Genomic DNA, 57,222 nt, shown 5'->3' on the forward strand with positions numbered 1-57,222 from the left:
GGTTACGGCGGTTATGGCGGGAAGGAAACACCCGGTTACATTCCGAACCCGGAAGTTAAGCTTCTCTGCGCCGATGGTACTGCACTCGGGAGGGTGTGGGAGAGTAGGTCACCGCCGGACAATCTTTTGAAGGGGCTCGACGCTGAACGCGTCGGGCCCTTTTTTTGTGCGCGAGACGCGAACGAGGGCCACCCCCAGCAGCCGGGGTGGCCCTCTCTTGCGTTCGGGGACCTGAAGGTCAGGCGCGCTGCCACAGGGCGGGAACATTGGATGGTTCCCAGCCTGCCTGCGACGTGTGCCCCTGCAGGCACCGGTACGCCGCGCCTCCATACGTGACCTGGTCACCCGCCCGGTAGGTCACCCCAACCTGCCAGGTGCCGCCGCCCGGAGGCGGACTTGTCGGCGGGTCCGTGGGCGGGACGCCCTGGACGTTGAGCACGAAGTCGAAGGTGGCCTCCCGGCCTGATCCCACGGTCCGCACGTTCATGAGCAACGCGGGATTGAAGATGGTGTCGGTGTTGTTGCGCGGCTCGCCGGGGAAGTACAGCTGCGTCGTCAGGACGGGCCGGCCGGGTGACTGGGCCTTGACGTGGATGTGCCGGGTCCTGCCCGGATAGAGGCCGGGGACGATGGTGGTGAGTTTGAAGGCTCCCTGGGCGTTCGTGTATTGGTGACCGCGGAAGTTGTACGTGACGTTGTCGTACGCGCCGTTCCTGTCCGCCTGCCAGAAGTCCAGCAGGACGTTCGCCAGCGGCTGGCAGGCCAGCCCGAAGACGTATCCGCTGACGGTCAGCACGGTGCCCGTGCCCGGCAGGACGGTGCGCTGGGGCGAATTGGGCTTGAAGTACGGGCCCTCGGTCTGCGGCGGCGTCGGGTCGTCATCGTCGTCGCAGAAGGGGGTCGGGGTGAGCGGTCCGCCGCTCGCGGACACGCTGCGGGCCAGGGCCGGGACCTGCCCGATGAGCAGCGGGACCGGTGTCGCTATGAGAGCAGCTTTGAAGAGCGTCTTTCTCGTGATGGCGGCGTGCTTTTCTGGGCGAGTGTTCTCGCTTTCCACGATGGCCTCCTCTTGAGCGGCCTGCTGGGGGGTGGAGCAGGCTGTTTTCCAAGGTGGCACCCCGGTCGTGGCGGTGAGTACCCTCCAAATTTCCATATGCGCGACAATATGAATCCCCCGCGTACTGAGCGCTACCGGCGGTCAGTAGGGTTGAGGGGTGGATTATCGTGCGGTTGAACGCGCGATCTTGGATCGTGGCGTCGAGTGGGACTTCGAGCCGACGCTCGACCGGATCGCGGCCCTTCTGGACCTGCTCGGCTCGCCGCAGCGGTCGTACCCGGTCATACACATCGCCGGCACCAACGGGAAGACGAGCACGGCGCGGCTCACCGAGGCGCTGCTCAAGGAGCGCAACATACGGGCGGGGCGGTTCACCAGCCCGCACCTGGTGTCGATGCGCGAGCGGATCACCGTGGACGGGGAGCCGCTGAGTGAGGAGCGGTTCGCGGAGGTGTACGAGGAGATCATCCCGTACGTCGAGCTGACCGACACTCAGGGGCGGCGCATCCAGTTCTTCGAGCTGCTGACCGCCATGGCGTTCGCGGCGTTCGCCGACACCCCGGTCGACGTCGCGGTCGTGGAGGCCGGCATGGGCGGCTCCTGGGACGCCACGAATGTCGCCGACGGCCTCGTGTCCGTGATCACGCCGATCTCGCTCGACCACACCGACAGGCTCGGGCCCGACATTCCCAGCATCGCCTCCGAGAAGGCCGGCATCATCAAGCCGGGCGCGACCACCGTGCTCGCCCAGCAGGAGCTGGCCGCGGCCGAGGTGCTGATGCGGCGCTCGGCCGAGGTCGGAGCGGTGGTGGCGCGCGAAGGGATCGAGTTCGGGGTGCTCAGCCGTGAGGTGGCCCTGGGCGGGCAGCTGCTCACCCTGCGCGGGCTCAAGGGCATCTACGAAGAGGTCTACCTGCCCCTCTACGGCGCCCATCAGGCGAGCAACGCGGTCTGCGCGCTGGCCGCCGTCGAGGCGCTGACCGGCGGCGAGGACCCCCTCGACATCGAGCTCGTCCGCCAGGCGTTCACGCAGGCCAGCTCGCCGGGGCGGATGGAGGTCGTACGACGCACGCCGACGGTCGTGATCGACGCCGCCCACAATCCCGGTGGCATGCAGGCGACCCTGGAGGGGCTGCACGAGGCGTTCGACTTCACGAAGGTGGTCGGCGTGCTCGCGGTCATGAGCGACAAGGACGTGAACGCGCTGCTGGAGCTGCTGGAGCCGATGGTCGAGGAGATCATCGTCACCCGTAACTCCTCGCCCAGGTCGATGTCGCCCGAGGAGCTGGCGTCGCTGGCCGAGCCGCTCTTCGGCGAAGGCCGGGTGCACATCTCCGACAGGCTCGACGACGCCATCGACCGGGCCATCGGCATGGCCGACGCCGAGGGCGAGTTCAGCGGCACCGGCGTGCTGATCACCGGCTCCGTCGTCACGGCGGGCGACGCCCGCCGGCTGCTCAAGGCGGATGATTCGCGATGAACTTCGAGGTCACCCCAGGTATGCGCAGGCTCGGCGCCTCCGTGCTCGGCATGGAGGCGATCGTGGCCGGGCTGATCACGCCCGTGGCGATCACCGTGGGCGGAGTCCAGCCCGCCTTCGCGGTGACCGTCGGGATCGGGCTGGCCGTGCTGTGCGTGGTCGCCGCGGGCCTGCTCAAGAGGCCGTTCGGCTACGTGCTCGGCAGCGTCGTACAGGTGCTGGCGATCTGCACCGGATTCGTCGTGTCGGCCATGTTCTTCCTCGGCGTGATCTTCGCGGCACTGTGGATCACGGCGATTATCGTCGCTCGCCGTGTCGAGGGCGCTACTTCCCGCTAAAGTCGGCCTACATGGCCGTCCCCCCGAACCTGCGGTCGCCCCATCCGGCCGGCCCCAGACATCCTTGGCTGCTCGACGTGTTGCTCGGGCTCCTGATCGTGGCCGCGTTGCCGCTGGCGATCGTCGCGATCCCCAACACCCTCTCCGTCGTCGCCAGGCTGCTGCCCGGCGATATCGACCAGGTCGGGCTGATGCGCACGCATGGGCTCGCGTTGCCCGCCCTGATGCTGACCGTACCGCTCGTGGCCGTGGCGCTGCGCCGCGTGCAGACGGCACACCTCCTGGTCGCCGGGCTGGCGCTGGTCGCCGTGTCCGACGCGGCCGGTGGGTATGCGGCTTCTGAGCTTCTCGTCGGCGTCGTACGCGTGCTGCGCGGCATCGGCGCCGGAATCATCGTGCCGGTGACGCTGGTCGCCGTGTGGGATCGCCGGCCGGCGCTGCGGGCCCTGTGGGTGGGCGTGTTCAGCTTCGGTCTGCTCGCCGCCCAGGCGCTGGCGCTGTGGCCGCTCGACGACGTGAGCAGCTGGAAGGTCACGCTGCAGCCGTACCCGATGGTGACGGGGGTCGCGCTCGCGCTGGCGGCCGCGTACCTGGTGGCCTGGATGCTGCTGGGGCGGCCGGCCGGGCCCGCACCCAGCGCCAAGGAGCGCTCCCGCCTGTTGCTGGCCGCCGTGCCGGCCGCGGGCATCGCCGTGGTGGCGGTCAGCACCGCGACCGAGGGGTGGCGGGCCGTTCCGGTGGTCCTGCTGGCCGGGGTCGCGGTGGCGGGGCTGCTGGCGCTGGCCTCGATCGGCGCCACCGCGAGCAGGACGCTGGCGTACACGATGGTGGCGGTGGGTGTGGTGCTGCTGCCCAGCGCGGCCCAGGTCACGCTGGTGGAGCTGGGCGGGCTCGGCGGGCCGGGGCTGAGAGGGCTCTGGATTCCGTACACGGTGGCCGGGCTGCTCGCGATCGCCGCGTCCGTGGCCGTGCGGCTGCTCGCGCGGGCTTCCGGGCGCTGGCTGGCGCCTCTGGGGCTGCTGGCGATGGTGATCGGGCTCTGCTCGGTACGGCTGGTCGTGCCGTCCGCGGACGGGCTGGTGCTGGCGGTGCCGTTCAGCCTGCTCGCGGTGGGTGCGGCGGTGGCGCTGACCGCGGCGCTGCAGGAGGTGGGAGCCGGGGCGGCGGTCTTCGGGCTGTCGCTGTGCTTCGCGGGGGTGCTGGCGGGGTTCCTGCTCGGCACCGGGGTGCAGATGGCCATGCTGGACGGGGTGACCTCGGCTCAGCAGCTGGTCGACAGCTTTGTGGGGGCGCTGCACTGGTGGGCGTTGATCGGTGGCTTCCTGGTGGTGGCCATCATCGTGCTCGCCGCGGTGATGGCGCGGCGGCCCGGCAAGGACGACGTGCCTGACGACCTCGCGGATCTGGGCTCCGCCTTGCCTGACAAGCCCTGTGGCGGCATGCCTCCTGAAGGGGAGGGACGCCTTGTATGGGGATCGCTGGTGAAGGACGAGGGCTGCCCTGAGCGGGAGGTTGTCGAGGCTGCCGGTCCTGGGCGTGACGGCGTTTCGGGGTCCGGTCCTGCGGGTGAGGGCGTTGCAGGGCCCAGCCTTGAGGGTGCGGGCGCTGCGGGGTCCGGTCCTGGGCGTGAGGGTGTTTCGGGGTCTGGTCCTGGGCGTGAGCGGGTTGAGGCTGCCGGTCCTGGCCGTGAGGACGGCGGGGAGGATGAGGATCGGCCTACCGGTGCGATACCGCGGGTCGTGGTGCCTGTGTCCGCGGCCGGGGCGTTCGGGAAGCGTGAGTCGCGCAGCGACGACGAGCCGCTGCCCGCGGTGCCGCCGCAGGCTCTTTCACCCGAGGACACCGCCTCCCCCTAGGAGGCGGATCGGGACGGTAAAACGCGGGTAGGGCGCGGGACGGTAAGCTGAGGCCCCAGTCACGGCGACGCGTGGGCCCGTGCCCCGCGCAGCGTCCTCGCGGTCAGGCCGGGTGTCTGCCGCGACCCCACTCAGTTCAAAGGAGAACTTCAAGTGTCCGAGCGCACTCTTGTCCTGATCAAGCCCGACGGGGTAAAGCGCGGCCTCATCGGTGACGTGATCGCCCGTGTGGAGCGCAAGGGCCTCAAGGTCGTGGCGATGGACCTGCGCACCCTCGACGCCGACACCGCCAAGGCGCACTACGCCGAGCACTCCGAGCGGCCGTTCTTCGGTGAGCTCGTCGAGTTCATCACCTCCGGGCCGCTCGTCGCCCTGGTGCTCGAGGGCCCGCGCGCCGTCGAGGCGTTCCGCGCGCTGACCGGCGCCACCGACCCGGTCAAGTCGGCCCCGGGCACGATCCGCGGCGACCACGCCCTCGAGATCAGCGAGAACGTCGTCCACGGCTCCGACTCGCCCGAGTCGGCCGCCAGGGAGATCAAGATCTTCTTCCCCGACCGCTTCTGAGCAAAGTCAGCGCCACTTCAGCGTGCCCGCACGGCCTTTCGCCGTGCGGGCACGCTTTTTTGTCGGGCCTCTTGCATAAGGTTTCTGTGTGCGGGTGACGGGGGCGTTGCATTACTGGACGGAATTTTGTCGGACGGTTGCCGTAGGGTTACGCACGGTTGGAAGAAGAATCGTGCTGACCGCCTAGCGGATGTTGTGGTGCAATCCGGGCAAAATTGCGGTTGAGCTAGGGGCTGGAGATTTTTGTGGGGCACGAGGGCTCATTGTGCCCATCGGCGGGTACGTCACGTTACGATTCGAATTCGATCCGTAGTCATTCGCGAACGACGTTACGGAGGGCTCCGTTCCCCATGGGCAGCAAGCTCGCGTTTCTCGGCCGTGACATGGCGGTCGACCTGGGCACCGCCAACACGCTGGTCTACGTGCGCGGCCGGGGCATCGTGCTCAACGAGCCGTCAGTCGTAGCGATCAACACGGCCACAGGCAAGATCGTGGCGGTCGGCATCGAGGCTAAGCGGATGATCGGCCGTACACCAGGAAATATCATCGCGGTCCGTCCACTCAAAGACGGCGTGATCGCTGATTTCGACGTCACCGAGCGGATGTTGCGATATTTCATCCAACGGGTGCACAAACGGCGGCATTTCGCTAAGCCGCGCATCATCATTGCGGTTCCGAGCGGCATCACCAGCGTCGAACAGCGCGCCGTGAAGGAAGCCGGTTATCAGGCGGGGGCCAGAAAGGTCTACATCGTCGAGGAGCCGATGGCCGCCGCGATCGGAGCGGGGCTGCCGGTCCACGAGCCCACCGGGAACATGGTGGTCGACATCGGCGGCGGCACCACCGAGGTGGCGATCATCTCGATGGGCGGCGTCGTCACGAGCCAGTCCATCAGGGTGGGCGGTGACGAGCTGGACCAAGCGGTGATCACGTTCGCCAAGAAGGAGTTCTCGCTGATGCTCGGCGAGCGCACCGCCGAGGAGATCAAGATGGCCATCGGCTCGGCCTGTCCCAATGGCGAGGAGTCGCACGCGGAGATCCGCGGTCGTGACCTGGTCAGCGGGCTGCCGAAGACGATCATCGTGTCGAGCGAGGAGATCAGGAAGGCCACCGAGGAGCCGGTCAACGCGATCGTGGACGCGGTGAAGACCACGCTCGACAAGTGCCCGCCTGAGCTGGCCGGCGACATCATGGACCGCGGCATCGCGCTCACCGGCGGTGGGGCCCTGCTCAAAGGGCTCGACGAGCGGGTCAAGGCCGAGACCGGCATGCCCGTGCATCTCGTGGACAACGCGCTCGACTCCGTCGCCATCGGCTCGGGCAAGTGCGCCGAGGACTTCGAGGCGCTCCAGCAGGTTCTGGTGCCGGAGTCGCGGCACTGATGAGAGACTCGCGCCGAGCCCGGCTGATCCTCGGAGTGCTGCTGACCGCGGCCCTGGTCATCCTGACCGTCGACCACCGCACGGGCGACAGCTCGCCGATGCGTCCGCTGCGTGCGGCGGGGTCGTGGCTGTTCGGGACGGCGGAGCGGTTCGGCGGCGGCGTGGTGCGCCCGGTCGGCGGGTTCGTGCAGGCGATCCTGAGCGCGCCGAGCGCCGCCGACCACATCGCGGTGCTCAAGGCGGAGAACGCCAGGCTGCGGGCGGGTCTGCTGGCCGGCAAGCTCGACGCGTCGCGGTCCAAGGAGCTCAGACAGCTGCTTGGGCTGGCGGGGTCCGGTGGATACAAGGTCGTCCCGGCCAACGTGATCGCGCGCCGGGGGCAGCCGGGGTTCGAGGACACCGTGCAGATCGACGCGGGGACCGGGGACGGCATCCGGTCGGAGATGACCGTGCTCAACGGTGATGGGCTGATCGGGCGTGTCGTCCAGGCTTCCGCGCACAGCTCGACGGTGGTGCTGCTGAGCGATCCGGCCTCGGCGGCCGGGGCGCGGCTCGAAGGCGGCAAGGAGATCGGCGTCGTGCACGGGGTGGGGGAGAACGGGCGTCTGGTCCAGTTCCGGCTGCTCGACTCGACGGCGCCGCTCGACAGGGGCGGGCGCATCGTCAGCTTCGGCTCGCAGCACGGCAGCCCTTACGTGCCGGGTGTGCCGATCGGGGTGATCGAGCGGGTGGAGTCGACGCCGGGTGAGCTGACGCGCATCGCCTACGCCAAACCGTATGCGGATCTGACGGCGCTGGACGTGGTGGGCGTGGTGGTGGAGGCGCCCCAACGCGATCCCCGTGACGCGGTGCTCCCGCCCAAGGAGGGGGCGCGGTGATCGGTGGGTTGCTCGTGTTGCTGGCGTTGCTGGCGCAGGTCATGCTGGTCAACCGGGTTCCGTTGCCCGCCGGTGGTGCGCCTGACCTGGTGTTGCTGACCGTGGTGGGGGCGGCGCTGGCGCGCGGTCCGTCGGCCGGCGCGATGCTCGGGTTCTTCGCCGGGCTGCTGGTGGACGTCATGCCGCCGACCGCGCACCTGGTCGGCCAGTACGCGTTCGTGCTGGCGCTCGTCGGCTACGTGGCGGGCCGGGGCGCCGGCGGGCCCGTGACGACCGTGGTGTTGTGCGTGCTCATGGCGCCGCTGCTGGCGGCGGCCGTGGGCGGGTTGATCTCCGATCCGAGGGTGACCATGTCCACGCTGACCCAGCAGGTGCCGGTCACCATCGTCTACACGCTGATCGTCGCCCCGATCGTGATCTGGCTGACCACGCGGAGCCGGCAGCCGAGGTTCTCGTCATGACCAGGATGCGCGCCCGACTGCTGATGCTGCACGTGCTCGTGCTGACCCTGCTCGTCGTGCTGGCCACGCGCCTGTGGCAGGTGCAGGTCGTGCGCGGGCAGGAGTTCGTGACACGGGCGACGGAGACCAGGACGCGGGCCGTGATCGTGCCGGCCGTGCGCGGCCAGATCCTCGACTCCTCAGGGCGCCCGCTGGTGCGCAACAAGACGGCCCTGGTGGTGTCCGTGGACAGGACCAGGCTGTCCAGGATGAAGGACGCCGGCGCGAAGGTGCTGGGCAAGCTGTCCGAGGTCCTCGGCACGCCGGTCGCGCAGTTGCAGCAGCGCATCACGCCCTGCGGGCCCGGGATCGGCAAGCCGTGCTGGACGGGGTCGCCGTACCAGCCGGTTCCGCTGGACGAGAAGGTCGACACCCGGGAGGCGCTGCAGATCCTCGAACGGCAGGAGGAGTTCCCCGGCGTGACCGCCGAGATCCACTCCGTGCGGCAATACCCGGGCGGCAGGGCGGGCGCCCAGATGCTCGGCTACCTGCAACCGGTCACCGAGGCGGAGCTGGAGAAGCGCGAAGGGCTCAAGGCCGCCTTCTCCGGGGTGGACCTGGCCGGGCGCGACGGCCTCGAATACATCTACGACGAGGCGTTGCGCGGCAAGGCCGGGCTGCGCAGGGTGCAGGTCGACCGGATGGGCAAAGCGCTCGGCGTCGAGGAGCAGGTGACGCCCATTCCCGGCGATCACCTGGTGACCAGCATCGACTCGCGGGTGCAGACCATCACCGAGAAGGCGCTGGCGAAGGCGATGAAGTCGGCGCCGTCGGCCGATGGCGGGGCCGGGGTCGTGCTCGACGCGCGTACCGGCCGGGTGGTGGCGCTGGCCAGCGCGCCCGGCTACGACCCGGCGATCTGGGGGGGCGGGATCTCGGCGCGCGGCTACCAGTGGCTGTTGTCGGAGAAGTCGGGTAAGCCGCTCGTGTCGCGGGCGATCAACGGGCAGTTCGCGCCCGGTTCGACGTTCAAGGTCTCGTCGGTGTCGGCGATGCTGCGGGCCGGTTACCCGCTCAACGGCACCTACGGCTGCCCGGGCTCGTACGCGGTGGGCGGCCGGGCGTTCAACAACTTCCGCGGCATCGGCCTGGGCACGCTGACGCTGCACACGGCGCTGGTCAAGTCCTGCGACACGATCTTCTACCGGGCCGCCTACGAGCAGTACCTCAAGGACGGCGGGCGCAGCCCGAAGAAGACGCCGAAGGAGATCTTCGCCAACATGGCGAGGTCGTTCGGCTTCGGCAGCCCGACCGGCGTGGACCTGCCGGGCGAGTCCGGCGGGCGCATTCCCGACCGGGCCTGGAAGAAGAACCTGTGGAACGCGACCAGCGCGGTCAACTGCGAGCGGTCGCGCAAGGGCTATCCCGAGGTCAAGGACAGGGCGCGGGCGGAGTTCCTCAAACGGCTCGCGCTGGAGAACTGCACGGAGGGCTTCCTGCTGCGGCCCGGCGACTCGGCGAACTTCTCCATCGGCCAGGGCGACGTGCTCGTGACGCCGATGCAGCTCGCGAGGGCGTACATGGCGCTGGTCAGCGACGGGAAGGTGCGCAGCCCGCGCATCGGCTGGGCGCAGGTGCGGCCCGACGGCAAGGTGGTCAGGACGATCCCCGTGCCGGTGGTGGGCAAGCTGCCGCTCAGCGAGAAGGAGCGCCTCTACATCAAGAACGCGCTGAGCCAGGTCGCCGCCGACGGCACGGCGGCCGGGGCCTTCGCCGGGTTCCCGATGAACAAGGTGCGCGTCGGCGGCAAGACCGGCACCGCGGAGGTGTGGGGCAAGCAGGACACCTCGTGGTTCGCCTCGTTCGCGCCGACGAAGAATCCCCAGTACGTGGTGGTCGTCATGGTCTCGCAGGGTGGGATGGGCGCGCAGACGGCGGCGCCGGCCGTACGCGAGATCTATGAGGGGATCTACGGGATCAAGCGTCCCAAGGCGGCCGTGCCCGGCGGGCGGCTCACGACGAGACTGCCGAGGTTCGCGCCCGACGGAACGGTGGCCAGGGGATGATCGACCGCTCGGTGGCCATCCGGCGACCTTCGTTGTTCCGGCGGATGATCGCCGAGGACTCCACGGTGCGCCGGCTCGACGGGCTGATGCTGGTCGCGGTGGCCGGGCTGTGCGTGATCGGCACGCTGCTGGTGTGGTCGTCCACCAGGACGTGGGCGCCGGGCGCCACGGGGCTGGTCAAGAAGCACATACTCAACGAGGTCATCGGCGTGGTGCTGTGCGCGGTCGTGGCGATGGTCGACCATCGGGCGATGCGGGCGTACGCGCCGCTGGTGTACCTGCTGTCGCTGGTCGGGCTGGTGCTGGTGATCACGCCGCTGGGGGCGACGATCAACGGGTCGCACTCGTGGATCCTGCTCGGCGGCGGGTTCGCGGTGCAGCCGTCGGAGTTCGCCAAGGTCGGCCTGCTGCTGATCATCGCCATGCTGCTGGCGCAACCGGCCGAGGGGACCGACCGGCCGCGCGGGCTGGACATGACGCTCGCGCTCGTCGCCGCGTTCATCACGATGGGGCTGGTGATGCTCCAGCCCGACCTGGGCACGGCGCTCGTGCTGGCGGTGATCACGGCCGCGGGGCTGGTGGTCGGCGGGGTGCGAAAACGGTGGATCGCGGCGCTGGTGCTGGTGGGTGGCGTCGGGGTGTTCTCGGTCTTCTACTTCCAGATGCTGGAGCCGTACCAGGTGGCGCGGTTCACCGCCTTCGTCGATCCGAGCGTCGATCCGCGCGGGGTGGGCTACAACAGCACGCAGTCGCTGATCGCGATCGGCTCGGGGCAGCTTCTGGGCAAGGGGCTGCTCGGCGGCGGGCAGACGACCGGGCGGTTCGTGCCCGAGCAGCACACCGACTTCATCTTCACGGTGGCGGGCGAGGAGTTCGGGTTCCTCGGCTCGGTCACGGTCGTGCTGCTGCTCGGCGTGGTGCTGCTGCGCGGGCTGAAGATCGCCAAGGAGTGCGACGACCGGTTCGGGACGCTGGTCGCGGGGACGATCGTGTGCTGGTTCGCGTTCCAGACGTTCATCAACGTGGGGATGACGATCGGGATCATGCCGATCACCGGGTTGCCGCTGCCGTTCGTGTCCTATGGCGGTACGGCCACGTTCGCGAATCTCATTGCGATTGGGCTTCTCCAGGCCATCAGAGTGCGAAGACAGTCGTTTAATTAGAAGTATGTTTTTGGCCTATTGCGATGAGTGCGAGGAGCGCTTCCTGCTTCCCGCGAACCACGTCGTCGGCGTGCACAACCTCGAGAGCGGTGTGATCGCCGTCGAGCTGACGTGTTACGAGGGGCACCACATCATGGTGCTCAGCGGCAACGACATCGACATCACCGGACCTGCCACCGTCTGAGCGCCGCTACCCTGGACGGTATGCCTGTCGAGTCGATATTCCCCCGCCTGGAAGCGCTGCTGCCCAAGGTGCAGAAGCCCATCCAGTACGTCGGGGGTGAGCTCAACTCGACGGTCAAGGACTGGGATTCCGCCGACGTGCGATGGGCGTTGATGTATCCCGACGCCTACGAGGTCGGCCTGCCCAACCAGGGTGTGGCGATCCTCTACGAGATCCTCAACGAGCTGCCCGCCACGCTGGCCGAGCGGACCTACGCGGTCTGGCCGGACCTGGAGGCGCTCATGCGGGCCGAGGGCGTCCCGCAGTTCACCGTTGACGGGCACCGGCCGGTGCGCGCCTTCGACGTGCTCGGGCTGTCGTTCTCGACCGAGCTCGGCTACACCAACATGCTGACCGCGCTGGACCTGGCCGGCATCCCGCTGCTGGCCGTGGACCGGGGCGAGGACGATCCGATCGTGCTCGCGGGCGGCCACGCGGCCTTCAACCCCGAGCCGGTCGCCGACTTCCTCGACGCGGCCGTGCTCGGCGACGGCGAGCAGATCTCCATCGCCATCTCCGAGGTCATCCGCGAGTGGAAGGCCGAGGGCCGGCCGGGCGGGCGCGACGAGCTGCTGATGCGGCTCGCCGAGTCCGGCGGGGTCTACGTGCCGAAGTTCTACGACGTCGACTACCACCCCGACGGGCGCATCAAGCGGGTCGCGCCCAACCGGGCCCAGGTGCCGTGGCGGGTGCACAAGCACACCGTGATGGACCTCGACGAGTGGCCCTATCCGAAGAAACCGCTGGTCCCGCTGGCGGAGACCGTGCACGAGCGGTTCAGCGTGGAGATCTTCCGCGGCTGCACGCGCGGCTGCAGGTTCTGCCAGGCGGGCATGATCACGCGCCCGGTGCGCGAGCGCTCGATCACCACGATCGGCGCCATGGTGGAAAACGGCATCAAGGAGTCCGGCTTCAACGAGGTCGGGCTGCTGTCGCTGTCGTCCGCCGACCATTCCGAGATCGCCGCGGTGGCCAAGGGCCTGGCCGACCGCTACGAAGGCACCAACACCTCGCTCTCGCTGCCCTCGACCAGAGTCGACGCGTTCAACATCGACCTGGCCAACGAGTTCTCCAGGAACGGCAGGCGCTCCGGCCTGACGTTCGCGCCCGAGGGCGGCTCCGAGCGCATGCGCAAGGTGATCAACAAGATGGTCACCGAGGAAGACCTGATCCGCACCGTCACCACGGCCTATTCGCAGGGGTGGCGCCAGGTCAAGCTCTACTTCATGTGCGGGCTGCCGACCGAGCTCGACGAAGACGTGCTCGGCATCGGTGACCTGGCCAAGAAGGTCATCAAAGCCGGCCGGGAGGCCACCGGCAGCCGTGACATCCGCTGCACCGTCTCCATCGGCGGCTTCGTGCCCAAGCCGCACACCCCGTTCCAGTGGGCGTCGCAGGCCGACCACGAGACCGTCGACCGGCGGCTCAAGGCGCTGCGCGACTCGCTCAGGGGCGACAGGGAGTTCGGCCGGGCGATCGGCTTCCGCTATCACGACGGCAAGCCGTCCATCGTGGAGGGGCTGCTCTCGCGGGGCGACCGCAGGGTCGCCGCCGTGATCCGGGCCGTCTGGGAGGACGGCGGCCGTTTCGACGGCTGGAGCGAGCACTTCTCCTACGAGCGCTGGAGATCGGCCGCCGAGCGGACCGGCGTCGACGTCGACTGGTACACCACCCGTGAGCGGGAGGAGAACGAAGTCCTCCCCTGGGACCACCTCGACGCCGGGCTCGACCGCGAGTGGCTGTGGCAGGACTGGCAGGAGGCCGTCAGCGGCACCGAGGTCGAGGACTGCCGGTGGACTCCGTGCTACGACTGCGGGGTCTGCCCGACCATGGGCACGGAAATTCAAATCGGTCCCACAGGGCGAAAACTCCTTCCTCTTACGGTGGTTTAGCGCGCTCAGTGGGCGAGCCGTGCCTCGGCGTACACGTACACGCGTCAGTGCGGCTTATCCTGAGACGAAGGAACTTCTATAAGGGAAGGACAACCAGCTCTGAAACCTGTTCCCGATGGGCCTCCGCCCGCGCCTACGGTGCAGCGCCTGCGTGTGCGTTACGCCAAGCGCGGCCGTCTGCGCTTCACCAGCCACCGCGACATCTCGCGAGCCGTTGAGAGAGCGGTTCGCCGTGCCGGCATTCCGGTGGCTTACAGCGCGGGCTTTTCGCCCCACCCGAAGATCTCCTACGCGGGCGCGGCGCCGACCGGTGTCGCCAGCGAAGCCGAATACCTCGAGATCGGTGTTACCACGCCGAGCGATCCCGGCCAGGTCAGACAGGCCTTGGACGATTCGCTGCCGCCGGGGCTCGATGTGCTCGACGTTGTGGAGGCGGGTCCGGGGGGATTGGCCGACCGCTTGGAGGTCTCCGACTGGGAGGTGCGGCTTCCCGGTGCCGAGCGAGAGCTCGCCGCGGTGGCGGTGGAGAAGTTCCTCGCGGCGGACACCGTGGAGGTCGAGCGCCTCACCAAGAAGGGCCCCCGTCGCTTCGACGCGCGGGAGGCCGTCCTGGGGCTCGTGGTGTCCGAGGGAACAGACAGAACCGCAGCTCAGGTGCTCGGAGGACCGTGTGTCATACTGCGCATGGTTGTTAGGCACATGACGCCTGCCGTTCGACCCGACGATGTGCTCACAGGGCTGCGCCTTGTGGCCGACTTCGCGCCGCCGGTCCCCCCCGAGGTGACCAGGCTGGCGCAGGGGCCGCTCGACGCAGAAACCGGTGCGCTTGCCGACCCGCTCGACCTGGACCGCGATACGACGCGCGGCGGCGAGGCGGGACCGGCGGGTGAGCTCGTTGCCGGTTAGGACGTGCTCTGCGCGAGCGGAGAACGACCGACTGACAGGACTTGGCGCCAGCGCCTCCTCACCGGAGGAGCTGGCGGACAACGAAACACGAGAGCTCCTGCGCGGCGCGGCGACGCGCCCGGGAGCTGACGGGAGAACGCCCGCATGCTCGACAACGAGCCCAACGCCGGGGCCACTGGCCCTGACGGGGAGACAACTGAACAGCCCAAGGTGACCAGGGGTCGCCGCTCCGCCAGCCGCCCGGCGGGTCCCCCGCCGGAGCTGCCCGAGGAGCCGGCGTCCGGTCCTGTGACCGTTCCCGCCGCACAGGCGGCGCCGTCGGTGGCGGAGGTGCAGCCGGTGCAGCGCACCGCCGCGCAGCGTGCCGCCGGCGAGCCTGATCCTGAGGTCCTCGCGGCCGCCTCTGCGGCCGCGCCGGGCATCGCTGGTACCGGTCCTGCCGTTGAGGCTGGAGTTACCGGTGCTGACACGGGTGCCGGTGTTACCGGCGCGAGTGCTGGTACGGGTGTCGTGGCCGAGGGAGAGAGCCCGGCCGAGGCGGCTTTGGCCGGATCCATCGCTGGGTCCCTCGCTGAGGCTGTCGTGGAGGAGAAGCCCAAGAGAGCCACCAGGACGCGGTCCACCGCCACGACGACGCGGCGGCGTACGACGAAGAAGGCCGCCGAGGCCGAGGCCGAGGAGGCGGGAGCGCTCCCCGAGAGCGCGGCGCCCGCCGAGGCCGTCGAGGAGCCGGTGAAGCGGCGCAGGACGCGTAAGAAGGCGGAGCCGGAAGAAGTCGTGGCGCCCGCCGCTGAGGCGCCCGCGCTGCCCGGCGCGGCCGAGAGCGACGAAGCCGCCCGTGAGGTGGCCGGTACGGCGGGTGCCGGTGCGAACGGCGCTGGTACACCAGGTGCTGGTACACCAGGTGCCGGAACATCAGGTGCCGGTACGCCGGGTGCCGGTGGCGAGGCCGCGGAGAGCGGTGACGTCGCGGGCGACGAAGACATTCTGGAGATCCTGCCCGAGGACGAGCCCCTCGACGACGAGCCCGCCGGCGAGGACCTCGACGAGGACGTCGTACGGCCGAGCCTGCTCGCCGACCCCTTCGGGCTGTCCGCGCGCAGGCAGGACGAGCCGGGCACCGCGTTCCAGCGGCCCGCGGCCATCTTCGCGCCGCTGTTCCAGGCCCCGGACGCCAGCCAGGCCAAGCCCGCCACCCGGCGGGCCGAGCCGCCGCAGCCGGTGGCCGAGCCCGTGGAGGCCGAGGAGCCGGTCGACGAGGTCGTGACCGAGGACGAGACGGACACCGACGCCGACGCCGACGCCTCGGACGAGCAGGAGGACGAGGGCGGCAGCCGCCGTCGCCGCCGCCGTCGCGGTGGCCGGGGTCGCGGCAAGACGCGTGAGCGTGACGACGCCGAGGACGGCGAGGACTCCGAGGAGGAGTCCGACGACGAGCAGCCGGACGAGTCGCAGGAAGAGGATTCCTCCTCCTCGCGCCGCCGCCGTCGCCGTAGGCGTCGTGGCGGGGACGAGGGTGCGGAGCCGGCCAGCGACGACCCGCCGAACACGGTGGTGCGCATCCGCGCCCCGCGTTCAGGACGGGCGGCCTCGCTCGACACCGCCACCGACGGCGTGCAGAGCGTGCGCGGCTCCACCAGGCTGGAGGCCAAGAAGCAGCGCCGCCGCGAGGGGCGCGAGCTCGGCCGCCGGCGTCCGCCGATCATCACCGAGTCGGAGTTCCTGGCCCGCCGCGAGTCCGTGGACCGGATGATGGTGGTGCGCAGGCAGGGCGACCGTACGCAGATCGCGGTGCTGGAGGACGGCGTGCTCGTCGAGCACTACGTCAACCGCGAGGCCAGCCAGTCCTACGTCGGCAACGTCTACCTCGGCAAGGTGCAGAACGTGCTGCCGTCGATGGAGGCGGCGTTCGTGGACATCGGCAAGGGCAGGAACGCGGTCCTGTACGCCGGCGAGGTGAACTTCGACACCGCCGGGCTGGAGGGCCAGCCCAAGCGCATCGAGGTCGCGCTGAAGTCCGGGCAGTCGGTGCTGGTGCAGGTCACCAAGGACCCGATCGGGCACAAGGGCGCCCGGCTCACGTCGCAGATCAGCCTGCCGGGACGCTACCTGGTGTACGTCCCCGACGGCTCGATGACCGGGATCAGCCGCAAGCTGCCCGACAAGGAGCGCACCCGGCTCAAGAGCATCCTGAAGAAGGTCATGCCGGAGAACGCCGGTGTGATCGTCCGCACCGCGGCCGAGGGCGCCTCGGAGGACGAGCTGGCCCGTGACGTGGCCCGTCTGTCCGCCCAGTGGGAGAGCATCCGGAAGAAGACCAAGTCGGCCAGCCCGCCCGAGCTGCTGTCCGCCGAGCCCGACCTGACCATCCGGGTCGTGCGCGACGTGTTCAACGAGGACTTCACCTCGCTGGTCGTGCAGGGCGACGACGCCTGGGACACGGTCGACGATTACGTCAAGTACGTCGCTCCGCACCTGGGTGAGCGCCTGTCGAAGTGGGACGGCGAGCAGGGCGACGTGTTCGAGTCGTACCGGATCGACGAGCAGCTCGGCAAGGCGCTGGAGCGCAAGGTCTGGCTGCCGAGCGGCGGTTCGCTGGTGATCGACCGTACCGAGGCGATGACCGTCGTCGACGTCAACACGGGCAAGTTCACCGGGCAGGGCGGCAACCTCGAGGAGACCGTCACCAGGAACAACCTGGAGGCGGCCGAGGAGATCGTGCGCCAGCTCAGGCTGCGGGACATCGGCGGCATCATCGTGATCGACTTCATCGACATGGTGCTGGAGTCGAACCGCGACCTGGTGCTGCGGCGGCTGCTGGAGTGCCTGGCCCGCGACAGGACCAAGCACCAGGTGGCCGAGGTGACCTCGCTGGGCCTGGTGCAGATGACGCGTAAGCGGGTCGGCCAGGGGCTCCTGGAGGCGTTCTCGACGCCCTGCGACTGCTGCAACGGGCGTGGTCTGCTCGTCTCCACCGAGCCGGTGGAGACGAAGCCTGAGCCGCGTGGCACGCAGGGGAAGATGGCCGTGGAGAAGGCCGTCTCGGACAAGGTTTCCGCGGCGAAGGACTCCGCCAGCCGTGATACCGTGACCGGTGCGCTTGAAGACGTCCCGGCTGAGGACGACCAGGCGAGTCAGACTTCCGGCAGAGGGCGGAGACGCTCTCGCCGAGCCAAGTCCGCCGAGTAGTGCTCGGCTGGCTTCCGACGATCCGTCCGGTTCGCCTAGGGGCCCGTTAATCCGGTACCCTGGTGAATCGGTGCGTCAGGTGACGTGCCCTGTTGGCGCGCTTACTCGGTTCGTCGGTTCATGAGACAGGCCGAATGATAGGCGCAGCATTCGGAGTCAGCGGCCGTCCCTTCACGGGGTGGCCGAGGATCGCAACAGTGAGTCAGTAGAAGGGTTCCGCGGTGTACGCGATCGTTCGTTGCGGCGGCAGGCAGCAGAAGGTCTCCGTCGGTGACGTCCTCGAAGTGGACAAGGTCGCCGGCGAGGTCGGCTCTTCGGTTTCGCTGCCGACGGTGCTCGTCGTCAACGACGGCGATGTGACCACGGAGGCGGGCAAGTTCATGGTCAGCGCCGAGATTCTCGGCGAGACCAAGGGCCCGAAGATCCGGATTCTCAAGTACAAGAACAAGACCGGTTACAAGAAGCGCCAGGGTCACCGCCAGCGGTACACCCAGGTGAAGATCACCGGTATCGACCAGGCCTGATCGGGAGTTAGAGAGATGGCACACAAGAAGGGCGCGTCGTCCACTCGGAACGGCCGCGACTCCAACGCTCAGCGCCTGGGCGTCAAGCGCTTCGGCGGCCAGCTGGTCAACGCGGGCGAGATCATCGTCCGTCAGCGTGGCACCCACTTCCACCCCGGCGACAACGTGGGCCGCGGCGGCGATGACACGCTGTTCGCGCTGGCGGCCGGCCATGTGCAGTTCGGTGTCAAGCGCGGCCGCAAGGCCGTGAGCATCGTTCCTGTCGCGGAGTAGTTTCTCCTCGAGTTTGTCGCTGTTGCCAAGGGGTGGATCGATTGATCGTCGATCCACCCCTTGGCGTTTCCTGGGACCGGTTCTCGCGCAGGCGGGGTAGGCCTCAGGTGCTGGAATGAGATGCCCCTGGTGGGGCGATGGAGGGGTACGGAATGCCGGACTTTGTGGACCAGGTGGTCCTTCATATCAGGGCCGGTGACGGGGGGAACGGGTGCGCCTCCATCCACCGGGAGAAGTTCAAGCCGCTGGGCGGCCCCGACGGGGGGAACGGCGGGCGGGGCGGCGCCGTCGTGCTGGAGGTCGATCCGAACACCGCGACGCTGCTCGACTACCACCGGCGGCCGCATCGCAACGCCGAGAACGGCAAGCAGGGGCAGGGCTCCAACCGTGACGGCGCCAACGGGGGTGACGTGATTCTGCCCGTGCCCAACGGGACCGTGGTGAAGAACGCCGCCACCGGCGAGGTCCTGGTCGACCTCGTGGGAGCCGGTACGCGCTACGTGATCGCCGAGGGCGGCCACGGCGGGCTCGGGAACGCCGCCCTGGCCAGCACCAAGCGCAAGGCGCCCGGGTTCGCGCTGCTGGGGGAGCCGGGCGACGGGCTGGACGTCATGCTGGAGCTCAAGAGCGTCGCGGATGTGGCGCTGGTCGGGTTCCCCAGTGCGGGCAAGTCCTCGCTGATCGCCGCTCTGAGCGCGGCCAAGCCGAAGATCGCGGACTATCCGTTCACCACCTTGATCCCGAACCTGGGCGTGGTGACGGCGGGCGACAACGTGTTCACCGCCGCCGATGTGCCCGGGCTGATCCCCGGGGCGTCCGAGGGCAAGGGGCTCGGGCACGAGTTCCTGCGGCACGTCGAGCGCTGCGACATGCTCGTCCACGTCATCGACTGCGCCACCATGGAGCCGGGGCGCGATCCGATCACCGACTACGAGGTGATCGAGGCGGAGCTGCGGGCGTACGGGAAGCTTGAGGACCGGCCGCGGATGGTCGTGCTGAACAAGGCGGACGTGCCCGACGCCAGGGAGCTGGCCGAGATGGTCACGCCCGAGTTCGAGGCCCGGGGGCTGCAGGTGTTCACGATCTCGGCGGCCACGCATGACGGGTTGCGCGAGCTCACGTACGCGATGGGCGAGTGGGTCGCGGCGGCGCGGGCGAACAAGCCGGTCGAGGAGCCCACGCGGCTGGTGCTCAGGCCCAAGCAGCTCGGCGACACCGGGTTCCGGGTGCGGCGGGTCAACGACGCCCTGTTCCAGATCACCGGGGAGAAGCCCGAGCGGTGGATCAGGCAGACGGACTTCACCAACGACGAGGCCGTGGGCTACCTGGCCGACCGGCTGGAGCGGCTGGGGGTCGAGGCGGAGCTGGCCAAGGCGGGCGCCACGGCCGGCGCCGAGGTGGTCATCGGGCCGATGGAGGGTGGCTACATCTTCGACTGGCAGCCCACGCTCAGCGCCGAGTCCGTGCGGCAGGGGCCGAGAGGGTCCGACAGCCGCCTGGATTGACCGCGTGGAGGTCTTGGTCAGGGGCGGAGCGTGGCTTCCGCGCCGCCGTCGGCGTACAGGATCTGGCCGGTCATGAACGAGTTCTCCGGACCGGCCGTCCACGCCAGCAGCGCGGCGATCGCGGCCACCGGGCCCGGGAAGCCCAGCGGCTGCGGCATCGCGGCCGACACGAGGGCCCGCGTGGCCGCGTCGTCCAGGAACGCCTTGTGCGCGGTCTCCGTGTCCACCACGCCCGGTGCGACCGCGTTGAGCGGGATGCCGGCCTTGGCCCAGCCCGGGGTGAGGGCCGCGCGGCGGAGCCAGCGGTTGAGCGCGAGCTTGCTCGACGGGTAGACGACGCGGCCCAGGCCGGCCTCGACGGCCCCCGTGGCGGCGGTCGCGGCGGCCTCCTCGTCCATGGACAGGCAGGCGTCGACGACGTGCTCGTCGGCGGCCACGATGGCGCTCAGCGACGACACCGCGACCGCCCTGGGCCGGTCGGCCGCCGCCAGGAGCGGGCGCAGGCCCTCCAGGGTCGCGATCGTGCCGAAGAAGTTCAGGCGCACGGTCCGCGGCGACGGGGCGGCGATCCCGGCCACGGCGATCAGGCCGTCGATGACGCCGCCGGTGCGCCTCGTGACCTCCGAGACCAGGAGCTCGCGGCCCGCCGGGGTGGTCAGGTCGGCGGTCACGTCGGCGTCGCGTACGTCGCATTGGACCACTCTGGCTCCCGCCGCGCTCAGATGGTCCGCGGTGGCCGCGCCGATGCCCGAGGCTGCGCCGGTGACCACGTAGGTGCGTTCTTCATGTCCCATGGCTAAATGACTACACTTAATGAATCGATGCAGTCAATGTAGTAATCTGGCGGCGTGAGCGAGGGACTGCGGGAGCGTAAGAAGCGCCGGACGCGCGAGGCGCTGGTCGCGGCGGCGGTGGAGCTGTTCCAGCGGCAGGGGTACGAAGCCACCACCGTCGCGCAGATCGCGGCCGCCGCGGACGTGTCGACCAGGACGTTCTTCCTGCATTTCGGCACCAAGGAGGACGTCGTCCTGGCCAACGCCGACGCCAGGATCGAGCAGGGCGTGCGGATCGTCGAGGAGCGCGAGGCGGGCGAGACGCTGCCCGACGTGCTGGCCAGGGTGATCGAGCACACCATCGGTGACGTGAGCGGCTCTGACCTGGTCACCGGGCTGGCCGACGTACGGGTCAGGCTGGCCCTGACGGTGCCGGAGTTGCAGGCGTGGCTGATGCGGCGGCTGTTGTTCGCGCAGGAGCGCATCGTCGAGGCGCTGTGCGGGAGCTACCCGGAGGAGCGGGACGTCGTGGACGTCGCCGCGCTGGTCGGAGGCATGATGGGAGCCGTGACGTCGGCCGCCGCGTACGCGCTGCGGCGGGGCGATCCGCCCGCGGAGGTCGCGGCGGCCATGCGCAGGGCCGCCGCCACGGCGGCCGCCATGGGAGCGGCCTTTGAAGGGGGTGTGAGGGGGCCGAAGCGGGGTGCGGACCTCGGATAGGCTTCGAGGGTGCGGGATCAGATCAGCTCAGCGTCGAAGGTCGTCGTCAAGGTCGGCTCCTCCTCGCTCACCACCCCTCAGGGCATGATCGACGTAGACCGAGTGGACGCCCTGGTCGATGTGCTGGCGGCGCGCCGCCGCGCCGGGACGCAGATCATCCTGGTCTCCTCGGGAGCGATCGCGGCGGGCCTCGGCCCGCTGGGGCTGACCGCGCGACCGCGCGACCTCGCCACCCAGCAGGCGGCCGCGTCCGTCGGGCAGGGCGTGCTCGTCGCCCGTTACACCTCCTCCTTCGCCCGCTACTCCCTGCGCGTCGGCCAGGTGCTGCTCACCGCCGACGACATGATGCGCCGCGCGCACCACGCCAACGCCCAGCGCACCCTGGCCAGGCTGCTGGAGCTGGGCATCGTGCCGATCGTCAACGAGAACGACACGGTGGCCACCGACGAGATCCGCTTCGGCGACAACGACCGGCTGGCCGCGCTGGTGGCGCACCTGATCCACGCCGACGCGCTGGTGCTGCTGTCGGACGTGGACGCCCTCTACGACGGCCCGCCGAGCCGCAGCGGCTCCCGGCGCCTGGCGGAGATCCGCGGCGCCGAGGACCTGGTCGGGGTCGAGCTGGGCAAGAACGGCGCGTCGGTCGGCACCGGCGGCATGGTGACCAAGGTCCAGGCGGCCAGGATCGCCACCGGGGCGGGAGTGCCGGTTGTGCTCACCGCCGCCGCTCACGCGGCCCAGGCGCTCAGCGGAGCCGACGTGGGCACCTTCTTCCACCCCGGGGGCCGCCATCCCGGCACGCGCCTGCTCTGGCTCGCGCACGCCACCACCGGGCGCGGCCTGCTGCATCTGGACCAGGGGGCGGTCGAGGCCATCGTGGGGCGGCGCAAGTCGCTGCTGCCCGCGGGGGTGACGTCCGTGGAGGGCGAGTTCGCCGCGGGCGACCCGGTGGACCTGTGCGGGCCGCAGGGGCTCGTGGTGGCCCGCGGCCTGGTGAACTTCGACGCCGGCGAGATTCCCGGCCTGCTCGGGCGCTCCACCAAGGAGCTGGCGAGCGCGCTGGGTCCGGAATATGAACGCGAGCTGATCCATCGCGACGACATCGTCATACTGGAAGCTCACCACTAGACGTCCCCCCGGCGTGGGGAAGGACGGGGCTCGCGCAGCCCGCAGCACCGAACCGGAGCAGATGCCATGAGTACAGAGTTCCTGAAGGTCGCCCGCGCGGCACGAGAGGCCGCCGCCGAGCTGGCCCCGCTGCCGCGGGCGCCGAAGGACCGGGCACTGCGGGCCGTCGCCGACGCCCTGGTCGCGCACGCGGCCGAGATCGTCGAGGCCAACGCCAAGGACGTCGAGCAGGCCAGGGCCCAGGGCACCGCCGAGGCGATGATCGACCGGCTGCGGCTCGACGAGGCCAGGATCGCCGCCATCGCCGAGGCCGTGCGCCAGGTGGCCGACCTGCCCGACCCGGTCGGCGAGGTCGTACGCGGGAGCACGCTGCCCAACGGGCTGGAGCTGCGCCAGCTCAGGGTGCCGCTGGGCGTGATCGGCATCATCTACGAAGGCCGCCCCAACGTCACCGTCGACGCCGCCGCGCTCTGCCTCAAGAGCGGCAACGCGGTGCTGCTCAGGGGCTCGTCGAGCGCCTACTCCTCCAACACGGCCCTGGTGCGGGTGATGCAGGAGGCGCTGGAGGGCACCGAGGTGCCGGCGGGGGCCGTCCAGCTCGTGCCCGGCCAGACCCGCGACTCGGTCAAGGAGCTCATGCGGGCTCGCGGGCTCGTCGACGTGCTGATCCCGCGCGGCGGCGCGTCGCTGATCAACTCGGTCGTCGAGGAGTCGACGGTGCCGGTGATCGAGACCGGCGTCGGAAACTGCCACGTCTACGTCGACGCCGCGGCCGACCCGGACCTGGCCGTGCAGATCGTGGTCAACGCCAAGGCGCAGCGGCCGTCGGTGTGCAACGCGGCCGAGACGTTCCTGGTGCACGCGGACGTGGCCGACGAGTTCGTGCCGAAGGCGCTGCGGGCGCTGGCCGAGGCGGGCGTGACGGTGCACGGCGACGCGCGGATCGCCGGTTACGGCGAGGTCGTGCCGGCCACCGAGGACGACTTCTACGCCGAATACCTCTCGCTCGACATCGCCGCAGCGGTCGTCGGCTCGCTGGAGGAGGCGGTGGCGCACATCAGGCGCTACGGCTCCGGCCACACCGACGCCATCGTCACCAGGTCCCAGGGGGCCGCTCGCAGGTTCGTCTCGCTGGTCGACTCGGCGGCCGTGGCGGTCAACGCCTCGACCAGGTTCACCGACGGCGGCGAGTTCGGCTTCGGGGCGGAGATCGGCATCTCCACGCAGAAGCTGCACTCCCGCGGGCCGATGGGGCTGCCCGAGCTGACCTCCACCAAGTGGGTCTATACGGGGGAGGGGCATTTGCGCACGTCAGAGGGTACGGTGGTGGCCGGTTAATCGGCGTGTCGGCCTGACCGGCGCCATGCGTCGTGGTTTGACTGGGAGGCATGGAAATTGTCATCGCCCTTGCCTTCTCGGCCGCGGTGCTGTTCGGCGCCGACAGGCTCCTGCTCTGGCTGGAGAGCCGGGGTCACGTCAACTGGCGCAGGAAGGGCCGCAAGCAGTTGTCCGAAGAACCTGCCACCGGGCTCGACAGCATGCTCTCCGACCACACACGCCGATAAACCTTCGGCGTGCCGCAAGCGTCGACTCGCGTCCCGGCGCTAGGGTTGTGTCCCTTATGGGCATGCCCGGCGGGGAGGGACGGTGAGCAAGCTCGGCAAAGTGGGGCCGTACACCCTCGTCGAGCGGCTCGGCCGAGGCGGGATGGGCGAGGTATACCTCGCATACATCCGGCGAAATGAGCATGTCGCGCTCAAGGTCCTGCATGACCTGGCTGAAGATGAGATGTCCAGGATCCGGCTGGAGCGCGAGGTTCGCGCGCTGCGCCGGGTCGAGAGCCCGTACGTGGCCAAGGTGCTCGACGCCGACCTGAGCTGTGCGCGGCCCTATCTGGTCATGGAGCACATCGAGGGCGCCACGCTGCTCGATCGCGTACGCCAGAACGGCCCGCTCGACGTCTCCGATCTCGTCGGCCTGGCCCAGGGCATCGCCGCCGCGCTGGCGATCATCCACGCGGCCGGGGTCGTGCACCGCGACCTCAAGCCGGGCAACATCATCATGGGCACCGAGGGGCCCGTGCTCATCGACTTCGGCATCGCGCAGGTGCTGGACGCGACGCGGCTCACCATGACGGGCACGTTCCTCGGCACGCCCGGCTACACGGCGCCGGAGATCTTCGCCGACGAGCACGTCGACTCGCCCGCCGACGTGCACGCCTGGGCGGCCACGGTGGCGTTCGCGGCGACGGGCCGGCCGACGTTCGGGCGCGGCACGGCCGAGGCGCAGATGTACGCGGTGCTGAACGGGCAGGCCGACCTCAAGGGCGTGCCCGTGGAGCTGCTGCCGCTGGTCCGCGCCGCGCTCAACAGGGAGCCCGGCAAGCGGCCCACCGCGGCGTTGCTGGCGGATCGGCTGTCCAGGCTGGTCAAGGCCACCAGCCCACCTGAGCCCGAGCCCGCCGCCGGGCGCACCGCCACGGCGGTTGAGGAGGGCAAGGGGACGGCGGTGCGCAGCCGTACCGCCGAGGAGTCCGCCAGAGGCGAGCCCAAGGGGGCGCGCGGCCGGTCGGGCAGCACGAACCCCGACGGGAAGGTGCCCGCGCCGCGTTCGCGGGCCAACACCGACCCCAAGGCGGGCGCCGCGCGGGGCAAGGTGCCCGCGCCGCGTCAGCGGACGGCCGCGGACGGCAAGGCCGCCGCGGCACGTCAGCGGTCGACCCCCGAGGGCAAGGCCGCCGCGGCCCGCCAGCGGGCGCCTGCCGAGGGCAAGGGCGCCACAGCGCGCGCCAAGGTGACCGCGCCGCGCTCGCGCGCGACCGCGGCCGTCAGGAGCAGGACGACGACCGGCCCGCACGACAGGCGGCGGGCCGGGCTGAGAGCCGAGTCGGCCACCACGCTGCCCGCGGGCAACGGCGCGCTGCTCATGCTCGCCGTGCTGGCCGTGCCGTGCGTGGTGGTCTCGGTGATCTGGCCGATCGCCTCCATCGCCATCACGACCGTGTTCGTGGTGCTGACCAGGACGCTCTGGATGAGTCACTGGCTGGTCAGGAGGCGCAGCGCGCGGCGTACCCGGATGGCGCTACGCGTGCTGCTCTTCCCGCTCGCCCTCACCGGCGCGGCGGCGACCGCCGTCATCTGGCCGGGCGTGCCCGTCGCGGTGGCGTCGGGCGGCGCGCTCTGGGTGACCGGCGGCGGTCAGATCGACGCCGACTGGTGGCAGCAGCCCGCGCCCGTGACGGTGGCGGGCGTGGTGTTCGGGATGCTGTGCGGTGGCATCACCGGGCGCGAGATCGAGCGGATCGGCCATCGCCTGCCCGATCTGCGCAGGGAAGGGCTGCGCGCACTGGCCGTGCTGGGCGGTTTCGTCGCCCTGTGCGCGGCCGCGGTGCGCGCGATCGCCCTGTTGCTCTGAGCCGTCGCCCTGAGCTGTCTCCCGAGGTGTCGTCCGTGGTCCGCTGGTTATGCAGCCGATCTCTCCGTTCGGCCGCCCGCGACCGATCACACTGATCGAGCGCGCGTTGCGGAGCCGGTCAGCCCAGCCGGTCAGCCCTGTCCGCCGTCGCGGCGGGAGAAGCGGTTGAAGATGCGCTCGCCCGCGTTGACCGCGCCCTCGGCCACGTCGCGCAGCACGCCGATGAACGGGTCCTGCGACTGCGACCAGGACGCGCGGTAGGACTCGGCCGCCGCCTTGATCTCGTCGGTCACTCTCGCGTTGGGGTCGTCCTCCCGGCGCGGGTAGTCGCCGCCGATGATCCGCTCGTATTCGCCGCTGCGCTGCCACTTGTCCAGCTCGGCCACGCGCACCACGGCGAACGGGTGGGTGGTGCCGAGCAGGTTGAGGACCTTGAGGAAGCCGTCGCGAAGGTCGCCCGCGGTGTCGTATTCCTGGTACTGCTCCAGGAACGCCTCGATGTTCATCTCGTGGGTGTAGTCGCCGCCGGCGAGCTTCATCAGCGCGCGCTTGGCCGCCTCGGGGTTCTGGCCCGTGAGCATGCCGCCGCGGTCGGAGGACAGCTCGGACTTGCGGTACCACTCCTCCAGGCCGGCGACGATCGCGCGCAGGCCGATGTAGCCGAGCGGGATCCAGGCGACGCGGGTGGCGAGGCGGGTGAGGATGTCGAGCATCGTCCGGTAGACCGCGTGCCCCGACAGGATGTGGGAGGTCTCGTGGCCGATGACGAAGCGCTGCTCCTCCTCGTTCATGAGGTTGAGCAGACCGGTGGTCACGACGATGAAGGGGTCGTCGAAGCCGATGGCCTTGGCCTGGACCTGCGGGTCCTGCTGGACGTAGATCTCCGGGATCCGGTGCAGGTCGAGGGTGTAGGCGGCGTCGCGGCCCATGTCGTAGAGGGAGCGGAACTGGGTCTCGCTCACGCGCACGGCCGACGCGAGGTACATCAGGCGCAGCCGTCGCTCGCTGATGAGGCCGGACATCTGCTTGAGAACCGTGTCGAACCCACTCAACTTACGCAGAGCGACCAGGGCGGACCGGTCTGCGGGGTGTTCGTAGGCTCGGGACGAGATGCCGGGCAGTTGGACGCGGTTGCGGTCCGGGGTGGTCGTCATGCCCGGCATGCTACGTCCGCAACGGAAGTGATGCGCGGTCATCACGCAGGGGGGTGCCATCATGTTGTGGTGGGGCGTCCGCGTAAGGTCCGATTCATGATGAACGCGCCTGGTGTGCAGGGGATGCGGCGAGTGGGGGTGATGGGTGGGACCTTCGATCCCATCCACCACGGCCACCTCGTCGCCGCCAGCGAGGTGGCTCACCACTTCGATCTCGACGAGGTCGTATTCGTGCCGACCGGACGGCCGTACCAGAAGTCCGGGCGAGAGGTCTCCGCGGCCGAGGACCGTTACCTGATGACGGTCATCGCGACCGCCTCCAACCCGAGGTTCTCCGTGAGCCGGGTGGATGTGGATCGTCCCGGGCCGACGTTCACCATCGATACTTTGCGCGATATTTCAGAGATTTACGGTCCTGAGGTTGACCTGTTCTTCATCACGGGTGCCGACGCGCTCGGCGCGATTCTCGGCTGGCAGGACGCCGAGGAGCTGTTCGAGCTGGCGCATTTCGTCGGCTGTACGCGTCCTGGGCACACGCTGCACGATCCCGGGCTGCCTGAGGGGCGGGTGACGTTGCTGGAAATTCCCGCACTCGCCATCTCATCGTCGGAATGCCGCCAGCGAGTGGCCAAGGGTGAGCCGATTTGGTATCTGGTGCCCGACGGGATCGTCCAGTACATCGGCAAACGGGGCCTGTATCACGCTGAGGGCTGAAGAACTCCTCTGATGTCGGCGGCGCGGCAGCAGAAGTCGTGCCGTACGTGAGGGGTTTCGGCCTGGAAGGGTACCCTCAATATATGGGCATGCTGCCGACACAGGAGGACAGACCCGCATCGTGACCGCATCTGACAGAGCCGTCCAGCTCGTGCGCATTGCCGCGGAGGCCGCGGCCGACAAGCTGGCCGATGACATCCTGGCCTACGACGTGAGCGAGCAGCTCGTCATCACTGACGCCTTCCTGCTCTGCTCCGCCACCAACGACCGGCAGGTCCGCGCCATCGTCGACGAGATCGAAGACCGGCTGCGCACCGAGGCCGACGCCAAGCCCGTGCGCCGCGAGGGCGAGCGCGAGGGCCGCTGGATCCTGCTCGACTACATCGACATCGTCGTGCACGTCCAGCATGAGGAAGACCGTACGTTCTACGCCCTCGAGCGCCTGTGGAAGGACTGCCCGGCCATCTCGCTGCCCGAGAGTGTCATGCAGGCCAACCTGCAGAGGGCGCGCACTTGAGTAAGAGGATCGTCTGCCTCCGCCACGGGCAGACTTTGTGGAACGTGGAGCAGCGCTTCCAGGGGCACTCCGACATCCCCCTCGACGAGACCGGTGTCGCCCAGGCCGCCAGGGCCGCCTCCCTGCTGGCTTCGCTGCGGCCCACGCTCATCGTCTCCTCCGACCTCCAGCGGGCCAATGACACCGCGCTGGCGCTCGGGCGCGTCGTGGGGCTCGACGTGGCGGTCGACAAGGATCTGCGCGAGCGCGGCGGCGGGCAGTGGGAAGGGCTGACCCGCGAGGAGATCCACGCGCGCTGGCCCGAGGAATACGCGGCCTGGGAGGCGCCCGACGGTGAGCCGGTCGCCGACGTGGCACTCAGGGTGGCGGCGTCCATGCGCCGCTGGGCGGCCCGCCTCGGCGACGACGGCCTGCTGGTCGTGGCCTCGCACGGTGCCGCGCTGCGGCTCGGCATCTGCGAGTTGCTCGGCCTGCCGGAGCAGCTGTGGCCGGCTTTGGGCGGGCTGGGCAACTGCTCCTGGTCCGTGCTGCAGGAAGGGCGCAGGGGGTGGCGGCTGCTGGAGCACAACGCCGGCACGCTCCCCGAGCCCGTCAACAGCGACGACAGGCCCGAATCCGAGGTTTGACGCAGGTCGTACGGCTCGGGGGCCGTACGACTGATGGCCCGGCGCCCTGGGGCCGGCTTGATTAGGCGAATGGGCGCGAATGGCTATATGCTCTCGGAGCGCCGCAACGGGTGGACTCGGAGCGGTGACCAGGGGCTATGGCGCAGTTGGTAGCGCGCCTCCATGGCATGGAGGAGGTCTGGGGTTCGAATCCCCATAGCTCCACCCCTTTACGAAAAGGCCGCTTCCGTGATCGGAAGCGGCCTTTTTCAGCTCGTGGGCGTCTGGGCGTCTGGGCGGGGCGTCTGGGCGTCGCCTTCCAGCTCTTGGGTGTCAGCCGAGGTCGCCGTTGTTCTGCCGCCAGCGCTCGCGGTGCCGGTCGGCGGCGCGCGCGGCCAGCGCGGCGGCCTGGGCGGGCACCGGCTCGTCCGCCCAGGCGTCGAGCCGGCGGGCCATGCCATCGACGAAGGTCACGCCGTGCTCCGTCAGCCGGCCGCTGTCCAGCAGGGTGCCCGTGACCAGGCGGGCCGCCGAGCGCCAGCGGGCGAACTCCGCGCTCGCCCGGATCTCGCTCTCGCCCGTCTCGTGCCGTCGCTGGCGGCGCCAGAAGTCGGTCACGCCGAGGTAGGCGTACGAGCCCTGGAGCAGGCCGCCGGCCGGGCGCGGGTCCTCGCGCCACGGCGCGTAGTAGCGGGAGCCGTCGTCGGGCCGGGTCAGGGTGACGATGTCCAGCAGCGCGGAGAGCTTGGCGTGCTGGGCCTCGTGGGTGAGCGTCTCCGCCAGCGTGCGCGGGTCGGGCGGGGTGGACAGGGCGATGCACCCGTACGCGTCGCGCGAGGTGGCGCTGGCCGCCCCCACCGCCGGGTCGTCGAGGGGCGTCAGGACCGTGATCGCGGCGGAGACCTCGTCGGCGACCGGCGCGTGGTGGCTGACCAGGAGCTCCCACGACTGTTCGAGCACGCGGCGCCAGTGGTCGGCCTGTGCGCTGGTCAGGCGGTCGCGCAGGTCGCTGGAGCCCGGCATCCGGTGCGGGTCGAGGTCGTCGATGAGCAGGTCGAGCCGTTTGCCCGCGGACTCGGCGGTGAGCGCGCGCAGGCCCTGCCAGCCGGGGACGCCGTCGCGGATCTCGACCACGATGCCGCCGGCGCTCACCTCCGCGCCCTCGGGCCAGCAGTGCACGGTGGCCATGGTCACGCCGTCGGGGAAGCTGACCTGGCCCAGGGAGGGCAGCGTGGCCTTGCCACCGACGACGGGGACGTCGACCTCGCAGGTCGTACGGGCGCGGATCGCCACCGCCGCGGCGAGCGCGGCCAGTTGCTCGGGGCACTGGCGCGTCCTGATGGTGTGACGGGCCCACGCGCCCACGGACGGGTGCTGCAGGACCCGGTCGACCGCCTCCGGATACTGCGACTGGAGGGTGGCGAGCAGGTCGTAGGCGCGGCGCGTCTGCGCCCAGCGGGCGTGGCCCGCCGCCCGCGCCACGTCCAGCACACCCCTGATGAGCAGCAGGTGCTTGCTGTATTGGGCGGCGCTGAGCCGCCGCATCGCGCTGCCGCCTCCGCCGCCGCTCGCGAGCGCGTCGAACGCGTCCGCGGGGATCCGGTGCTCGGTGAGGTTCATCGGAGTTCCTTTGTACGGGCTGAGACGTCGGCCTCGACCCTGCGCCGGACGTGCTGGATCAGCCCGAGCAGGTCGGCACAGTAGACGGAGGGATTGCGGAAGCCGCTGCCGGCTTCGTAGCGGTGCGCGAAGAGGCCGCCGCCGCAGACCCGGCCGACCTCGCAGGCGGCGCACTTCGGCGCGAGGGCGCGGCGGCCGATCTGGCGGGCGGCGGTGCCGGGCAGGAGCAGCAGGTCGTCGAAGGCGTCATGGGAGACGTGCAGACCGGTGTGGCCGGCGCCCTCGAACGCGGACTTGAGCAGGTCGGACTGCTCGATCTCGCCGTCGGTCTCGATCACGATCATGGCCGCGGGGGACAGGCCGATCTGCTCGGTCGCCGAGTGGCCGCCGAGGAGCAGGTGGATGATCTCGTCGAACAGCCGGACGCGGGTGGGAAGGGACGGAGTGGCGTACCACTGCTCGAACACGGTCGTCAGCCAGCCCGCGTAGGGGGTGGCCGGCGCGCCGGGCGTCCTGCCCGGCGGCGGCTCGCTCCAGTTGCCGTGGGGGAGGAGGAAGTCGATCGCCGGCGGGTCGAAGGCGAGCAGCGCCTCGTAGGTGGCGAGGGGGTCGTTGCGCAGGTCGACGGTGCACAGCAGGCCGCGGAACAGGTGGCGGAAGCGCGGCGCGGTCAGGCGTTCGAGCGCGGCGGCGACCTTGTGGTGGCTGCCGCGGCCGTCGGCGGTGCGGCGGGAGCGGTCGTGCTCGGCCGGACCGCCGTCCAGGCTCACCCCGACGCCGATCTCGAGCTCGTCGAACAGGCGGAGGAAGCGGTCGTCGAGGAGGACGGCGTTCGTCTGCAGGCTGACCTCGACGCGGGCGGGGACGGCGGCTCTGAGGGTGGTCACGACGTCACGGATCTCGTCTGGCCCGGCGAGGAGGGGCTCGCCGCCGTGCAGGATCACGTGGACGGCGTCGAGATCATGTGCTGCGGCGTGGTCGGCAATCCTTTTTGTGGTGGCTTCGACCGTTTCGCGCGACATACGTTTGGGGCGGAATCGCCAGCTTTGGTCGGCCATTTCGTACATATAGCAATACGTGCAGGCCAAATCGCAGCGGCTGTGCACCTTGAGAATGAACTGGTTGAAGGGGGTCGGCCGCCAGCCGCCGGCCAGCAATGCGCCGACATCCAGTGTCGCTGGCCACTCGGACACCTCGGATCAGCCTCCACGCTGAGACTTGCGAGAGGCCAAGCATATGACGTCACTCGGGTAGTCGAAGCATTTCGTTCGCCTGTTCGACCGCCTCTTCCGGGAGCTGGCCGAAGACCGCGTTGACGACGGCCGCGGCGGCTTGCGGGGTGCCCGCTCGGCTGAATGCCTCCGCCAATGCCATTTGTGCGGCAATGTCATTTGGTGCGAGAGTCACCGCGGTGTTGATCTGCTCGATCGCCCGGGTGATGTCGCCGTTCGCCAGATACCAGCGCCCGTCGATGGTCAGCGCCCTGGCCACCCCGTCGAACCGGCCCCGCTCCGCGTAGAGCGCCGCCGCCTCGTCGCAGTAGCGGCGCACCGCCTTGACGTCGCCTCGCGCGAACGCCGCCTCGGCGTAGATCTCGGCGACCTCCGCGCGCACCCCCGTGTCGTCGGGATCGGCCGCGCGCCACGCCTCGTCGGCGAGCTGACCGGCCAGCGGCCAGTTCCGCTGCGCACGGGCGACGCGGGCGGCGTCCAGGTACGTGTCGGGCGAGCCGCGGTGCGACACCGGGCCGATGAGCCGGTCGTGGGCCAGCTCGTACCAGCGGCTGCCCATGCGGTGCTCGCCGCGCAGCACGTGCCGGTCCTCCAGCGCGCGGGCCACGCCGTTGGGCATTCCCTTGGTCTTCTCCAGCCCTTCGTACGCGGTGTTGCGGGTGCCGTGGTCGGTGATGAACGTGCGGCGCAGCCACAGCAGGATCTCACCGGCCGGAATGCCGAACTCGGCGGCCACCCGCGTGACCGCCCGCTTGCAGAACTCGAACAGGAACTCCTCGACCTTCGCGTACGCCCGCACATGGTCCTCGTCGATCACCGTCACCTCGCCGGGCAGCGAGTCCCACAGCGCCGAGCAGACCACCTGGAGCTGGACCGGCTCGACCGTGTCGAGGTGGTAGAGGGAGACGTCGCCCGAGGCCTCGGTGACGGGAGCCGAGCGCAGCTCGTCGAGCAGGAGCGTGGTGGCGGCGCGGGTGATCGTTCGGCTGGTGTGCGCCAGCGGCTTCTCCACGGCGTCGGTCGCGGCCTGCGGAGCCAGCGGCTGCAGGTGGAAACGGGCGCGCGAGCCCTGCCCGAACGGCCGCTCATAGGGCAGCACCAGGAAGAGGAACTCCTCGCGCAGCGACAGCAGCAGGTGCAGGCACGCGTGGTCGTGCATGGCGCGGACGAGCTGGCCGACGAAGTCCTTGCGGTCGCGCTCGTGCGCCAGATCGCTGTGGAACATCGCCTCCGCCTGATCGATGGCGGCCAGCACGGGCAGCGGGTCGCCGTACTCGTCCTTGCGGTCGGGCCGTGCGGCCAGGAAATCCGTGATGGAGGTGCCGGCCAGCGCGCTCGGCCCGGCGTCGGGGGCCCAGGCGGACAGCAGCGCCATGACGTACGGGTTGCCGCCCTCGATCGGCGCGTGCGGCGAGATCCTGACCACCGGCAGCACGTCGGCCTGCATGGCGTCGATCCTGGGCAGGACGCCCGCGTTCAGCAGCGAGGTCTTGCCGACGCCGGACGCGCCGTAGAGGACCGTCAGCCCGGCGGCCCGCCACAGCGTGGCGATCTCCCGCGACTCCAGGTCCCTGCCGTGGAACAGGGGACGGTCGTCGCGGCCGTACGGACGCAGCCCGACATACGGCCGGTCGGTCGGATCGGTCGCGGTCATTGTGGCGTCCTCGCATTCCGGTCGAGCAGCTCCCCGAAGAACTCCGCCGTGGTGCCGACGTAGATCGATATTTTCAGGTCCTCGTAATAGTTCTTCAGATAATCACGGGCCAGGTGCTCCGCGTTGTCCAATGCCGAATCCAGCCTGGGCAGGAGCTGGACGCTGACGTGGCGGCGTCTGCGGGTGGACGCGATGGATCTGATCAAACCGCGGAAAAGGACCCGGAAGTTCCAGTCCTGGAGGCTGTAACCGACGAAGAGCAGCGGGCTGGAGGTCATGGCCTCCAGGACCGGATAGGGAATCGGCAGGAGCCGGCGGCCGTTCTGATCGCCCACGTCGCGGAGATTGAGGAGATAGGTCACGTAATCGTCTTCGGTCAGCACCAGGGAGGCCGGGTCGTCCCACTTGCCGTGCAGGTGATAGATCAGCGGGTGGTCCTGATCGGGGTCCAGCACCGGGTCGCTCTCCGAGGGGTCCCACCAGGTGGAGGTGCACACGTTCGGGGTGCGCGGGCCCGAGCGGCAGCGCTGCAGGGCCTGGAACATGAAGTTGTCGTAGTTCGTCGTGATGAACGTTGTGATGGGGAATTCCGACAGGACGGTGTGCGGGTCGAGGGGGTCGAAGGCGGCCTTCGCGCACTCTTTCAGGTAGTTGCACACCTCGACCTTGAGATCGGTCGGGTCGTTCTGGACCAGGGCGGCGTACTGCATCACGTGGGCGAGGTTGGCGTTGTCGGCGAAGGGATAGTGGTATCTCTCCGCGAAGTGCTCGCTGAGCTCTCTGCCGGTGGGCAGGCGGCCATAACAGGCGCCTGCGCCGAGAAGGGGGGTGCAATCGCCTCTGCGGAGCTGCTTGATCAGTCGGTCCCAGTCCGCATCGTTCACGTACCCACCCCACCGGCTGAAACATTGTTTGTTCGGTGATTATGTCCGACCCCTCGCCGGGCGAAAAGTGCGGCCATTTCCGGGCTGACCGTAACTTATGTGGATTGTCGCCATTTGTCGATCGGCTTGGTCTTGTGAGGGGAATTCGGCGCTGTGGAGTGGGGTGTTGCGGAACTCTCGGATGTGGGGCTGGGCGTTTTGCGAGCTTTCGCATTCGAGGTCGGGTGACGCGAAGTCTTTTGAGGTCCCGCATGATGAGGTCGCGGAGGTTGCGTGCTCCGGATGGGCGTCGTCGAGACCGGGGAGCTGGCCCGAGGTGGGCGTGCGCGGAGGTGGCGGGCTGGCCTGGGGTGGGCGTGCGCGGAGGTGGCGGCTGGCCCAGGGTGGCTGTGCGCGGAGGTGGCTTGCTGGCCTGGGTAGGCGTGCGCGGGTGGCGGGCTGGCCCGGGGTGGGCGTGCACGGAGGGGGTTGGCCTGGGTGGGCGTACGCGGAGGCGCCGGGGCTGGATCGTGTCGCGGGGCGCCGAGCTCCTGGGGCGGGCAGCTCGGAGGGGCGCGGCCGCAAGGGGTGTGGGCGCCGGGGCGGGCGCTCCGGAGGCGGCCTGCCTTGGGCGGGCGCTCCAGATGTGGTGGGGCCTGGCGCAGGTGCAGCGAAAGGTCGTGGAGTGGAGGGCCAGGTGTCGGAGGGGTCGTTAGAGCGGGGGCCGGGAGTCGCGCGGGCCGTTGGGCGGGGGCCGGGTGTCACGGGGCCGTTGGGCGGAGGCCTGATGCTGCGGGGGCCGTTGGGTGGGGTCGGGGTCGCGGGGAGCGCGGGTGGGTGTCGCGGGAGATCGCGGGCTGGAGGGGGTGGTGGTTGCGACCCGCAGGTCAGGTGGTGGGCGTCTGGGCGCGCTGACCTGGCGGGCGGTCACATATGACGGCTCAGACGGCGGACTGGAATTTCGCGACCGGGGTCACGTTCGACTCATCGACCAGACGGCGGACGGCCTGCTCCAACCTGGAACTTTCGATACCCTCCAGCGCGCTCAGGCCCAGCCCGGTGACATCAATAAGGCCACCGCCATACTCCAGTACAGCTTCTTCGTTCATTGCTCTCCCTGAAAAATGATCTAGCCTGCGGATCCTATCTATCTCTGCCTTCAATATGATGTCTATGCTTGTCTCAGCTCCTGTGAAGACCGGCCGACTCGAGGCGATATCGTGACAACTTCGCACTCGCACCACGATTCTGGCCATGCTCCCTCTGTATGGGGCAAAATCCCCCAAAGAAACAAAAACTTCACCGGCCGGGACGACCTTATCGAGAAGCTCCGAACGGGACTTCAATCCAAGGTCACCGCCGTCCTGCCGCAAGCACAGGACCAGTCTCAACCCGCGCCACACGCCCTGCAAGGGCTCGGCGGCGTAGGCAAGTCGCAACTCGCGATCGAGTACGCGCACCGCTTCAGGCACGCGTACGAACTGGTGTGGTGGGTGCCCTCGGCGCAGCCGATGCTGGTGAAGTCGTCGTTGGCGGGGCTCGCCCGCGAGATGCATCTCAAGGTAGGCCCGCAGAGCGTGGAGGACGCGGCGGAGGCCGCTCTGGACGCGTTGCGGCGCGGGGAGCCGTACAAGAACTGGTTGCTGATCTTCGACAATGCCGAGAACCTGGAGATCAACGACACCATCCCGCGCGGACCCGGGCATGTGCTGATCACCTCGCGCAACCACAGCTGGCAAGGGGTGGTCGACACCCTCCCCGTCGACGTCTTCGAGCGGTCGGAGAGCATCGCGTTCCTGCGCAGGCGCGTCGGCGACGGGATCGAGGCGGAGCAGGCCGACCGGCTGGCCGAGGCGCTGGGGGACCTGCCACTGGCGCTGGAGCAGGCGGGAGCCCTCCAGGCTGAGTCGGGCATGTCGGTCAAGGAGTATCTGCGGCTGCTGAAGGAGCAGACCACCCGCCTCCTCGGTGCCAACAAGCCGACCGACTATCCGCTGTCCATGACGGCGGCGTGGGCGACCTCGGTGTCGCAGCTCAAGGCGAGGATGCCGCAGGCCGTCGAGCTGCTGCGGTGCTTCGCGTTCTTCGGCCCCGAGCCGATCCCCCGCGACCTGCTGGACGAGCTGCCCGAGACGTACGCGGCCGGGTCCAAGATCGCCGCGCTGCTGTCCGACCCGATCCAGCTCAGCCAGGTCATCCGCGAGCTGGGCCGCTACGCCCTCGTCCGGATCGACTCCGAGAGCCGGACGGTCACGGTGCACCGGCTGGTGCAGGCGCTGCTGCGCGACGAGCTCAACGAGGCGGAGATCGAGTCCTTCCGCCGCGAGGTGCACCTGCTGCTGACCGCCGCGGTGGACGGCTACGAGCCGGACGACACCACGGCGTGGCCCCGCTACGCCAACCTGCTCGGCCACATCACCCCGGCCGAGATCAAGTCCAGCCTCGATCCCAACGTCCGCAAGTTCGCACTCAACATCGTGCGCTACATCTACACCTCCGGCGACTTCCAGTCCGCCCGCGAGCTGGTGCAGGACTTCGCCGACGCGTGGCGGGCCGAGAGCGGCGAGGACGACCGTTTCGTACTGACCTCGCAGCGCCACTACGCCATCATCATCCGCGAGCTGGGGGCCATCGAGGAGTCGTTCAACAGCAACAAGGCGCTCATGGAACGGATGCGGCGGGTGCTCGGCGAGGCCGACGAGGAGACCCTGCTGCTCACCAACAGCCACGGGGCCGACCTGCGCTACCGCGGCGACTTCGCCGAGGCGCTCAAGCACGACCAGGACTCGCTCAGCCAGCACGAGGCCGTCTTCGGCCGCGCGCACCGCCGAACGCTGCGCGCCATGAACAACCTCGCGCTCGACCACCTGCTGCTCGGCGAGTACGAGACGGCGCAGACCCTGCACGCGCGGGTGCTCAAGCTGCAGCGGCAGGCCGGATCCGGGGCCAGCCGGGCCAACGTGCTGTCCTCGATGAACAACCTGGCCCGCGTCGTCCGGCTCCAGGGCCGCTACCGGGAGGCGTGCGACCTCGGCCAGGACGCCTTCGACCTCGGCCTGCAGGAGCTCGGCCAGGACCACCCGTGGACCCTGCGCAGCGCCAAGGACCTGTCGATCGCCAAGCGCCGGGCCGGCTTCATCGACGAGGCGCTGGAGCTCGCCGAACGCACCTTCGAGCTGCAGAAGCGCGGCACCGACCTGGACCACCCCGACACGCTGGCCGCCGCGCTCTGCCTGGCCAACGCGCAGCGGGCGGCCGACCACGTCGAGGAGTCGCTGCGGTTGCTGCGGGACATCGTGGAGCGTTATGCGCTCATGTACGGTGATGATCACCCCTTCAAGTACGGCTGCGACAGTAACTTCGCCCTGCTCCTGCGGGTGAGCGGGAACGAGGAGCGGGCGCGGGAGATCGACGAGGCGGCGCTGGCCGGGTTCGACCGGCGGCTCACACGTAATCACTACTTCTCCTTGACCTGTGCGATCAACCTCGCGAGTGACCTGTCGAGCGTCGGTCTGGTGCACGAGGCGCGGGAGCTGGGCGAGCGGACGCTGGGCGAGTTGCGTTCCCTGTTCGGTGAGGACCATCCGGTCACGCTGGCCGCGGGGGCGAACCTCGTGGTCGATCTGGTGGCTACCGGGGCCGAGGATGAGGCCGCGGTGCTGCGGGAGGATGTGCTGGAGCGGTATGACCGGGTGCTCGGGCCCAACCATCCCGACGTGCTGGTGTCCCGCCAGGGCAGCCGGCTGGACTTCGACTTCGACCCGCCTGTGCTGTAAGTCGCCTGTGTGTGCTGTTGGTCCCCGTTCTCTCGGTCGTCTCACGGCTCGGTCCTCTCACGGTTCGGTGGGCTCGGTGGGCTGAGCGGGCTGCGGGCTGAGCGGGCTGGGTGGTCAGGGGCTGGTGGTGCTCACGGGTTCGGTGGGCGGGGGCTGGTGGTGCTCACGGGTCGGTGAGCGGGATTGGTCGTCTCACGGGTGCGGGGGCATGAGCTGGTGCGGTTGGGGGGCTGGAACAACCGCGCGTGGGTACGAGTGATCACATGGCATGCCGTATCACTGAGTTGGTGCTGGACAGTCGCGACCCCGAGCGTCTTGCGGAGTTCTGGTGCGAGGTGCTTGGTTACGTGGTCCTCGATCGGTATGAGGGGAGCATTGAGATAGGTCCTGAGGAGGGGTTCGGTGGTTTGCAGCCGACCCTCATCTTGAGCCCGACGGACAATCCGAAGACGGGGCAGCTTCCGCTGCACATCGACGTGAATCCGACTGATCGCGATCAGGACGCCGAGCTCGAACGGTTGCTGAGCATCGGTGCCCGGCCCGCCGACGTCGGGCAGACGGGTGAGGAGTCCTGGCATGTTCTGGCCGATCCGGAGGGCAACGAGTTCTGTTTGCTGCGCCGGCGCTTGAACGGTTAGGGCGGCTCGGTCGGGGGCGGTTGTTGTGGTCAGCGGCCCTTTTCGTAGATGAGCAGGCCGCGGGACAGGCGCAGCGGGACCATGACCAGCTCGACCACCAGGGCTTTCCAGGCGTAGTAGAGGTTGACCGCCTTGTTCAGGTAGACGAACGGCAGGTTGAACAGCACCTGGGCGATGGGGAGGCGGCGGCGTCTGGCGGCGTAGAGGAGGGCGGGGACGGTGAGCAGCAGCTCGCCGCCCACCCACCACGTCAGCGTCCGCGCCACGGGCTCGTGCATGGTGAACGTGAGCAGCAGCGGGGTGGCCCACCACAGCGGGGCGAGCAGGATCTCCAGGAGGGCGAGGATGATCCAGGTGGCCAGCATGGGCTTGCGGGTGAGGAGGCGAGGCAGGTGGAGGCGGACGTTCTGCATGAAGCCCGCCATCCAGCGCCACACCTGTTTGCGGAGGTAGGTGAGGGTCTCGGGGTCGGCGGCCCAGGCCATGGCGTCGGACACGTAGACCGCTTTGCGACCTTCGAGCTGCTGGCTCCAGGTGAAGTCCATGTCCTCGACGATCGTGCGCTCAGGGAAGCCGCCGAACGCGGTGAGGGTCGTGCGCCTGAACACCGAGCAGCAGCCTGAGCAGACCATGGGGCTGTTGGCCAGCTGCTGGATCGGGCGGTGCCAGTGGAAGCCGAAGAGGTATTCGGTGGATCTGCCGCGTTCCCAGGGGGTGCGGGTGAAGCGGGTCTGCACGTTGCCGGCGGCTACGCCGACGTCGGGGTCGGTGAAGGCGGGCTTGATGCGTTCGATGTAGTCGGGGGCCAGCACGGTGTCGGCGTCCACGGCCAGGATCAGGTCGGTGTCGCAGTGGGGCAGGGCGTAGTTCTGGGCTCTGGCCTTGCTGCCGAGGTTGTGGGGTGGGCGGAGGACCGTCACGCCGTAGCTCGCGGCCACCTCGCCGGTGCGGTCGGTGGAGCCGTCGTCGATCACGATGATCTTGTCGGGTGGAGTCGATTGGGCTTGGAGGGATTGGAGGGTGGCGGGGAGGCCGTGCTCCTCGTTGTGGGCGGGGACGATGACGGTGAGGGTGAGGCGGCCGTCCGCAGGCGGGGTGAGGGTGGAGATGGTTGCCTGGGTCAGGGCGGCTGTGGGTGAGGTGGTTGTCGGGGTGGGGGTGGCGGTGCTGGTTTGGGCGGGGGACGGGGTCACCTGTGCCTCCGCAGCTTGAGCGCGATCATGCTCACCAGGCCGACCGTGGCGTAGATGATCAGGCTGAATCCCAAGGTGGGCGGGCCTCCGGGCATTTGGTGCTTCCTCTCCGAGGGGTGGGGCGATGTGGGTATGAGGATGCACCGGTGGGTGAGGTCGGCGGAGGACCGAACGGGGTTCTGGGGATGGCGGGGGAGGGGCTGGGTTGTCCTGTGGATGAGGGAGTGGGGCGGAGGCTCTGGGAAGCGATCGTCCCCGTGCGAGGGCGTGCTGGTGTTCGGGCGTGCCGGTGCGTGGTGGTGCTGGTGCTCGGATGCGCCTGCGGTCCTGGTGGCGGGTGTTCGGAGAGGGGGACGGCCAAGGAGGGGGTGCGTGCCTCCTTGGCCGTCTTCGGGCGTCAGCCGTCCGCTTCGGGCGTCAGCCGTCCGCTTCGGGCGTCAGCCGTCCGCTTCGGGCGTCAGCGGCCCGGTTCGGGGGTCAGCGCAGGGCGTACGCGCGGTTGATGGTCTGGGTGACCGAGCCGCCCGCCTTGTCCGACGCCGTGACGCGCAGTGAGACGAATCCGCTGGTCTGGGCCAGCGCCGGATGCACGATCTCGACCCGGAACCGGCCGTCGCCGCGCTTCCGCACCCGGTCGGCCGCCCGCCAGGTCGTCCCGTCGTCGACCGAGAACTCCACCTTCACCCGCTCGGCCTCCGGCGCGCGCCGGATCGCCGAATGCGCGCCCGCCCGCAGGTCGAACGCGAACGTCTTGCCCGCCGCGGCCCGGTTGAGCAGGTCGAGCGGCAGATCGTAGGCGACCTGGACGGCGGGCTGGAAGGCGCAGGACGTACCGAATGAGCACGAATACCCGGCGGGCGTCCCGGACGGCGGCGTGGAGGCGAACTGCCAGGTCGTCGCCACCTGCTTGGAGAGCGTGCGGCCGGTCGTGTCCACCGACTCCAGCCGGTACGGCCCCGCCGCCCCAGGCACCGTGAACGAGCGCGGCCGCCGGCCCTGCACCGCCACCTCCTGCTCCCCGGCGAACAACCGGGGCGCGGACGTGACCGGGCTCAGGTTGCTGTAGTGGCCGGGATCGGAGTCCCGCCACTGCTCGCCGGGGACGAACCGGTCGCCGTCCCGGCACAACGCGCACGGCACCGTGCCCGGGTGCCCCTCGGGCAGGTCGGCGGCCCCGGGCACGAGCGGAGCCTTGAACCACTGTTCCGACACGTGCCGATCGCGTCGCGTGAAGCGTTTGTCCGAGCTCAGGATCAGCCCGTCGTTCGTGATGGTGCGCGACCAGACCACGTCGTCGGAGGCGGGGCCGAAATACTCGGCTCTGGCGACGGGCATCCGCAACGACCCGCCGTACGTCAGACGTCCCGGTTCCTCGCCGGTCGTGGACTCGCCGTAGACCCAGCCGCTGGTGTCCGGTTTGTCGGCGTGGTACGCGGCGTCGACCCGTACGAGCTGCTCCATGCCGACCTTCGCGGGACGGGACGGCACCCGGCCGCGCTCGTCGAAGCGCAGGTGATAGACCTCCTGCGGCCCCGAGTACGGCTCCAGCCGCAGCGACACCGCACCCTTGCCGAGCGCCGTGCGCAGGGCGCGCCCTTCCGCCGCGCTCAGCCCCAGCCGCTGGAACGTCAGCGAGTTCGCCGCGGGCAGCCGCGCCCGCCCGCCGTCCACGTCGAGATAAGCGAGAATGCCCGCCGCGCCGCGTCTGAGCGCGTTCTGTGCGGCATCGTCCATGTTGGCGCCGGCGGTGACGTACGGCCGGTCGCCGGCCGCCACCGGGATCCCGGCCAGGACGACCTTGCCGGTCACGTCCACGCCCTCGAAGTCCTCGACGTGTCCCTGCCCCACGGACACGACCGGATATGTCGTGACCGCGGCGAGCTTGCGCATGGCGTCCATGTCGTACGCCGGACGCAGCCGGGCGTTCCCCGCCGTGACGGAGGTGAGCACGGGCGGTTCGAGGTCCCATTGGTGGCTCAGCCGCACCTTGCCCGTCTTGGCCTTGGAGACCGGCGTGATGTACAGGTCGTTCCCGCCGCCTGCCGCGCCGCCGTACAGGGAGACGGGGTAGGTGCGATCGGTGAACGTGCGCACGTAGTACGCGTGCCCGCCCCCATCGGCCGCCTTGGGCGTGTCCGGACGGATCCGCACAGTCTTCCGCGCGTCCAGGGTGACCGTTTCGTCCCCGTCGAGCGTGACGTTCTCGATGACCCAGCTGCTGCGGTTGCTGATCCGGCCCTCGCCGGCGACGCCGATCACCTCGTAGTCCCCGGCCGGCAGGTAGAACTCCCCGTTGCCCGCGTAGTCGGTGCGCAGGTAGTAGTACCCGGCCGGGTTGAACGGGTCCTCCGGGCTGTTCGGCCGCTTCAGCGGGATCGCGTACACCATCGGCTCGGCCTGGTAGCCGGGGAAGAACTCCTTGGTCCCGTACGAGTTGACCAGCGACACGCCGAGCCGGTGCGTGTCCGGACCCGTGTAGTAGCTGAACGGCGTGACCAGCCGCGCGTCGCCGCCGCTCGCGGTGACCCAGCCGCCATAGGCGCCCTGCGGCCCCGCAGCGGGATCGACGGTGAGATCGACGGTGGCGGTGCCGTTCGCGGGCACGGTGACGGTCTTGGCGCCGAGGCCGATCGCCTTGGCGGGAGCCGGCTGCCCGCTCCATCCGCGCGTGACCAGCTCGACGGCCAGCGTGACCGCCTCCGCGCCCGTGTTGCGGTAGGTGACCTGCTTGGTGGCGGGCTTGGCGAGCAGGTGGAAGTCGACCACCGAGCCGGCGAACACCGTCTGGGTGACCGCGCGCGCCACGTTCACCCGGCCGCTGCCCTGTTCGAACCAGTTGTACGCGTCGTTGCGCTCGGCCGTCGAGGTCAGCGCGTCGCGCAGCTCGCCCGCGCGCCACTCGGGATGCTGCTGGGCCAGGATCGCGGCCGCGCCCGCGACGTGCGGGGTCGCCATGGAGGTGCCGCTGAAGCCCGCGTACTTGTCGTTGCCGGGGATGGCGGGGATCGAGGAGTCGGCCGAGCGGGCGGCGACGATGTCCACGCCGGGGGCGACGATGTTCGGCTTGACCGCCGCGTCGTCCAGCCTGGGGCCCTTGCTGGAGAACTCGGCCAGCGTCGTGCCCGTCGTCTTGTCCACCGCGCCCACGGCCAGCGCCTCGTCGGCCGCCGCGGGGACGCTCACGGTGAGCGGGTCGTACTCGTTGCCCGCGGCCGTCACGAACAGCGTGCCGTGCTTCTTGGTGAGCTCGTTCAGCGCCTGGCTCATCGGGTCGGTGCCGTCGCCGCAGCAGCTGCCCAGGCTCATGTTCACCACGTCGGCGCCCTGCGCGGCGGCCCATTCCATGCCGGCGATGGCCCAGGACCACTCACCGTTGCCGCCGTCGCCGAGCACCTTGCCGACCAGCAGGGACGCCGCGGGGGCCACGCCCTTGTACGTGCCGCCGGACGCCGTGCCCGCGCCCGCGATCGTGGAGGCGACGTGCGTGCCGTGCCCCTTCACGTCAGCGATGCCGGCGGCGTCGGAGAAGTTCTCGGTGGCGAGGATGCGCCCGGCGAAGTCGGGATGGTTGACGTCGATGCCGGTGTCCAGGACGGCGACCTTGGTCCCCTTGCCGTCGAACCCGCGCTCCCAGCCCGTCGGCGCGCCGATCAGCGGGACGCTCTGGTCGAGCGACGCCTCCGTCTTCCTGTCGAGCCAGATCTTGGCGATCCCGCTGGCCGACCGTTCGACAGACTTCCTGTCGGTACGGAGTGCGGCCCAGAACGCGCCCGCCTGCCCGGCCGCGACGGTCATCGCGGCGCCGTTGACGCTGTCGAGCACTCGTACGTTCTCACTGGCCGGCAGGGCGTCCGCGGCCTTCGCCAGCGCGGGCGCGGCCGGGTCGCCCGCGTAGGTGACCAGCAGCGGGATCGCGTCCACGCGCTGCTCCCTGGCCAGCGTCACGACGTCGAACAGCTTCTCGTCGAGGGCTCCCGCGGCGACCATGGGGGCGGCGTCGGAGGGCAGGACCAGGTATCCGCCGTCCTTGCCGGGCAGCATGGCGAACGTGACGGGCGCGCCGTCCTGCCGGGGTGCTTCCTTGACGGCGATCGAGGGGACGCCGGTCTTCGACGGCGCGTACTCGATGACGTCGCCGGTGATGAGGGTGAGAGTGGTCGGTGGGGTGTTCTGAACGGCCGCCGGGTCGGGCGGCGCGGCGGCGCTGGGGGCGGCGCCGGCGGCGAGCACGAGTGCGAAGCCGGATAAGGCTGCCGCGAGTCGTGACGGTAAATGGGACAAGGGGTGCCCTTTCGGTCGCAACGGGAGCTCCATCGGGAGCGCTCCCAAATCTTCCGAGAGAGCTTATGTCCACTAAGTGATCAGACCAATCCCGTACTTTACGGCTGGTCAAAACTCGTGCCGGGGCGCGTGCACAATCCGATACGGCACGGCCACGAGCCGCGATCTTCTTCCCTGTGGCGGACGCTCACTTCGAGATCGCTTGACGGGCAACATTCCATACATACCGGACGCGAAGGAAAGTTTCCATAGATACGAGGAAGAAGAAAATTTCTTCCCAAATCTTCTTGACCTGGGCTGTTGACCCTGGGAAAGCTGTGGCGGGACAGCCAGGTGAAAGGATCCTCATGGTCACTGTCCGCGCGTTCGCGCCCGGCGACGAGCTCTCTCTGGTCGACGCCTGGAACCGCAGCATGCCAGCCGATCCGACCACCGCCGGCTGGTTCCGCGACTGCGTGCTGCTCGACCCGAATTTCGACCCCGAGGGCCTGCGGGTGGCCGTGGTGGACGGGCGGGTGGCAGGTTGCGCGTACGGAGTGCGCCGGCGCACCCCGCTGGCCCCCGGCACGGATCTGGAGCCCGAGACCGGCTGGATCCCGTTCTTCTTCGTCGTCCCCGAGCAGCGCGGCGGCGGGCTGGGGCGGCGGCTGGTGAGCGAGGCGGTGGCGTTCCTGGAAGGACTTGGCCGGACGAAGGTCGATTTCTCGTCTTATACGCCGAACTATGTGCTGCCGGGAGCGGACGCCGAGCTGTATCCGGACGGGCTCCGGCTGCTGGGCGGGCTCGGGTTCAAGACCCTCTACTCGCCGGTGGCCATGGACAGGACGCTCGTCGGCTACGCGACGCCGCAGGACGTGCACGAGCTGCGCGCCGAGCGCGAGCGCGAAGGGTACGTCTTCCGCAGCCCGGGCGACGGCGAGCTGCCCGAGCTGATCCGGTTCGCGGCCGACGTGTTCAACCCCGACTGGGGTGAGGCGGTCCGCCGGCACCGCGACCCCAAACGCATGATTATCGCGAAAAAAGATCACATAGTGGGCTTCGCCCTGTACGCCGCCTACCGAGGCATCCCCGAGCGGTTCGGCCCGTTCGGCGTCGATCCCGGGCAGCGCGGCACCGGCCTGGGCAAGATCCTGCTCCACCTCACCATGACCATGATGCGCGCCGAAGGACTCCACTCCTCCTGGTTCCTCTGGACCGGCGAGACCAGCCCGGCCGGCCACCTCTACACCAAGGCGGGCTACGAGATCACCAGGCGGTTCCAGGTGATGAGGCGATCGGCATGACGCACGTCCTGGCCATCGGCGCGCACGCGGGCGACCTCGACCTGACGGCGGGCGCCGTGCTCGCCCAGCACGTCCTGCGCGGCGACCGCGCGACGCTGCTGCACCTCACGCTCGGCGAGCGCGGCCACCCCCGCATGTCCGTCGCCGGCTACGCGAAGCAGAAGCGCGCGGAGGCCGAGGCGTTCGCCGCCGAGATCGGGGCGGGCGTGCGGTTCCTCGACTACGAGGACGGCCTGCTGCCCGAGGACGAAGAGGTCAAGATGCGGGTCGGCGACCTGATCAGGGAGCTGCGGCCGGACGTCATCCTGACCCATTGGAGCGCGTCCATCCACAAAGATCACGCTCGCACCCATCGGATCGTCGAGGACGCGCGCTTCTACGGCGGGCTGAAGACGCTGGAGCGCGAGTTGCCCGCCTACTGGGCGAGCGAGCTCTACTACGCCGACAACTGGGAGGACGCCGAGGGCTACACGCCCGACGTGTTCGTCGAGCTGAGCGAGGAGGCGTACGAGATCTGGTCGGAGGCGATCACCGGCTACGCGTACGCCCGAGGCGAGACCTACGGCTTCCCGTACGTCGACTACTACCGCGCGCTGACCGTCGTGCGCGGAGCACCAGCCGGATTCGGCCGCGCCCAGGCCTTCGCCGCCCCGAAGGGCTCGCGCGACCTCCGGACGAGGTATTTCGGAAAGGCAGCGCCCCAATGAGCAGGCCCCCCGTCAAACGTACTCTCGCGATTCTCGCGGCTCTGGCCGTCGCCGCCGGCTGTTCCAGCGGTGGCTCCGGTGGCTCAGGCGGGACGGCCGGGAGCGCGCCGCCGCTGGTGATCCACGCCGTGGACGCAGGGACGTTCCAGGAGGACTTCAACCCGTACCACCTCGAAGGCGTGAACTTCGGGACGAGCGGGATGATCCACGAGACCCTCATGTACTTCAACAAGCTCAAGCCCGGCGAGATCACGCCCTGGCTGGCGCTGAAGCATGAGTGGTCGGACAAGGGCAAGTCGGTCACCTTCACCCTGCGCCAGGGCGTGAAGTGGACAGACGGGCAGCCGTTCACGGCCGACGACGTGGCGTTCACGTTCCAGATGCTGAAGGACCACCCGCAGCTCAACAGGAACGCCCTGGAGATCGAGGGCGCGAAGGCGCTCGCACCGGACAAGGTACGCGTCGACTTCAAGAACACCTCGTACGCCAAGCTGTTCAACATCGCCGGCAACTCGCCCATCGTGCCCAAGCACCTGTGGGAGAAGCAGCAGGACCCGGCCACGTTCACCAACCCCAAGCCGGTCGGGACCGGGCCCTACAAGCTGTCGAAGTTCTCCGCCCAGCTCTACGAGATGGAGAAGAACCCGTCCTACTGGCAGCCGGGCAAGCCGGAGGTGCCGGTGCTGCGGTTCCCCGCCTACACGGCCAACGCCCTGCAGACCGCGCTCCAGCAGGGCGAGGTGGACTGGGCGGGCGCGTTCGTGCCGGACATCGAGAAGATCTACGTGCAGGGCAAGCCGGAGCAGAACAAGTTCTACTTCCCGCCCGAGGGCGTGGTGGCGCTGCTGCCGAACCTGACCCACCCGATCCTGTCCAAGCCGGAGGTACGGCAGGCCATCAGCCTGGCCGTCGACCGGGACAAGATCGTCAAGGTGGCCGAGCGCGGCTACACCAAGGTCGCGCACCCCACCGGCGTGCCGATGCCGGGCGGCGAGGCGTACGTGCCGCCCGAGTACCAGGCCGCCGCCTACAAGGTGGACCTGGCTAAGGCCAAGGAGCTGCTCAAGGGCGTCGATCCGGCCAAGCTGAAGTTCACGCTGCTGGTGCCGTCGCCGTTCACCGACTGGGTGAACGCCGCCCAGCTCATCCGCGAGGACCTGGCCAAGGTCGGCATCACGGTCGAGACCAGGGGCGTGGCGTTCCAGGACTGGGTGTCCAAGGTCGGCAAGGGCAACTTCGACCTGTCGATCAGGGCGACCGCGTCCGGGCCGACCCCGTACTTCCAGCTTCGCTCCATGCTGCACGGCAGCCTGTTCAAGCCCGTCGGGGAGGCCGCCACCGGCAACTACCAGCGGTGGAAGGACGCCGAGACCGACCGGCTGATCGACGAGTACGCCGCCACCGAGGACGAGGCCGAGCAGCAGCGGGCCACGCAGGGGCTCGGCAAGATCATGGTGGAGAAGCTGCCGACGCTGCCGCTGTTCTACAGCCCGTCGTGGTCGCAGTTCCGGACGAACAAGTACACCGGCTGGCCCTCCGAGCAGGACCCGTACGCGATGCCGTCGCCGTACACCTCGCCCGACGCCGCCGTGGTGCTGCTGCACCTGAAGCCGGCGGCCAAGTGAGCTTCCTGGCCCGGCGGCTCGGCTTCTACCTGCTCACGGCCTGGGCCGCCATCACGCTCAACTTCCTGATCCCCAGGCTCATGCCGGGGGATCCGGTGGAGCTGCTGGTGGCCCGCATGAAGGGGAACGTCGATCCGGCCGCGATCGACGCGATGCGGCGCGCGTTCGGCATCAGCGACGCGAGCGTGTGGCAGCAATATCTGGATTATCTGGGCAATCTCGCTCAAGGGGAGCTCGGCCGCTCGATCACCTTCTTTCCCACCGAGGTGTCCACGGTCATCGCCGACAGCCTGCCGTGGACGGTCGGGCTCGTCGGCGTGGCCACGCTGATCAGCTACGTGGTGGGCACCTCGCTCGGCGTGCTGGCGGCCTGGAAGCGGGGCACCTGGATGGACGGGGTGCTGCCCGCGGCCACGTTCATGCACGCGGTGCCGTACTTCTGGGTGGCGCTGGCGCTGGTGTTCGTCTTCGGGGTGACGCTGCAGTGGTTCCCGGTGTCGAGGGCGTACGGGCTGGACGTCATGCCCGGCTTGACCGGGGAGTTCGCCGGCAGCGTGGTCTACCACGCGGCGCTGCCCGCGGTGACGATCGTGATCGCGTCCATGGCCGACCGCATCCTCGGCATGCGCAACGTCATGGTGACCACGCTCGGCGAGGACTACGTGGTGATGGCCGAGGCCAAGGGGCTGACCAGCCGCCGCGTCATGTGGGCGTACGCGGCCCGCAACGCGATCCTGCCGAACATCACCAGCTTCGCCCTCTCCCTCGGCTTCGTGGTGGGCGGCTCGGTGCTGACCGAGATCGTCTTCTCGTACCCGGGTATCGGGTCGATGCTTCTGAAAGGGGTCGAGAACGAGGACTTCCCGCTCATGCAGGGCATCTTCCTCGTCATCTCGCTGGCCGTGCTCGTCGCCAACTTCCTGGCCGACCTGGCGTACGTGGTGCTCGACCCGCGCACCAGGCAGGAGTCCGAATGAAGATCAAGATCGGCGCCGGCATCCTCGTCTTCTTCGCGCTGATGGCCCTGCTCGGGCCGTTGCTGATCGGCGCCGACCCGGCCGCGACCAGCGACGACGGGCTCCAGGGCCCGTCGGCGGCGCACTGGCTCGGCACCACGCAGACCGGCCAGGACATCCTCACCCAGATCGTGTACGGCGCCCGCATCTCGATGGGCGTCGGCCTGCTGTCGGCGGTGATCGCCACCGTGTTCGCCGTCCTCGTCGGCCTGGTCGGCGGCTATTTCGGCGGCGCGGTGGACGAGACGCTCTCCGTGCTGACCAACATCTTCCTGGTGCTGCCGGCCCTTCCGCTGATCATCGTGCTGGCCGGCTACCTGCCGCAGCGCGGCGTGGCCTCCGTGGCCGTGGTCATCGCGGTCACCGGCTGGGCCTGGGGTGCCCGCGTGCTGCGCGCCCAGACCCTGTCCGTACGGCGGCGCGACTTCGTCCAGGCGGCGCGGGCCGGCGGTGAGGGGCCGTTCCGCATCGTCTTCTTCGAGATCCTGCCCGTGCTGCTGCCCGTCATCGCCACCAGCTTCCTGGCCACCGTGGTCGGCGCGATCCTGGCCGAGGCGGGGCTGTCGTTCCTGGGCCTGGCCGACCTGTCCACCGTGAGCTGGGGCAGCATGCTCTATTTCGCACAGAACGGTCAGGCGCTGCTCATCGGGGCCTGGTGGTGGTTCATCCCGCCGGGGCTGTGCATCGCGCTCATCGGCACCGGGCTCGCGCTGGTGAACTTCGGCATCGACGAGATCGCCAACCCGCGCCTGCGCACGATCAAGGTTCGGAAGGCCCGCGCATGAACGTTCTGGAGATCCGCGACCTCGGCGTCGACTACCTGTCCGGCTCCGGCGTCGTGCACGCCGTCACCGACGTCTCGCTCGACCTGCGCCGCGGCGAGATCCTCGGCCTGGCGGGGGAGAGCGGCAGCGGCAAGTCCACGCTCGCCAACGCCGTCGCCCGGCTGCTGCGCCCGCCCGCCGCGATCACCTCCGGCTCCGTCGTCTACCGCCGCCAGGACGGCTCGTCGCTCGACCTGCTCGCGCTGAAGCGGGAGGAGCTGCGCAAGTTCCGCTGGAAAGAGCTGGCCGTGGTCTTCCAGAGCGCCATGAACTCGCTCAACCCGGTCAGCCCCGTCGGCGCCCAGATCGACGACGTCCTGCGCATCCACGCGCCCGCCATGTCCCGCAAAGAGCGTACGGAACGGTCGGTTGAGCTGCTGCAACGCGTGGGCATCAGCGCCGACAGGCGGCGCTCGTACCCGCACGAGCTCTCGGGCGGCATGCGGCAGCGCGCGGCCATCGCCATCGCGCTCGCGCTCAACCCCGAGATCATCATCATGGACGAGCCGACGACCGCGCTCGACGTGGTGGTGCAGCGCGACATCCTCCACGAGATCAGGGCACTCAGGGAGGAGTACGGCTTCGCGGTCGTGTTCATCACGCATGATCTGTCGTTGCTCATGGAGATCTCCGACCGGATCGCCATCATGTACGCGGGCCGGGTCGTGGAGACCGGCACCGCCAGGGGCCTGCACAAGGCGCCGCGCCATCCGTACACGCTGGGGCTGCTCCGCTCGTTCCCGCGCCTGCACGGGCCGCGCGAAGAGCTGCTCGGCATCCCCGGCACCCCGCCCGATCTGCGGTCCTTGCCGCCGGGGTGCGCGTTCCATCCGCGTTGCCGGCTGGCTGTGGCGGAATGCTCCTCCGTCCTGCCCGTGCTCACGCCCGGTGCGGACGGCGCGGTGGCCTGCCTGCTGAACGGCGGCAGCGGAGCCGGAGAGGAAGAATCATGATCGTTCTGGAGGGGCGCAACCTCACCAAGCACTTCACCGCCGCCCGCGGGCCCAGGGGCCGGTTCGGCAAGCGGCCGCCGGTCCGGGCCGTGGAGGACGTCTCGATCGCGCTGCGAGCCGGGACGGTGTCGGCGCTCGTCGGGGAGAGCGGCTGCGGCAAGAGCACGGTGGCGCGGCTGCTCGCGCAGGTGTGCCCGGCCACCTCGGGCGAGGTGCTGCTGAGGGGCGAGCCGGTACGCGCGCATCGCGGCGCGGCGTTCAGGGACTACCGGCGGCAGGTGCAGCTCATCTTCCAGGACCCGTTCGCGTCGCTGAACCCCTTCCACCGCGTGCGCTACCACCTGGCCAGGCCGCTGCGCATCCACGGACACGTCCGCTCGGACGCGCACGAACAGGAGCTGATCGCCGAGCTGCTCGAACGCGTCAGCCTCACGCCCGTCGAGCAGTTCATGGACAAGCTGCCGCACGAGCTGTCGGGCGGGCAGCGGCAGCGGGTGGCCATCGCGCGGGCCCTGGCGGTGCGGCCGGTCGCGCTGATCGCCGACGAGCCGGTGTCGATGCTGGACGTGTCGATCCGGCTCGGCGTGCTGCGGCTGCTGGAGAAGCTGGCCGACGAGAGCGGGCTGGCGCTGCTGTACATCACGCACGACATCGCCTCGGCCCGCTACTTCGCCGAGGACATCACGGTCATGTACGCGGGGCGGCTGATCGAGAGCGGGCCCAGTGAGGCGCTCACGCAGGAGGCGCGGCATCCGTACACGCGGCTGTTGCTGGACTCGGCACCGGACCCCGACCGGGTGACGCCGCCCGAGGCCACGCGGCACGGCGAGCCGCCCAGCCTGATCGATCCGCCGGGCGGGTGCCGGTTCCATCCGCGGTGCCCGGTGGCGTTGCCGGTGTGCTCCGGCGAGGCGCCCGGGCGTACCGAGCTGGGGGAGGGGCGCTGGACGCACTGCTGGCAGGCGGAATCGGCGCTCACTCCCTGAGGGCGCTCAGGCCTTGGTCGTGTGGGCGTTGCGGGTCAGGTCCCGCCACCAGCGCTCCCGGTGGGTGGCGCGGAGCAGGCGGCTGCGCAGGCGGTGCAGGGCGGCGGCGTTGTGCGTGTTCACCTCCAGCTCCTCGGCTTCGGCCAGGCGGCTCAGCGGGCGTCCGTGGCAGGAGGAGCAGCCGCAGGTCTCCTCCCTGAGCCGCTCGACCGGCACGAACTCCAGCCGGTCCGGCACGAACGCGCTGCGCGCGCCGCCCCGCCGCCAGCCGCCGCGCGCCTCGTGCGGCTCGGGGTACAGGTGGCGCAGCACCTCGCGTACCCCGACCGCGGCCCACTCCGCGCCGTGCGCCAGCGCCGCCACCGCCTCGACCCCGGCTCCGAGCAGCGGCAGCGGCACCGGCCTGTACGGTGGCCTGTCCCCGGCTGCCACAAGCATTTTCGCCGCCCCCGGTCCGGCTCCATCGGTCACCGGCACCGGCCTGTACGGTGGGCCGTCCTCGATGACCAGGGCCGTGCGGACTCCGTAGTCGGTGACCGTTCTGAGCAGGACCGTCCGGTCTTCTGCCACCCAGCGGGCGTGGACGGGAAGGACCGCGATGACGCCTTCCCACTGGAGGGCCTGTTCGAGGATGGTGTGCAGGGCTTCGTGGTCCCCTTTGCCGATATATCCGGAATCGGTGAGTGGGGCCGTCGCGCCCGACTCGACCTGATCCGCGATCCAGTCCGGCGACAGCCGTACCGTGCCGCGTACCCGGGCCGACCCCGCGTACCGGCGGCGGTCGGCGAGAAGCGGCCCGTCGTAGCCGCGCCGCCGCACCATGCGGACCGCGTCGTGCGCGGCCTGGCCGGTGAAGACCAGGCCGGAGCCGGGATGCCCGGCCAGCGCCACCGCGTCGTAGACGTCCCTGGTGCTGACCTGGACCAGCAGGCGCTCGTGCAGGTCCATGGCGTGCTCGATCCGGAGCGGGGTTTCGTCCTACGAGATATCCCCATCAATCCGGGCGAGAAGTCCCTCGGTTCAGTCAGGAGTCCGATACCGCCTGGCCAGTTCGCCCGCCGCGGCGGCCAGCCGGACGCGCAGCTCGGCGGGGGCCAGCACCTCGGCGTCCGTGCCCAGCCTGAGGAACTCGCCGAGCGCGTGCTCGATCGACTCGATCGGCACCGTGACCCGCGTCCAGCCCTCCTCGTCCGGCGGCTGCCTGCTCTCCCTGGCCGCCGTGACCATGCCGGGGGTCATGAGGTCCGCGAGGCGTTCCAGCCCGCGCGGCGACAGCCGGACCACCGCCTCGCCCCATCGCAGCCGGGCCTCGAACTCGGCCAGGTACTCCTGCCAGTACGCCGTCAGGTCGAAGCCGTCCGGCCTGGCGAAGCCCTCGGGCAGCTGGTGCAGGTCGAGGATCTGCGAGACGCGGTAGGTCCGTACGTCCTCGCCGGCCCGCGCGACGAGATACCACCGCCCCGCCTTGATCACCAGCCCGTACGGATCCAGCCGCCGCTCCACCTCCTGGGGCGACTTCCAGCGGCGATACCTGACCTGGATGCGGCGCTCGTTCCAGACGGCGTCGGCCACGGCGGGCAGGAACGTCACGGGCTCCGGATCCCGGTACCAGGTGGGCGCGTCCAGATGGAAGCGCTCCTGGATACGGCCCGCGCGGTCGCGCAGCTCGACGGGGAGCGCGGCCATGAGCTTGAGCTGGGCGGCCGTCACCACCGCGCCCAGCCCCAGCTCGGCTGCCGGGCCCGGCAGCCCGGCCAGGAACAGGGACTCGGCCTCGTCCGTCGTCAGGCCGGTGAGCCTGGTGCGGTAGCCGTCGAGCAGCTGGTAGCCGCCCTTGGGGCCCGCGTCGCCGTACAAGGGGATGCCGGCGGAGTGGAGCGATTCGACGTCGCGGTAGATGGTGCGTACCGAGACCTCCAGCCGCTCGGCCAGATCCTGCGCGGTCATGCGGCCGCGGGTCTGCAGCAGCAGCAGGATCGAAACCAGGCGAGAAGCACGCATATTTGCTGACACTACATGTCAGTGACTCCGGCATACCTTCGTCCCCATGAACGACTTCGACTTCCTCGCAGGTCACTGGAACGTCGCCAACCGCCGGCTCGTGAAGCCGCTGGCCGGCAGTGACGAATGGGACGAGTTCCCCGCCTCTACAGTCGCCACCCGGCATTTCGACGGGGCGGCGAGCTTCGACGAGATCAAGTTCCCGACCAAGGAGTTCAGCGGGCTGACCGTGCGCGTCTACAACCCGGGGACGCGGCAGTGGTCGATCTACTGGGCCAGCAGCGCCAGGGGCGTGCTCGACGTGCCACCCCTGGTGGGCGGGTTCGAGGGGAGCAGGGGCGAGTTCTACGCCGACGACAGCCACGAGGGCACGCCGGTGCGGTGCCGGTTCATCTGGACCGTCTTCGATCAGGACACGGCTCGGTGGGAGCAGGCGTTCTCGGTGGACGAGGAGCGTACCTGGGAGACGAACTGGGTCATGGACCTCACCCGCGCAGGAGCGTGACCGCCGTCCCGGCGCCGAGGGCGTTCGCGGAGGAGGCGTCGGCGGTGCTGCGGATCCACAGGACGATCGCCACGGCCAGGATCGCAATGAGCAGCACCAGTCCGCCGGCCACGATCACCCACCACCAGGCCGAGCGAGGCGGCTTGGTCTCGTAGAGGGGCACGTCGGGGAGCATGTCGGGGGTGTAGGGCAGGCGCTGCGTGTAGGGCGTCTCCGGCGGGCCCTGATCGGGCAGCCCTTGCCCCTGCTCCGGTGGACGCTGCTCCGGCGGGAGCTGGCCAGTTGAGCGCTGATCCGGCGAGCGCCGGTCAGGTGGGCGCTGATCCGGGGGGCGCTGATCGGAGAAGCGCTGATCAGGTAAGTGGTGTCCGGGCGGGCTCTGGCCGGGCAGGCGGCCCTCCTGGGACGGACCGGCGCCCGGCAGGGGATAGCGGTGCCTGATCGTCTGGTTGGAATCCTCGTCCTGGCGGCCGGGCTGCTCTCGGTTCATGATCTCCTCAGACGCTGCTGCTGAGTATCGATGTATGCAACATTGTCACACTCGTGAGGGTTGTCCCGTCCAGGTGGCATGACTTCCGTTCTCGTGACAGGCGGCAGCGGGCGGCTCGGCCGCGCGTTGCTGAAGAAGCTCGTCGAGGCCGGGTTCGAGGTGCGGGCGGCGAGCCGTACCGCGCGGGACCCGGCCGACGGCGTGCGGTGGGTGGTGCTGGATCTGACGACCGGCGAGGGGGTGACGCGGGCCGTGGCCGGGGCGGACGTGATCGTGCACCTGGCCTCGGCGCCGTACAAGGGCCGTTACACGCTCCGGGTCGAGCTCGACGGGACGGCGCGGCTGCTCGCCGCGGCTCGCGAAGCCGGGTCGGGGCTGTTCGTCTACACCTCGATCGTGGGCGCGGATCGGCTGCCGTGGGGGTATTTCCGGACGAAGGTACGGGCTGAGCGGCTCGTCCAGGCGGGCGGGGTGCCGTGGACGATCGTGCGGATCACCCAGTTCCACTCGTTCGTCGAGGAGGTTCTACGGGGAATGGGCAGGATCGGCGTGCTCGTGGCCGACCCTGGGATTCCGGCGCAGCCGGTGGACGTGGCGGACGCGGCCGGGCACCTCGTGTCGCTGGTCCGGCGCGGGCCCGGCGGCCGGATCGAGGAGTACGGCGGGCCCGAGGTGCTCACGATGAGCGAGCTCGTGGACACCTGGCTGCGGGCGCGCGGACTGCGCAGGAGGGTGCTCCGGCTCCGGCTGCCCGGCAGGCTGGGCCGGGCGTTCAGGGCCGGCCACCTCATCACGAAGGCCGAGCCCACCGGCACGATCACCTGGGCCGAGCACCTGCGGCGGTCACAAGCTCACTGAAAGCCGCCCGATCGAGCGGCCGGGGAGCAGCTTCAAGCGAGGGCCGCTCCCAGCGGGGGCGGGTCTCAAGCGAGGGCCAGGCCAAGTGAGGGGTCGGTCCCAGGGAGGGCGGAGCTCAGCCCTGGCCCTCGCCGAAAGGCGGCCGGGGCGGCGGCTGCCAGCCGGGCGGCTGCTGGAACGGCGGCTGCTGCGGCGGCTGGTTCCAGTCCTGCTGAGGGTGCTGCTGCTGCCAGTCCCCAGGAGGCTGCTGCCAGCCCGGCCCCTGCGGCTGGGCGGGCTGCTGCTGGGGCCGCCGGGCGACCACGGCCCAGATCAGCAGGCCCGTGCCGGTCGCGTCGAGGAGCAACGTGATGATGTTCGCGATCGCGAACGTCACTTCGAGGTTGCCTTCGAACAGCATCGGCGCCAGATAGGCGAGCAGCGTGCTGACGATCAGGCGCAGCAACAGCAGGATGCAGCCGAACATTCCGAGGATCGCCGCACGCCCGTGGTCCCGCCGGCGCATCGCCATGACGACGATTCCGGCGAGCAACAGCACTCCCATGATGGAGGCGACGATCAGGTTCACCAAGGAGGATAGAGAGAAAAACCCCGTCATCAGCAAACTCCCGCACGTAAAGAGGCAACGCGTTGACGTTACGGGGATTCGCGCAGCTCTTCCACCGCTCTGCTGATCGAGTTGAGGTCGAGCGGACCCTGGTAACGCACCCCGTTCAGGAAGAGGGTCGGCGTGCCGCGCACGCCGCTGTCCCGCCCGGACGCCTCGTCCAGCGCGACCCTGGAGACGTGGCCCGCCACGTCCGACCAGGGCTCGACGTCCAGCTCGGCGGCATAGTGCTCCAGGTCGGCGTCGGTGAGGAAACGCTGGTTGTCGTAGAGGATGTCGTGCATCTCCCAGAACTTCCCGCGGTCCGCCGCGGCCTCCGACACGATCGCGGCGGGGGCGGCCCGCGGATGCAGGGTGCGCAGCGGGAAGTGCCGGAACACCACCCGCACGTCGCGGTGCTTCTTGCGAAGCTCCTCCAGGATGGGGTGGATCCGGCCGCAGTAGGGGCATTCGAAGTCGCCGTACTCGACGATGGTCACGCGGGCGTTCTCCGGACCCCGTACGTGATCCTCGGGCCCCACCGGCACGGAGAGCAGCTCGGGCAGCTCCTCGGCGGGCTCGGCCTCGGGCGGCGCGCAGACCCCGCCCCGATCCCAGGCCATCCGGAAGATCACCCACCCCATCACGGCGGACAGCAGCGAGCCCGCCAGGATCCCGATCTTGGCCTGGGAGTGGATGGCCGGGTCGTCGAAGGCCAGGTCCACGATGAACAACGCCACCGTGAACCCGATCCCGGACACGGCCGCCCCGCCCAGCAGCTGACCCCAGACCAGGTTCCCCGGCAGGATCCCCCACCCGAACCGCAGCGGCAGCCACGTCCCCAGCGAGATCCCCACGAACTTGCCCAGCAGCAGCCCCAGCCCCACACCCCAGGAGACGGGCGAGGTCAGCGCGGCCCGCAGCGACTCGCCGTCGAGCAGCACGCCGGCGTTGGCCAGGGCGAAGACCGGCACGATGACGTAGCTGCTCCACGGGTGCAGGCGCAGCTGCAGCCGCTCGTTCACGGAGACGGCCCGCTGCACCCGCCGCGTGGCCTCCCGGGCGGCCTGCGCGCTCGGCTCGCTGGTGAACTCCTGCACCGCCTCCCCGGCCAGCAGCAGCTTCTGGTCGGTGGGGGCGTAGACGAAGACGAGGATGCCCAGGGCGATGCCGATGAGCGTCGGATGGATCCCGCTCTCCAGCGTGGCCACCCAGAGCGCGAACCCCAGCACGATGTACGCCGGCGCCCGCCAGATCTTCGCCCACCGCAACGTCACGATGGCGGCCAGCAGCAGCGCGGCGATGACGAGCGCGGGCACGGAGAGGCTGGCGGTGTAGAAGATCGCGATGATCATGATGGCCAGCACGTC

General features: G+C 69.9%; 50 protein-coding genes, 1 tRNA gene and 1 rRNA gene (1 of these 52 only partly in view). 37 read left to right on the forward strand and 15 right to left on the reverse strand.

The features are described from left to right. The first annotated feature begins 3 nt into the window (after window positions 1–3). A 5S ribosomal RNA gene (gene rrf / locus ABEA43_RS37830) occupies window positions 4–120 on the forward strand. A 118-nt stretch (window positions 121–238) separates the two neighbouring features. Here the strand turns inward: rrf and ABEA43_RS37835 are convergent. Further along, window positions 239–1,057: a dioxygenase family protein gene (locus tag ABEA43_RS37835; RefSeq protein ID WP_345569619.1), complete on the reverse strand. Its 819-nt coding sequence runs from the start codon at window positions 1,055–1,057 to the stop codon at window positions 239–241. 157 nt (window positions 1,058–1,214) lie between these two features. On the opposite strand from ABEA43_RS37835, the gene ABEA43_RS37840 reads away from it, so the two are divergent. The 16 genes from ABEA43_RS37840 (at window position 1,215) to obgE (ending at window position 19,736) form a co-directional block, all read left to right on the forward strand. Continuing rightward, a complete protein-coding gene (locus ABEA43_RS37840; RefSeq protein WP_345569621.1) occupies window positions 1,215–2,537 on the forward strand; it encodes a bifunctional folylpolyglutamate synthase/dihydrofolate synthase in 1,323 nt (440 codons plus the stop codon). Continuing rightward, window positions 2,534–2,875, forward strand: a complete 342-nt coding sequence (locus tag ABEA43_RS37845; RefSeq protein WP_345569623.1) for a DUF4233 domain-containing protein — start codon at window positions 2,534–2,536, stop codon at window positions 2,873–2,875. Before ABEA43_RS37840 ends, ABEA43_RS37845 begins: the two co-directional genes overlap by 4 nt. 11 nt (window positions 2,876–2,886) lie before the next feature. Continuing rightward, entirely contained in the window at window positions 2,887–4,731 is a 1,845-nt protein-coding gene (locus ABEA43_RS37850; RefSeq protein ID WP_345569625.1) for a hypothetical protein, read from the forward strand. 153 nt (window positions 4,732–4,884) lie between these two features. Beyond that, complete coding sequence (ndk, locus tag ABEA43_RS37855) at window positions 4,885–5,295, forward strand: nucleoside-diphosphate kinase (protein ID WP_345569626.1); 411 nt, start codon at window positions 4,885–4,887, stop codon at window positions 5,293–5,295. 350 nt (window positions 5,296–5,645) lie between these two features. Continuing rightward, complete coding sequence (locus tag ABEA43_RS37860) at window positions 5,646–6,677, forward strand: rod shape-determining protein (RefSeq protein ID WP_138694035.1); 1,032 nt, start codon at window positions 5,646–5,648, stop codon at window positions 6,675–6,677. Next, window positions 6,677–7,555 (forward strand): rod shape-determining protein MreC, encoded by an 879-nt coding sequence (mreC, locus tag ABEA43_RS37865; RefSeq protein WP_345569629.1) that lies wholly within the window; start codon window positions 6,677–6,679, stop codon window positions 7,553–7,555. Before ABEA43_RS37860 ends, mreC begins: the two co-directional genes overlap by 1 nt. Then, window positions 7,552–8,016: a rod shape-determining protein MreD gene (gene mreD / locus ABEA43_RS37870; RefSeq protein ID WP_345569630.1), complete on the forward strand. Its 465-nt coding sequence runs from the start codon at window positions 7,552–7,554 to the stop codon at window positions 8,014–8,016. The genes mreC and mreD overlap by 4 nt, the downstream gene beginning before the upstream one ends. After that, the gene (gene mrdA / locus ABEA43_RS37875; protein ID WP_345569632.1) at window positions 8,013–10,061 is read left to right on the forward strand and encodes a penicillin-binding protein 2; all 2,049 of its coding nucleotides are present in this window, start codon (window positions 8,013–8,015) and stop codon (window positions 10,059–10,061) included. Before mreD ends, mrdA begins: the two co-directional genes overlap by 4 nt. Next, entirely contained in the window at window positions 10,058–11,224 is a 1,167-nt protein-coding gene (gene rodA, locus ABEA43_RS37880) for a rod shape-determining protein RodA (RefSeq protein ID WP_345569634.1), read from the forward strand. Before mrdA ends, rodA begins: the two co-directional genes overlap by 4 nt. Window positions 11,225–11,228: 4 nt before the next feature. Next, a complete protein-coding gene (locus tag ABEA43_RS37885) occupies window positions 11,229–11,408 on the forward strand; it encodes a hypothetical protein (RefSeq protein WP_345569636.1) in 180 nt (59 codons plus the stop codon). Window positions 11,409–11,428: 20 nt separating this feature from the next. Beyond that, the gene (locus ABEA43_RS37890) at window positions 11,429–13,339 is read left to right on the forward strand and encodes a TIGR03960 family B12-binding radical SAM protein (RefSeq protein ID WP_345569638.1); all 1,911 of its coding nucleotides are present in this window, start codon (window positions 11,429–11,431) and stop codon (window positions 13,337–13,339) included. A gap of 153 nt (window positions 13,340–13,492) precedes the next feature. Further along, on the forward strand, window positions 13,493–14,245 hold the full coding sequence (locus ABEA43_RS37895; RefSeq protein WP_345569640.1) for a TIGR03936 family radical SAM-associated protein: 753 nt from the start codon (window positions 13,493–13,495) through the stop codon (window positions 14,243–14,245). Between the two features lie 582 nt (window positions 14,246–14,827). Beyond that, window positions 14,828–17,434, forward strand: coding sequence for an Rne/Rng family ribonuclease (locus ABEA43_RS37900; RefSeq protein ID WP_425570423.1), 2,607 nt, complete (start codon window positions 14,828–14,830; stop codon window positions 17,432–17,434). A 221-nt stretch (window positions 17,435–17,655) separates the two neighbouring features. Continuing rightward, complete coding sequence (gene rplU, locus ABEA43_RS37905) at window positions 17,656–17,958, forward strand: 50S ribosomal protein L21 (RefSeq protein WP_103963887.1); 303 nt, start codon at window positions 17,656–17,658, stop codon at window positions 17,956–17,958. Window positions 17,959–17,973: 15 nt separating this feature from the next. Then, complete coding sequence (gene rpmA / locus ABEA43_RS37910; protein WP_138694023.1) at window positions 17,974–18,231, forward strand: 50S ribosomal protein L27; 258 nt, start codon at window positions 17,974–17,976, stop codon at window positions 18,229–18,231. A 152-nt stretch (window positions 18,232–18,383) separates the two neighbouring features. Continuing rightward, complete coding sequence (gene obgE, locus ABEA43_RS37915; protein ID WP_345569660.1) at window positions 18,384–19,736, forward strand: GTPase ObgE; 1,353 nt, start codon at window positions 18,384–18,386, stop codon at window positions 19,734–19,736. 17 nt (window positions 19,737–19,753) lie between these two features. Here obgE and ABEA43_RS37920 read toward each other — a convergent pair whose 3' ends face one another. Beyond that, on the reverse strand, window positions 19,754–20,530 hold the full coding sequence (locus ABEA43_RS37920) for an SDR family oxidoreductase (RefSeq protein ID WP_345569661.1): 777 nt from the start codon (window positions 20,528–20,530) through the stop codon (window positions 19,754–19,756). Between the two features lie 54 nt (window positions 20,531–20,584). Between ABEA43_RS37920 and ABEA43_RS37925 the strand changes: the two genes are divergently transcribed. From ABEA43_RS37925 to ABEA43_RS37945, 5 genes are all read left to right on the forward strand, one after another. Continuing rightward, window positions 20,585–21,229, forward strand: coding sequence for a TetR/AcrR family transcriptional regulator (locus tag ABEA43_RS37925; protein WP_345569663.1), 645 nt, complete (start codon window positions 20,585–20,587; stop codon window positions 21,227–21,229). 9 nt (window positions 21,230–21,238) lie between these two features. Next, complete coding sequence (gene proB / locus ABEA43_RS37930; RefSeq protein WP_345569665.1) at window positions 21,239–22,357, forward strand: glutamate 5-kinase; 1,119 nt, start codon at window positions 21,239–21,241, stop codon at window positions 22,355–22,357. Window positions 22,358–22,423: 66 nt separating this feature from the next. After that, window positions 22,424–23,695: a glutamate-5-semialdehyde dehydrogenase gene (locus ABEA43_RS37935; RefSeq protein WP_345569667.1), complete on the forward strand. Its 1,272-nt coding sequence runs from the start codon at window positions 22,424–22,426 to the stop codon at window positions 23,693–23,695. Window positions 23,696–23,745: 50 nt separating this feature from the next. Further along, window positions 23,746–23,922 carry a hypothetical protein gene (locus ABEA43_RS37940; protein WP_345569669.1) on the forward strand — a complete coding sequence of 59 codons (177 nt, stop codon included), beginning with the start codon at window positions 23,746–23,748 and terminating at the stop codon, window positions 23,920–23,922. Window positions 23,923–24,004: 82 nt separating this feature from the next. After that, complete coding sequence (locus ABEA43_RS37945; RefSeq protein WP_345569670.1) at window positions 24,005–25,771, forward strand: serine/threonine-protein kinase; 1,767 nt, start codon at window positions 24,005–24,007, stop codon at window positions 25,769–25,771. A 131-nt stretch (window positions 25,772–25,902) separates the two neighbouring features. Here ABEA43_RS37945 and ABEA43_RS37950 read toward each other — a convergent pair whose 3' ends face one another. Beyond that, window positions 25,903–26,934 (reverse strand): M48 family metallopeptidase, encoded by a 1,032-nt coding sequence (locus tag ABEA43_RS37950; RefSeq protein ID WP_425570424.1) that lies wholly within the window; start codon window positions 26,932–26,934, stop codon window positions 25,903–25,905. A gap of 87 nt (window positions 26,935–27,021) precedes the next feature. Between ABEA43_RS37950 and nadD the strand changes: the two genes are divergently transcribed. The 4 genes from nadD to ABEA43_RS37970 all read left to right on the forward strand — a co-directional run bounded on the left by nadD (window position 27,022) and on the right by ABEA43_RS37970 (window position 28,986). After that, on the forward strand, window positions 27,022–27,639 hold the full coding sequence (nadD, locus tag ABEA43_RS37955) for a nicotinate-nucleotide adenylyltransferase (protein ID WP_345569989.1): 618 nt from the start codon (window positions 27,022–27,024) through the stop codon (window positions 27,637–27,639). A gap of 121 nt (window positions 27,640–27,760) precedes the next feature. Then, window positions 27,761–28,156, forward strand: a complete 396-nt coding sequence (gene rsfS / locus ABEA43_RS37960; protein WP_345569673.1) for a ribosome silencing factor — start codon at window positions 27,761–27,763, stop codon at window positions 28,154–28,156. Then, window positions 28,153–28,782 (forward strand): histidine phosphatase family protein, encoded by a 630-nt coding sequence (locus tag ABEA43_RS37965; protein ID WP_345569676.1) that lies wholly within the window; start codon window positions 28,153–28,155, stop codon window positions 28,780–28,782. The genes rsfS and ABEA43_RS37965 overlap by 4 nt, the downstream gene beginning before the upstream one ends. Before the next feature lie 131 nt (window positions 28,783–28,913). Continuing rightward, a tRNA-Ala gene (locus tag ABEA43_RS37970) sits at window positions 28,914–28,986 on the forward strand. Between the two features lie 108 nt (window positions 28,987–29,094). Here the strand turns inward: ABEA43_RS37970 and ABEA43_RS37975 are convergent. The 5 genes from ABEA43_RS37975 to fxsA form a co-directional block, all read right to left on the reverse strand. Then, the gene (locus ABEA43_RS37975) at window positions 29,095–30,381 is read right to left on the reverse strand and encodes an HEXXH motif domain-containing protein (RefSeq protein WP_345569677.1); all 1,287 of its coding nucleotides are present in this window, start codon (window positions 30,379–30,381) and stop codon (window positions 29,095–29,097) included. Further along, the gene (locus tag ABEA43_RS37980) at window positions 30,378–31,574 is read right to left on the reverse strand and encodes an FxsB family cyclophane-forming radical SAM/SPASM peptide maturase (RefSeq protein ID WP_345569679.1); all 1,197 of its coding nucleotides are present in this window, start codon (window positions 31,572–31,574) and stop codon (window positions 30,378–30,380) included. Before ABEA43_RS37980 ends, ABEA43_RS37975 begins: the two co-directional genes overlap by 4 nt. A gap of 49 nt (window positions 31,575–31,623) precedes the next feature. Beyond that, window positions 31,624–33,267, reverse strand: coding sequence for a tetratricopeptide repeat protein (locus ABEA43_RS37985; RefSeq protein WP_345569680.1), 1,644 nt, complete (start codon window positions 33,265–33,267; stop codon window positions 31,624–31,626). Continuing rightward, the gene (locus tag ABEA43_RS37990) at window positions 33,264–34,151 is read right to left on the reverse strand and encodes an SIR2 family NAD-dependent protein deacylase (RefSeq protein ID WP_345569682.1); all 888 of its coding nucleotides are present in this window, start codon (window positions 34,149–34,151) and stop codon (window positions 33,264–33,266) included. Before ABEA43_RS37990 ends, ABEA43_RS37985 begins: the two co-directional genes overlap by 4 nt. A 920-nt stretch (window positions 34,152–35,071) precedes the next feature. Then, window positions 35,072–35,239 carry an FxSxx-COOH cyclophane-containing RiPP peptide gene (gene fxsA, locus ABEA43_RS37995; protein WP_345569683.1) on the reverse strand — a complete coding sequence of 56 codons (168 nt, stop codon included), beginning with the start codon at window positions 35,237–35,239 and terminating at the stop codon, window positions 35,072–35,074. A 111-nt stretch (window positions 35,240–35,350) separates the two neighbouring features. On the opposite strand from fxsA, the gene fxsT reads away from it, so the two are divergent. Continuing rightward, complete coding sequence (gene fxsT / locus ABEA43_RS38000; protein ID WP_345569684.1) at window positions 35,351–37,906, forward strand: FxSxx-COOH system tetratricopeptide repeat protein; 2,556 nt, start codon at window positions 35,351–35,353, stop codon at window positions 37,904–37,906. A gap of 263 nt (window positions 37,907–38,169) precedes the next feature. After that, window positions 38,170–38,544: a VOC family protein gene (locus ABEA43_RS38005; RefSeq protein WP_345569685.1), complete on the forward strand. Its 375-nt coding sequence runs from the start codon at window positions 38,170–38,172 to the stop codon at window positions 38,542–38,544. Window positions 38,545–38,573: 29 nt separating this feature from the next. Here the strand turns inward: ABEA43_RS38005 and ABEA43_RS38010 are convergent, their stop codons facing one another. Further along, the gene (locus ABEA43_RS38010; protein WP_345569686.1) at window positions 38,574–39,737 is read right to left on the reverse strand and encodes a glycosyltransferase family 2 protein; all 1,164 of its coding nucleotides are present in this window, start codon (window positions 39,735–39,737) and stop codon (window positions 38,574–38,576) included. Between the two features lie 477 nt (window positions 39,738–40,214). Beyond that, a complete protein-coding gene (locus tag ABEA43_RS38015) occupies window positions 40,215–44,018 on the reverse strand; it encodes a S8 family serine peptidase (RefSeq protein WP_345569687.1) in 3,804 nt (1,267 codons plus the stop codon). A gap of 347 nt (window positions 44,019–44,365) precedes the next feature. Here ABEA43_RS38015 and ABEA43_RS38020 point away from each other — a divergent pair, with 347 nt between their 5' ends. The 7 genes from ABEA43_RS38020 to ABEA43_RS38050 are packed head-to-tail and all read left to right on the forward strand — an operon-like array spanning window position 44,366 to window position 51,412. Continuing rightward, the gene (locus ABEA43_RS38020; RefSeq protein ID WP_345569689.1) at window positions 44,366–45,301 is read left to right on the forward strand and encodes a GNAT family N-acetyltransferase; all 936 of its coding nucleotides are present in this window, start codon (window positions 44,366–44,368) and stop codon (window positions 45,299–45,301) included. Further along, window positions 45,298–46,008, forward strand: a complete 711-nt coding sequence (locus tag ABEA43_RS38025) for a PIG-L deacetylase family protein (RefSeq protein ID WP_345569691.1) — start codon at window positions 45,298–45,300, stop codon at window positions 46,006–46,008. Before ABEA43_RS38020 ends, ABEA43_RS38025 begins: the two co-directional genes overlap by 4 nt. After that, window positions 46,005–47,633, forward strand: coding sequence for an ABC transporter substrate-binding protein (locus ABEA43_RS38030; protein WP_345569693.1), 1,629 nt, complete (start codon window positions 46,005–46,007; stop codon window positions 47,631–47,633). Before ABEA43_RS38025 ends, ABEA43_RS38030 begins: the two co-directional genes overlap by 4 nt. Beyond that, a complete protein-coding gene (locus ABEA43_RS38035) occupies window positions 47,630–48,610 on the forward strand; it encodes an ABC transporter permease (RefSeq protein WP_345569695.1) in 981 nt (326 codons plus the stop codon). Before ABEA43_RS38030 ends, ABEA43_RS38035 begins: the two co-directional genes overlap by 4 nt. Beyond that, entirely contained in the window at window positions 48,607–49,434 is an 828-nt protein-coding gene (locus tag ABEA43_RS38040; protein WP_345569697.1) for an ABC transporter permease, read from the forward strand. Before ABEA43_RS38035 ends, ABEA43_RS38040 begins: the two co-directional genes overlap by 4 nt. Then, window positions 49,431–50,426, forward strand: coding sequence for an ABC transporter ATP-binding protein (locus tag ABEA43_RS38045; RefSeq protein ID WP_345569699.1), 996 nt, complete (start codon window positions 49,431–49,433; stop codon window positions 50,424–50,426). The genes ABEA43_RS38040 and ABEA43_RS38045 overlap by 4 nt, the downstream gene beginning before the upstream one ends. Continuing rightward, window positions 50,423–51,412 (forward strand): ABC transporter ATP-binding protein, encoded by a 990-nt coding sequence (locus ABEA43_RS38050; RefSeq protein WP_345569700.1) that lies wholly within the window; start codon window positions 50,423–50,425, stop codon window positions 51,410–51,412. The genes ABEA43_RS38045 and ABEA43_RS38050 overlap by 4 nt, the downstream gene beginning before the upstream one ends. A gap of 6 nt (window positions 51,413–51,418) precedes the next feature. Here ABEA43_RS38050 and ABEA43_RS38055 read toward each other — a convergent pair whose 3' ends face one another. Both ABEA43_RS38055 and ABEA43_RS38060 read right to left on the reverse strand, forming a co-directional pair. Beyond that, a complete protein-coding gene (locus ABEA43_RS38055; RefSeq protein ID WP_345569701.1) occupies window positions 51,419–52,360 on the reverse strand; it encodes a hypothetical protein in 942 nt (313 codons plus the stop codon). Window positions 52,361–52,432: 72 nt separating this feature from the next. Then, entirely contained in the window at window positions 52,433–53,413 is a 981-nt protein-coding gene (locus tag ABEA43_RS38060) for a helix-turn-helix transcriptional regulator (RefSeq protein WP_345569703.1), read from the reverse strand. Between the two features lie 46 nt (window positions 53,414–53,459). On the opposite strand from ABEA43_RS38060, the gene ABEA43_RS38065 reads away from it, so the two are divergent. Continuing rightward, a complete protein-coding gene (locus tag ABEA43_RS38065) occupies window positions 53,460–53,918 on the forward strand; it encodes a hypothetical protein (RefSeq protein ID WP_345569705.1) in 459 nt (152 codons plus the stop codon). Here ABEA43_RS38065 and ABEA43_RS38070 read toward each other — a convergent pair. Beyond that, window positions 53,899–54,408, reverse strand: a complete 510-nt coding sequence (locus ABEA43_RS38070) for a hypothetical protein (protein WP_345569706.1) — start codon at window positions 54,406–54,408, stop codon at window positions 53,899–53,901. The genes ABEA43_RS38065 and ABEA43_RS38070 overlap by 20 nt on opposite strands. Before the next feature lie 78 nt (window positions 54,409–54,486). Here ABEA43_RS38070 and ABEA43_RS38075 point away from each other — a divergent pair, with 78 nt between their 5' ends. After that, window positions 54,487–55,266 (forward strand): SDR family oxidoreductase, encoded by a 780-nt coding sequence (locus tag ABEA43_RS38075; RefSeq protein ID WP_345569707.1) that lies wholly within the window; start codon window positions 54,487–54,489, stop codon window positions 55,264–55,266. A gap of 115 nt (window positions 55,267–55,381) precedes the next feature. Here the strand turns inward: ABEA43_RS38075 and ABEA43_RS38080 are convergent, their stop codons facing one another. After that, window positions 55,382–55,834 carry a hypothetical protein gene (locus tag ABEA43_RS38080; RefSeq protein WP_345569708.1) on the reverse strand — a complete coding sequence of 151 codons (453 nt, stop codon included), beginning with the start codon at window positions 55,832–55,834 and terminating at the stop codon, window positions 55,382–55,384. 68 nt (window positions 55,835–55,902) lie between these two features. Beyond that, a protein-coding gene (gene nhaA, locus ABEA43_RS38085; RefSeq protein ID WP_345569710.1) for a Na+/H+ antiporter NhaA crosses the window boundary here: on the reverse strand, window positions 55,903–57,222 show its 3' portion. Its footprint extends 477 nt past the window's final position; 1,320 of the gene's 1,797 nt are visible here — the last part of the coding sequence; the start codon falls outside the window, past its right edge; the stop codon is at window positions 55,903–55,905.

It is taken from the genome of Nonomuraea rosea, assembly GCF_039539705.1.
Taxonomy (GTDB): domain Bacteria; phylum Actinomycetota; class Actinomycetes; order Streptosporangiales; family Streptosporangiaceae; genus Nonomuraea; species Nonomuraea rosea.

Bases quoted from the DNA above. Each gene is read 5' to 3' on its own strand.
- ABEA43_RS37845 (WP_345569623.1), top strand. From the start codon at position 2,534: ATGAACTTCGAGGTCACCCCAGGTATGCGCAGGCTCGGCGCCTCCGTG.
- ABEA43_RS37850 (WP_345569625.1), top strand. From the start codon at position 2,887: ATGGCCGTCCCCCCGAACCTGCGGTCGCCCCATCCGGCCGGCCCCAGA.
- ABEA43_RS37860 (WP_138694035.1), top strand. From the start codon at position 5,646: ATGGGCAGCAAGCTCGCGTTTCTCGGCCGTGACATGGCGGTCGACCTG.
- mreC (WP_345569629.1), top strand. From the start codon at position 6,677: ATGAGAGACTCGCGCCGAGCCCGGCTGATCCTCGGAGTGCTGCTGACC.
- mrdA (WP_345569632.1), top strand. From the start codon at position 8,013: ATGACCAGGATGCGCGCCCGACTGCTGATGCTGCACGTGCTCGTGCTG.
- rodA (WP_345569634.1), top strand. From the start codon at position 10,058: ATGATCGACCGCTCGGTGGCCATCCGGCGACCTTCGTTGTTCCGGCGG.
- ABEA43_RS37885 (WP_345569636.1), top strand. From the start codon at position 11,229: ATGTTTTTGGCCTATTGCGATGAGTGCGAGGAGCGCTTCCTGCTTCCC.
- ABEA43_RS37890 (WP_345569638.1), top strand. From the start codon at position 11,429: ATGCCTGTCGAGTCGATATTCCCCCGCCTGGAAGCGCTGCTGCCCAAG.
- rpmA (WP_138694023.1), top strand. From the start codon at position 17,974: ATGGCACACAAGAAGGGCGCGTCGTCCACTCGGAACGGCCGCGACTCC.
- obgE (WP_345569660.1), top strand. From the start codon at position 18,384: ATGCCGGACTTTGTGGACCAGGTGGTCCTTCATATCAGGGCCGGTGAC.
- ABEA43_RS37920 (WP_345569661.1), bottom strand. From the start codon at position 20,530: ATGGGACATGAAGAACGCACCTACGTGGTCACCGGCGCAGCCTCGGGC.
- ABEA43_RS37935 (WP_345569667.1), top strand. From the start codon at position 22,424: ATGAGTACAGAGTTCCTGAAGGTCGCCCGCGCGGCACGAGAGGCCGCC.
- ABEA43_RS37940 (WP_345569669.1), top strand. From the start codon at position 23,746: ATGGAAATTGTCATCGCCCTTGCCTTCTCGGCCGCGGTGCTGTTCGGC.
- ABEA43_RS37950 (WP_425570424.1), bottom strand. From the start codon at position 26,934: ATGCCGGGCATGACGACCACCCCGGACCGCAACCGCGTCCAACTGCCC.
- nadD (WP_345569989.1), top strand. From the start codon at position 27,022: ATGATGAACGCGCCTGGTGTGCAGGGGATGCGGCGAGTGGGGGTGATG.
- ABEA43_RS37975 (WP_345569677.1), bottom strand. From the start codon at position 30,381: ATGAACCTCACCGAGCACCGGATCCCCGCGGACGCGTTCGACGCGCTC.
- ABEA43_RS37985 (WP_345569680.1), bottom strand. From the start codon at position 33,267: ATGACCGCGACCGATCCGACCGACCGGCCGTATGTCGGGCTGCGTCCG.
- fxsA (WP_345569683.1), bottom strand. From the start codon at position 35,239: ATGAACGAAGAAGCTGTACTGGAGTATGGCGGTGGCCTTATTGATGTC.
- ABEA43_RS38005 (WP_345569685.1), top strand. From the start codon at position 38,170: ATGGCATGCCGTATCACTGAGTTGGTGCTGGACAGTCGCGACCCCGAG.
- ABEA43_RS38020 (WP_345569689.1), top strand. From the start codon at position 44,366: ATGGTCACTGTCCGCGCGTTCGCGCCCGGCGACGAGCTCTCTCTGGTC.
- ABEA43_RS38025 (WP_345569691.1), top strand. From the start codon at position 45,298: ATGACGCACGTCCTGGCCATCGGCGCGCACGCGGGCGACCTCGACCTG.
- ABEA43_RS38030 (WP_345569693.1), top strand. From the start codon at position 46,005: ATGAGCAGGCCCCCCGTCAAACGTACTCTCGCGATTCTCGCGGCTCTG.
- ABEA43_RS38040 (WP_345569697.1), top strand. From the start codon at position 48,607: ATGAAGATCAAGATCGGCGCCGGCATCCTCGTCTTCTTCGCGCTGATG.
- ABEA43_RS38045 (WP_345569699.1), top strand. From the start codon at position 49,431: ATGAACGTTCTGGAGATCCGCGACCTCGGCGTCGACTACCTGTCCGGC.
- ABEA43_RS38050 (WP_345569700.1), top strand. From the start codon at position 50,423: ATGATCGTTCTGGAGGGGCGCAACCTCACCAAGCACTTCACCGCCGCC.
- ABEA43_RS38055 (WP_345569701.1), bottom strand. From the start codon at position 52,360: ATGGACCTGCACGAGCGCCTGCTGGTCCAGGTCAGCACCAGGGACGTC.
- ABEA43_RS38060 (WP_345569703.1), bottom strand. From the start codon at position 53,413: ATGCGTGCTTCTCGCCTGGTTTCGATCCTGCTGCTGCTGCAGACCCGC.
- ABEA43_RS38065 (WP_345569705.1), top strand. From the start codon at position 53,460: ATGAACGACTTCGACTTCCTCGCAGGTCACTGGAACGTCGCCAACCGC.
- ABEA43_RS38070 (WP_345569706.1), bottom strand. From the start codon at position 54,408: ATGAACCGAGAGCAGCCCGGCCGCCAGGACGAGGATTCCAACCAGACG.
- ABEA43_RS38075 (WP_345569707.1), top strand. From the start codon at position 54,487: ATGACTTCCGTTCTCGTGACAGGCGGCAGCGGGCGGCTCGGCCGCGCG.